Genomic DNA, 55,730 nt, shown 5'->3' with positions numbered 1-55,730 from the left:
CCGCCTGGCGACGGCTGAGGTTCCGGCTGCACCGCGCCCTGGACGCGCCGACGGACCACCTGCACCACGAGGACCCGCTGGTCGCCGGGCTCGCCGACAGCGTGGGCCGGCTGTTCGCGTTCCTGCCCGACACCTGGAACGCGCGGTTCACCCGCCACTTCCACGACGTGATCGAGGCCTACGACCGGGAGTTCCGCAACCGGGTCGCCGGGCGGGTGCCCACCGTGGCGGAGTACCTGGCGCTGCGCCGCCTCACGTTCGCCCACTGGATCTGGACGGATCTGCTGGAGCTCGGCGCGGGCAGGGAACTCCCCGACCGCGTGCGGAAGAACCCGGCCTACCGCCGGGCCGCGCTGCTCAGCCAGGAATTCGCCGCCTGGTACAACGACCTCTGCTCGCTCCCCAAGGAAATAGCGGGCGACGAGGTCCACAATCTCGGTATATCCCTCGTCACCCATGAGGGAATGACCCTGGAAGAAGCCGTCGACGACCTACGCCGACGCGTCGAGGAATGCATCACGGAATTCCTCGTCGTGGAGCAGGACGCCTTACGGCTCGCCGAGCGGCTCGACGACGGGACGGTGCGCGGAAAGGACATGGGCGAGGCCGTGCGGATCTGCCTCGGCAATATGCGGAACTGGTTCAGTTCCGTCTACTGGTTCCACCACGAGTCCGGCCGCTACCGGGTCGACAGTTGGGACGACCGGTCCACGCCCCCGTACGTCAACAATGAAGCGGCAGGTGAGAAATGACCGTCGACGCGGTGCAGCCCACGACGTCCGGACCCTCCGGACTGCGCGAGCCCCCGCCGGCCGGTGGCGGCGTCCCGCTGCTCGGCCACGGCTGGAAACTGGCCCGTGACCCCCTGGCCTTCTTCGAGCAGCTCCGTGACCACGGTGACGTCGTGCGGCTCAGGCTCGGCCCCAAGACGGTGTACGCCGTCACCACCCCGGAACTCACCGGCGCCGTGGCCCTCAGCCCCGACTACATCATCGCCGGCCCCCTGTGGGAATCCCTGGAGAGCCTGCTCGGCAAGGAGGGCGTGGCCACGGCCAACGGCCCCCTGCACCGGCGCCAGCGGCGCACCATCCAGCCCGCCTTCCGGCTCGACGCCGTCCCCGGGTACGGCCCGATCATGGAGGAGGAGGCGCACGCGCTCGTGGAGCGCTGGCGCACCGCCGGCACCCTCGACGTCACCACTGAGTCCTTCCGCGTCGCCGTCCGCATCGCGGCCCGCTGCCTGATGCGCGGCAGCTACATGGACGACCGGGCCGACCGCATCTGTGCCGACCTCGCCACCCTGTTCAGCGGTATGTACCAGCGCATGGTCGTGCCCCTCGGACCGCTTTACCGGGTACCGGTTCCGGCCAACCGCGAATTCAACCGGGCCTTGGCCGATTTGCACCTCCTGGTGGACGAGATCGTCGCCGACCGGAGGGCATCCGGTCAAAAGCCGGACGATTTGCTGACGGCTTTGCTGGAGGCGACGGACGAGAATGGCGAGCCCATCGGGGAGCAGGAGATCCACGACCAGGTCATCGCGATAGTCACCCCCGGCTCCGAAACGGTCGGCTCGACGCTCATGTCGCTGCTCCAGGTGCTCACCCAGCACCCGGAACTCGCGGACCGCGTCCGGGACGAGGTGAAAACCGTCGTGGGCGACCGGCCGGTCGCATTCGACGACGTGCGGAAGCTGACGTACACCGCGAATGTGGTCGTCGAGACAATGCGTCTGTATCCCGCCGTATGGATATTGACCCGGCGCGCGGTGACCGACACGGCGCTCGGCGGATACCGCATTCCCGCGGGCGCCGACATCGTCTACAGCCCCTACGCGATCCAGCGCGATCCGCGCTCCTTCGCGCGGCACGAGGAGTTCGACCCCGACCGCTGGCTGCCCGGCGGGTCCGAGGAGGTGCCCAGGTTCGCGATGAGCCCGTTCAGCGTCGGCAACCGCAAGTGCCCGAGCGACCACTTCTCGATGGCCGAGCTGACGCTGGTCACCGCGGCGCTGGCGGCCGCCTTCACCTTCGAGGAGGCACCCGGCTCGGACTCCCGGCCGCGCATCGGCATCACGCTGCGTCCCCGCCGGCTGCTGCTGAACCCGCGGCCGCGGTGAGCGGCGGCCGCCGTCAGGCGGCCTGGGGGCCGCGGAAGGCGCGCCGGTAGGCGTTCGGCGTCGTGCCCAGGGCCCGGTAGAACTGGTGCCGCAGGGCCGCCGCCGTGCCGAAACCGGTGCGCCAGGCGATCGCGTCCACCGTCTCGTCCGTCGCCTCCAGCAGGTCCTGCGCCAGCAGCACGCGCTGGCGCAGGATCCACCGGTACGGGGTCGTGCCGGTCTCCTGCTGGAAGCGGCGGGCGAAGGTGCGCGGCGACATGTGGGCGCGCTCGGCGAGCTGTTCGACGGTGACCTCCTCGTGGAGGTTCTGCTCCATCCACGCCAGGACCTCGCCGACCGTGTCGCAGGTGCTGCGGGGCAGCGGCCGCTCGACGTACTGGGCCTGGCCGCCGTCGCGGTGCGGCGGGACCACCATGCGCCGGGCGATCCGGTTGGCGATCTCGGGGCCCTGCTCCTTGCGCAGGACGTGCAGGCAGGCGTCGATGCCGGCGGCGGTGCCGGCCGAGGTGATCACCGGGTCCGCGTCGACGTAGAGGACGTCCGGCTCGACGATCGCCCGCGGGAACTGCCGGGCCAGCAGGTCCGCGTGGCGCCAGTGCACGGCGCAGCGGCGCCCGTCCAGCAGGCCGGCCGCGCCCAGCACGAACACCCCGGAACACACGCTGAGCACCCGGGTGCCCCGCTCCGCGGCCCGGCGCAGGGCGTCGAGCAGCTCGGGCGGGTACTCCCGGGTGAGGTTGCGGTCCGAGGCCGGCACCGCGATCAGGTCCGCCTCCTCCAGCCGGTCCAGGCCGTGGGGCGTCGACACGGTGAGGCCGGGGACATGGGTGGTCAGGTGCGGCCCCTCCGCGGAGACCACGGCGAAGTCGTAGACGGGCAACCCGTCGTCGCTGCGGTCGAGGCCGAAGATCTCGGAGACCACGCCGAGTTCGAAGGGGTGCACGCCGTCCAGCAGGACGCAGGCCACGTTGTTCAGCATGCTGCCAGTGTGCCTGGGATCTGGCAGTAATTCGAGGGTCTACGGCAGTGCTGCCACTGCCGGTAAGGCGTTTCCGGAGCGACAGTGGTGTCATGACTACGGAACAGACACAAGCCCTGATCGGAATGACCCTCGTCGTCGCGATCCTCGTCCTCCTGGCCCTCCCGTCCGCGCTCGGCGTCATCCGCGACCGGCGGATCGACCGGCAGATCCGGGAGGCCCAGGAGCCCCGGGTGAGCCCCGCGGTGCGACGGGGTCAGAAATCCTCGTCGAGGTCCACCGTGCCCTCCACCGCGACCTGGTACGCGGAGGGACGCCGCTCGAAGAAGTTGGTCAGCTCCTGAACCCCCTGCAGCTCCATGAAGGAGAAGGGGTTCTCCGAGCCGTACACCGGAGCGAAGCCCAGACGCGTCAGCCGCTGGTCGGCGACGCACTCCAGGTACTGCCGCATGGAGTCGGTGTTCATGCCCGGGAGGCCGTCACCGCACAGGTCGCGCGCGAACTGCAGCTCGGCCTCGACGGCCTCCCGCAGCATGTCGGTGACCTCCTGGCGCAGCGCCTCGTCGAAGAGGCCGGGCTCCTCCTTGCGGACGGTGTCGACCACGTCGAACGCGAACGACATGTGCATGGTCTCGTCGCGGAACACCCAGTTGGTGCCGGTGGCGAGCCCGTGCAGCAGGCCCCGGCTGCGGAACCAGTAGACGTACGCGAAGGCGCCGTAGAAGAACAGGCCCTCGATGCACGCGGCGAAGCAGATGAGGTTCAGCAGGAAGCGCCGGCGGTCCGCCCTGCTCTCCAGGCGGTCCATGTTCTCCACCGAGTCCATCCAGCGGAAGCAGAACGCGGCCTTCTCCCGGATGGACGGGATGTTGTCCACCGCCGCGAACGCCGCCGCCCGGTCCTCCGGGTCGGGCAGGTAGGTGTCCAGCAGGGTCAGGTAGAACTGGACGTGCACGGCCTCCTCGAAGAGCTGGCGGGACAGGTACAGCCGCGCCTCGGGGGAGTTGATGTGCTTGTACAGCGTCAGCACCAGGTTGTTGGCGACGATCGAGTCGCCGGTCGCGAAGAAGGCCACCAGGCGCCCGATGAGGTGCTGCTCGGCCGGGGTGAGCTTCGCGAGGTCGGCCACGTCGGAGTGGAGGTCGACCTCCTCCACGGTCCAGGTGTTCTTGATGGCGTCCCGGTAGCGCTCGTAGAAGTCGGGGTAGCGCATCGGGCGCAGGGTCAGCTCGAAGCCGGGGTCGAGCAGGTTCTGGGTACGGCTGGACATCACTGGCAGGCCTCGCAGGACTCGGGGTTCTCAAGGGAGCAGGCGACCGCTTCGGGGTCGGGGGCGGCCTGCGCGGGGACGGCGGCACGGGCCGCGCGGGCGATCCTCGTCGCCGGGCGCGAGCGCAGGTAGTACGTCGTCTTCAGGCCCGACTTCCAGGCGTACGCGTACATCGAGGAGAGCTTGCCGATCGTCGGCGTCTCCAGGAACAGGTTCAGCGACTGGGCCTGGTCCAGGAACGGCGTGCGGGCCGCGGCCATGTCGATCAGGCCCCGCTGCGGGATCTCCCACGCCGTGCGGTACAGCCGCCGCAGCTCCTCCGGCACCCAGGCGAAGTCCTGCACCGAGCCGTTGGACTCGCGCAGCGCCTCCCGGGTGCGGGCGTCCCACACGCCGAGCTCCTTGAGGTCGCGCACCAGGTAGGAGTTGACCTGGAGGAACTCGCCGGACAGCGTCTCGCGCTTGAACAGGTTCGACACCTGCGGCTCGATGCACTCGTACACACCGGCGATCGAGGCGATGGTGGCGGTGGGGGCGATCGCGAGCAGGAGGCTGTTGCGCAGGCCCACCGCGGCGATCCGCTCGCGCAGCGCGGCCCAGCGCTCCGGCCAGGTGAGCTCCACGGCGTAGTGGTCGGGGTGCAGCACGCCCCGGGCGGTGCGGGTCTTCTCCCAGGCGGGCACCGGCCCGTTGCGCTCGGCGAGGCCGGCGGACGCCTCGTAGGCGGCGAGCATGATCCGCTCGGCGATCCGCGTGGACAGGGCCTTCGCCTCGGGCGAGTCGAACGGCAGCCGCAGCTTGAAGAAGACGTCCTGCAGCCCCATCGCGCCCAGGCCCACGGGCCGCCACCGGGCGTTGGAGCGGCCCGCCTGCTCGGTCGGGTAGAAGTTGATGTCGACCACGCGGTCCAGGAAGGTCACGGCGGTGCGGACCGTCCGGTCCAGCCGCTCCCAGTCGATGCCGTCGTCGCCGTCGGCGTCGACGAACGCGCCCAGGTTGACCGAGCCGAGGTTGCACACGGCCGTCTCCCCGTCGTCGGTGACCTCGAGGATCTCCGTGCACAGGTTGGAGGAGTGGACCACGTGGCCGGGCAGCGCCGTCTGGTTGGCGGTGCGGTTGGCGGCGTCCTTGAAGGTCATCCAGCCGTTGCCGGTCTGCGCGAGCGTGCGCATCATCCTGCCGTACAGCTCACGGGCCGGCAGGGTCCTGCGGGCGAGCCCCGCCGCCTCCGCCGCGCGGTACGCCGCGTCGAACTCCTCGCCCCACAGGTCGACCAGCTCCGGCACGTCCGCCGGGGAGAACAGCGACCAGTCCCCGTCGGCGTTCACCCGGCGCATGAACTCGTCCGGCACCCAGTGCGCCAGGTTCAGGTTGTGCGTACGGCGGGCGTCCTCACCGGTGTTGTCGCGCAGCTCCAGGAACTCCTCGATGTCGGAGTGCCAGGTCTCCAGGTACACCGCGGCCGCGCCCTTGCGCCGCCCGCCCTGGTTCACCGCGGCGACGCTCGCGTCCAGCGTCTTCAGGAACGGCACGATGCCGTTGGAGTGACCGTTGGTGCCGCGGATCAGCGAACCCCGGGAGCGGATGCGGGAGTAGGACAGGCCGATGCCGCCGGCGTGCTTGGACAGCCGGGCGACCTGCTGGTAGCGCTCGTAGATCGAGTCCAGCTCGTCCTGGGGGGAGTCGAGGAGGTAGCAGGACGACATCTGCGGGTGGCGGGTGCCGGAGTTGAACAGCGTGGGGGAGGAGGGCAGGTAGTCGAGGCGGCTCATCAGGCGGTAGAGCGCGGCCACTTCGTCGACCGAGCGGGCGGTGTCGTCCTCGGCGAGCCCGGCGGCCACCCGCAGCAGGAAGTGCTGGGGGGTCTCGATCACCCGCCGGGTCAGGGGGTGGCGCAGCAGGTAGCGGCTGTGCAGGGTGCGCAGTCCGAAGTAGCCGAAGCGGTCGTCGGCGGCCGGGTCCACCAGCGCGTCGAGCCGTTCGGCGTGCTCCCGTACGAACGCGGCCGTGCGGTCGGCGATCAGGCCCTCGCGGTGCCCGGTGGCGACCGAGCCGGTGAACGACGTGACGCCCTGGGAGGCGGCCTCGGCGCGGACGGTGAGGGTCAGCAGCCGGGCGGCCAGCCGGGAGTAGTCGGGGTCCTCGGAGATGAGCCCGGCGGCGGCCTCCGTGGCCAGCTCGCGCAGCTCCGCCTCGTCCGCGCGGGCGGACCGGCCGCGCAGCGCGGCGGCGGCGACCCGGCCGGGGTCGGCGTCGGGGAGGTCGGCGGTCAGCTCGGTCAGGGTGCGCAGCAGTGCGGCACCGGGACCGTCCTGCTCCGGCAGTGCGGCTGAGGCCGGATCGGCTGGCGCGATGGTCACGTGGGGCTCTCCCTCGCTCGGCGGGGGCCTCACGGAGGGCAGGGGGCAGCGCACGCGCGCACACGGCGTCGCGTCCACCGGCCCATTCCACGAGGCCCGGACGTCGGCGCCCGGGCCGGGTCGGCCTGGGCGCACTGTCGGCAGGTCCTCGGACTGACGCCCGTGCGGGTGCGCACGGGTACACCGTTGCGGGACAGTTCCGGATTCGCACCGGATTCCCCTGCGGCGACAGCGAGCATGAGCATACATCTTGTGCCCGCTCGGCACGCCACCCCCAGATGTTGTGTCGCGGGCGGCCCGGGGTGCCTCAGTTCTCGTGGCGGAGCGTCAGCTCGTAGGTGAGCAGCGTGAGGTCGTCCAGGTGCGGCACGGGGTTCCAGTCGCGGTCGGGGGTGCGGACGAAGCCGAGCCGTTCGTAGAGGCGGTGGGCGCTGTGCATGGAGCGCTGGCTGGACAGCACCAGCCGGACGCAGCCGGGGGTGGCGCGGGCGCGGTCCACGCAGGCCCGCACGAGCGCCTCGCCGACACCCCGGCCGCGGGCCTCGCGCACCACCGCGAGCGCCCGTATCTCGGCCTCGCCGGGGCGCGCGATGTCGGCGACCGGCCCGGGGCCCGCCACGAAGGTGACCCCGCCGAGGAGCCGGTCACCCTCGACCGCCACCAGCACCTCGGCGGCGGCGGCGCGGCGGGCGACGTCCTTGAGCACCGGCAGGTACTCGTCGTCCTCGCCGTAGTCGAGGAGGCCGTCGTCGAGGTAGGCGCGGGCGGTCGACTCGCCGAGAGCGGCGTACTCCTCGGGCCGGGCCGCCCGGATCACGGTGTCCATGCGGCGAGTGTGCCCGACGAGTACGGCGGCGGGCCGCCGGTTTTCGCCCGCGGACACGACGACGGGCCGCCGGATCGCTCCGGCGGCCCGTCGTGCGGGGCACCCGGCCCGGGTGCCCCGTCGGCTCAGTGCGCCGTCCCCGCGGTGGCCGGGGGGAGTTCGGTCTGCACGCCCGGGTCGCCCGCGTCCGCCGTGTAGTCGGCGGGGCTGGTCTCGTCGACGCCCTCGGGGGCCTTGACGGCCTTGAGGACGACCGTAAGGACCACCGCGACCACCAGGTTCAGCACGAACGCCGTGAGACCGATGTAGCCGATCTCCCCGATGCCCGGGATCTCCTTGGCGGAGCCGCCGAAGTGCTTCTGGGTCGGGGAGGCCACGCCGTAGGCCGCGACCGTGCCGTAGACCATGCCGACCGCCCAGCCCGCGAGCAGCGCCCAGCGGTGGAACCAGCGCGTGAACAGGCCGCCGACCAGCGCCGGGAAGGTCTGCAGGATCCAGATGCCGCCCAGCAGCTGGAAGTTGATCGCGACGGTCTTGTCCATGGTGAGGACGAAGACCAGCGCGCCCACCTTCACCAGCAGGGACACGATCTTGGAGACCCGGGTCTCCTCCTTCGGCGTCGCGTCCGGCTTGATGAAGTCCTTGTAGATGTTGCGGGTGAAGAGGTTGGCGGCCGCGATGGACATGATGGCCGCGGGCACCAGGGCGCCGATGCCGATCGCCGCGAAGGCCACGCCCGCGAACCAGTCCGGGAACATGTTCTCGAAGAGCTGCGGGATCGCGAGCTGGCCGTTGGTGACCTTCACCCCGGCCGCGATCGCCATGAAGCCCAGCAGCGCCAGCAGGCCGAGCATCAGGGAGTACAGCGGCAGGATCGTGGTGTTGCGGCGGATCACCTCGCGGCTCTTGGAGGACAGCGTCGCGGTGATCGAGTGCGGGTACATGAACAGCGCCAGCGCGGAGCCCAGCGCCAGGGTGGCGTAGGTCCACTGGCCGGCCTCCGCCGGGACGAGCGCCCCGCGCGGCTTGCCGGTGGCCGGGTTGGTCTGGCTGAACGCGTCGCCCGCCTTGGCGAAGACGTCGTCGAAGCCGCCCAGCTTGATCGGGATGTAGATGATCGCCACCGCGATGACGAGGTAGATCAGCGCGTCCTTCACGAACGCGATCAGCGCGGGCGCCCGCAGGCCGGACGAGTAGGTGTACGCCGCCAGCACGCCGAAGGCGATCAGCAGCGGCAGGTCCTTGACGAACCAGTTGGTGTTCTCGCCGCCGCCCACGCCCATCACGTCCAGCACCGCCTGGATGCCGACGAGCTGGAGGGCGATGTAGGGCATGGTGGCGAGGATGCCGGTCACGGCCACCGCCAGGGACAGGCCCTTGGACCCGAACCGGCCCCGCACGAAGTCCGAGGTCGTCACGTAGCCGTGCCGGTGCGAGACCGACCACAGGCGCGGCAGGAACGTGAAGATGAGCGGGTACACCAGGATCGTGTAGGGCACCGCGAAGAACCCGGACGCGCCCGCCGCGTAGACGGCCGCCGGGACGGCGACGAAGGTGTACGCCGTGTACAGGTCGCCGCCCAGCAGGAACCAGGTGATCCAGGTGCCGAACGACCGTCCGCCCAGGCCCCATTCGTCGAGGCTGTGCTCGTTCTCGGCCCGGCGCCAGCGCGCGGCCAGGAAGCCCAGGACCGTGACGGCCAGGAAGAAGAAGATGAAGACGCCGAGGGCGACGCCGTTCACGCCGTCGTTCATCGCGCCGCACCGCCCTTCGCGGCCGAGCGGGCGCGCTGGTCACGCCGCCAGAGCTGGTAGGCGATCATCGTCAGCGCGGTGGAGATCAGCACCCACAGCATCTGGTACCAGTAGAAGAACGGGATCCCGATGAACGTGGGGTCCACTTTCGCGTACGAGCCCACCCACAGCATCGCCACGAAGGGCGCGAGCAGGCAGAGGGCGATGACGACGCGCAACGGCGTCACCACCGGCCCCGCTGGGGCTTGGGGTGTGTCTGACATGTGGTGGCTCCGTCCCCTCACGATCACCTGTGATCACGTGTAACGCGCAGGCAATGTAGGTGACGGATAAAGGCAAGCGGAAGACCTCGTCCGCATATCGATCACCGGACGAGGCATCAATGCCCCAGGAGGGGCCGGATCAGTCCTGCGGACGCTTCAGCCGCGCGACGAACTTGTACCGGTCGCCCCGGTACACCGAGCGCACCCACTCGACCGGATCGCCCTGCCGGTCCAGGGAGTGCCGGGACAGCATCAGCATCGGCAGACCGACGTCGGTGCCGAGCAGACCGGCCTCGCGCGGGGTGGCCAGCGAGGTCTCGATGGTCTCCTCGGCCTCGGCGAGGTGGACGTCGTAGACCTCGGCGAGCGCGGTGTAGAGGGAGGTGTACTTGGCGAGGCTGCGGCGCAGCGCGGGGAAGCGCTTGGCGGACAGGTGGGTGGTCTCGATGGCCATCGGCTCGCCGTTGGCCATGCGCAGGCGCTCGATGCGCAGCACCCGGCCGCCGGCCGTGATGTCCAGCAGGCCGGCCAGCCGGTCGTCGGCGGTGATGTACCCGATGTCCAGGAGCTGGGAGGTGGGCTCCAGGCCCTGGGCGCGCATGTCCTCGGTGTACGAGGTGAGTTGCAGCGCCTGGGAGACCTTGGGCTTGGCGACGAAGGTGCCCTTGCCCTGGATGCGCTCCAGACGGCCCTCGACCACGAGTTCCTGCAGGGCCTGGCGGACGGTGGTGCGCGAGGTGTCGAACTCGGCCGCGAGGGTCCGCTCGGGCGGGACCGGCGTGCCGGGCGCCTGGGTCTGCGTCATGTCGAGCAGGTGCTTCTTCAGGCGGTAGTACTTGGGCACGCGCGCGGTACGGACGGTCGCCCCACCCTCGTTCTCCGCACTGCTGACGTCGGTGCTCATGCTCCGCCTTCCCGGCTCCGGGGCCCTCGCGCGGGCTCCCGCGCGTGCCGTGATCACCTCTGTATACCGTCGGCTTCCGGTTTTGGTCTAGTCCATCGCCTCCAAGTGGTCTACCCGAAGTGTCTCGCATCCACCCCCTGTTATTGAGGGGTTCTTACTTAAAGGTTCCTGCATATGTAGGTCCCATAACGGCTGGTAGGAGGCTACTCGCACACCCTTGACAGCCCTATTGGTCTGAGCCAAGCTCCCCGGTACTGGTCTACACCATTGGTCCAGTCCCGGCCCCATGGGCGGTACGCGTTGACGCTCAACCGCGGGGAGGCAGGGGGGTTGTGTGGCATCCCTGAGGAGGGTTGGCGTGAAGCGCAAGCTGATAGCCGCGATCGGTATCGCGGGCATGATGGTCTCCATCGCGGCGTGCGGGGACAGCGACGACAAGGGCAACGGCTCGAACGGCTCCGAGGCCAAGGAGCTGACCGTCTGGCTCACCGTCGACGCGCAGAACAACTGGCCGGACCTGGTCAAGGCGGCCGACGACGCGGTGGTCAAGAAGCACCCCGGCGTCAAGATCAAGCACGAGTACTACGGCTGGCCGGACAAGAACACCAAGCTCGACGCCGTCCTCGCGACCGACAAGGCGCCGGACGTGGTCGAGATGGGCAACACCGAGATGCTCGGCTACATGGTCAAGGGCGCCTTCGCGCCGCTGGACGCCGCCAAGTTCGACAACTCCTCCGCCTGGCTGGACGGCCTGAAGGCGTCCGTGACCTACGAGGACAAGACCTACGGCGTGCCGTACTACGCGGGCGGCCGCGTCGGCAACTACCGCAAGGACGTCTTCGCCGCGGCCGGCGTCAAGAGCGCCCCCAAGACCTACGCGGAGCTCACCGCCGCCCTGGACAAGGTGCAGAAGAAGGAGGGCAACTCCTTCTCCGCCTGGTACCAGCCCACCCGTGACTGGTACGCGGCCATGTCCTTCGTCTACGACGCCGGCGGCTCCATCGCCAAGGAGGAGGGCGGCCAGTGGAAGGCCAACCTCTCCTCGCCCGAGTCGGTCAAGGGCCTCACCGCGTACAAGGACGTCGTCGACAAGTACATGCACGGCGACAAGACCAAGGACGAGTCCGACCGTTACATCGTCTACGGCCAGGGCAAGTCCGGCATGATCTTCGGCGCGGCCTGGGAGGGCGCGACCGCCGCCGACCCGAAGAACGACAAGACCGGCAAGCTCAAGGACAACCTCGAGAACTTCGTGATGCCCGGCCCGTCCGGCAAGAACATCCCGGTCTTCCTGGGCGGTTCGGACCTGGCCGTGCCGGTCAAGTCCGGCGCCAAGGACCTGGCCGCCGAGTGGATCAACGCGTTCACCGGCCCGGCCGGCCAGAAGGGCCTGATGGCCAAGGGCAACCTGCCCAACAACAAGACCGACCTCGCGACCCTGAAGAACGACCCCGCGACGGCGGTCCCGGCCACCGCGGCCGAGTCCAACTGGTTCGTCCCGATGGCCCCCGGCTGGGGCCAGGTCGAGAAGGCCCAGGTCCTGCAGACGATGCTGCAGTCCATCGGCACCGGCAAGAAGTCGGTCGAGGCCGCCGCGAAGGAAGCGGACGCCGCGATCGACAAGGTCATCAACACCAAGTGACCCGACCGCAGGGCCCCGCGACCCCGGGGGGAAGTCCGGGGGCGGGGCCCTGCGTCCCGTGCGCTCTCGCCGTACGGGACCGAAGCCTTCGTACGACCTGAGGTACCGCTGAGGAGCGCGCGATGAGTGCCGCAGACACGACCACCCCTGCCAAGGTGCCGCCGCCGCGGCAGGCGCCGCCCCCGGCCGCCCCGGACACGCCCCGCAGACCCCGCGCGAAGGGCGCCGCCGGCACGCCCTGGCTGCTGCTCGCGCCCTGTCTGCTGGTCCTCGCCGTGGTGATGGGCTACCCGCTGGTCCGCCTGGTCACCCTGTCCTTCCAGAAGTTCGGCCAGTCGCAGCTGTGGGGCTTCCAGCCCGCCGAGTCGACCGGGTTCGCCAACTTCACCAAGGTCCTCTCGGACGGCGAGTTCTGGCAGGTCGTGCTGCGCACGATCGTCTTCGCGGCCGGCTCGGTGATCTTCACGATGGTGCTCGGCATGCTGATCGCGCTGCTGCTGCAGCAGGTCTCCGGCTGGGTGCGCACCCTCATCAACATCGCGCTGGTGGCGAGCTGGGGCATGCCGGTCATCGTCGCCACCACCGTCTTCAAGTGGCTGTTCGACTCCGACTACGGCATCCTCAACGCGCTGCTGAGCAAGCTGCCCGGGGTCGACCTGATCGGCCACAACTGGTTCGCCAGCGGGCCGCAGGGCCTCGCCGTGATCATGCTGCTGGTGGTCTGGGGCGCCGTGCCCTTCGTGGTCATCACGCTCAGCGCCGGTCTCACCCAGGTGCCCAAGGAGCTGGAGGAGGCCGCCCGGCTCGACGGCGCCGGCGCCTGGGGCGTCTTCCGGTACGTCACCCTGCCCATCCTCAAGCCGATCATCGTGATGCTCACGACCCTGTCGGTCATCTGGGACATGGGCGTCTTCCCCCAGGTCTTCGTCATGCGCAACGGCCACCCCGAGGCCGAGTTCCAGCTGCTGACGACCTACTCCTACGACCGCGCCTTCGTCGTCAACGACTACGGGCAGGGCTCGGCGATCGCCCTGATCACCGTGGTGCTCCTGCTGGGCGTGGTCGCCGTGTACATGCGTCAGATGCTGAAGATCGGAGAGGTCGAGTGAGCACCATGAGCAGCACGCGCACGCCTGCTGCGCGCAAGGGCACCAAGGCGGGCTGGAACCTCCTCGGCCTGCTGGTGTTCGCCACCGCCGGCTTCCCCGTCTACTGGATGCTCAACACCGCGTTCAAGCCGGCCAAGGACGCCATCGACCCCGACCCCAGCCTGTTCCCGACGGGGCTGACCTTCGCCAACTTCCGCCGCGCGCTGGACATCGCCGACTTCTGGGGCCCGGTCGGCCGCAGCCTGGTCGTGTCCCTGTCGGTCGTGCTGATCGGCATCGTGGTCGGCATGCTGGCCGCGCTCGCGATCTCCCGCTTCGCCTTCCGCGGCCGCAAGGTCGTGATCGTCGGCATCCTCGCGGTCCAGATGATCCCGCTGGTCGCCATGATCATCCCGGTGTTCCTGCTGCTGAACGACCTGAAGCAGTACGACAAGCTCACCGGCCTGGTCATCACCTACCTGACCTTCATCCTGCCCTTCACGGTCTGGACGCTGCGCGGCTTCATCGTCAACATCCCCAAGGAGCTGGAGGAGGCGGCCATGGTCGACGGCTGCTCGCGCACCGGCGCCTTCATGCGGGTGGTCTTCCCGCTGCTCGCCCCGGGCATGGTCGCCACCTCCGTCTACGCCTTCATCCAGGCGTGGAACGAGTACCTCTACGCCCTGATGCTGCTCAGCCAGCAGCACCAGACCGCCACCGTGTGGCTCAGCAACTTCAGCACCAAGCACGGCACCGAGTACGCCCCGATGATGGCCGGCGCCACCATGATGGCCGTCCCGATCGTCGTCCTCTTCCTCCTCGTCCAGCGCAAGATGGCCGCGGGTCTGACCGCGGGCGCCGTGAAGGGATAACGCCACCCGATGACGACACTCGCCACCGGCACCACCGGGTCCGACGCCAAGGACGCACTCACCCGGGACGCCCTGACCGTCCTGCAGCCCGGCTTCCCCGGGACCACCGCCCCCGACTGGCTGCTGCGCCACCTCGGCCAGGGCCTGGCCTCGGTCGGTCTCTTCGGCCGCAACATCGCCTCGCCCGAGCAACTGGCCGCGCTCACCGCCCAGCTCCGCACCGAACGCGACGACGTCCTGGTCGCGATCGACGAGGAGGGCGGCGACGTCACCCGCCTGGAGGTGCACACCGGTTCCTCCTTCCCCGGCAACCACGCCCTGGGCGCGGTGGACGACACCGAGCTGACCGGGCAGGTCGCGCACGAGCTGGGCCGCCGCCTCAAGGAGTGCGGGGTCAACTTCAACTGGGCCCCCTCCGCCGACGTCAACGCCAACCCGCGCAACCCCGTGATCGGCGTCCGCTCCTTCGGCACCGAGCCCGACCTGGTCGCCCGGCACACGGCCGCCTACGTCACCGGGCTCCAGGCGGCCGGCGTCGCCGCCTGCACCAAGCACTTCCCGGGCCACGGCGACACCGCGGTCGACTCCCACCTCGCCCTGCCCCGCATCGACGTCGGCACCGAGGTGCTGTCCGAACGCGACCTCACGCCGTTCCGCGCGGCGATCGCGGCCGGCAGCCACGCGGTGATGAGCGCCCACATCCTGGTCCCCGCGCTGGACCCGGACCGCCCGGCAACGTTGTCCCGCCGCATCCTCACCGACCTGCTGCGCGGCGAGCTGGGCTACCAGGGCCTGATCGTGACCGACGGCATGGAGATGCAGGCGATCGCCGCCACCTACGGCATCGAGCGGGGCAGTGTCCTCGCCGTCGCGGCCGGCGCGGACGCCATCTGCGTGGGCGGCGGCCTCAACGACGAGGGCACCGTGCGGCTGCTGCGCGACGCCCTGGTGGCCGCCGTGCGCGCCGGCGACCTGCCCGAGGAACGGCTCGCGGACGCCGCGGAGCGTGTGCGGGCCCTGGCCCGGTGGGCGGCCGCGCAGCCCCCCTCGGCGGGCGGTGCCCCGGGCCACGCGGACATCGGCCTCACCGCCGCCCGCCGCGCCCTGCGGGTCACCGGCGCCGACACCTTCACCCCGCTCACCGAGGCGCCGTACGTCGCCCTGTTCACCCCGGTCGCGAACATCGCCGTGGGCGACGAGACCCCCTGGGGCGTCGCGGCCGACCTGGCCCGGGCGCTGCCCGGCACCGGGAGCGGCCACTTCTCCGGCACGGACGCGGGGGCCGAGGTCCTGGCGGCGGCGGGGGAGCGCCGGATCGTGGCCGTGGTCCGCGACGAGCACCGCCACCCCTGGATGGCGGCCTCCCTGGACACGCTGCTCGCCGCCCGCCCCGACACGGTCGTGGTGGAGATGGGCGTCCCGCAGGCCCCCGCCCGCGGCGCCCTGCACGTGGCGACGCACGGCGCGGCCCGGGTCTGCGCCCAGGCGGCGACGGAGGTCCTGACCGCCCGCTGAGCGGTACCACGCACGAGGCGCCGGTGGCCCATGGCCACCGGCGCCTCTCGTCCGTGCGGGGGGTGCGCCCCGTCCCTCAGATGCCCTGCCAGTCGGGCTTGTTCGCATACGTGTGCCGGAAGTAGTCCGCCAGCTTCAGCTTGGATGCGGCGGCCTCGTCGACCACGACCGTGGCGTGCGGGTGCAGCTGCAGCGCGGACGCCGGGCACACCGAGGCGACCGGTCCCTCCACGCTCGCGGCGACCGCGTCGGCCTTGCCCTCGCCCGTCGCCAGCAGCACCAGGTGGCGCGCCTCCAGGATGGTGCCGATGCCCTGGGTGATCACGTGGTGGGGCACCTGCTCGATGTCGCCGTCGAAGAAGCGCGCGTTGTCCACCCGCGTCTGCTCGGTCAGCGTCTTGATGCGCGTGCGCGAGGCCAGCGACGAGCAGGGCTCGTTGAACCCGATGTGGCCGTCCGTGCCGATCCCGAGGAGCTGCAGGTCCACGCCGCCGGCCGCGGCCAGTGCCGCGTCGTACGCCTCGCAGGCCGCCTGCACGTCGTCCGCCGTGCCGTCCGGTCCCAGGAACTGGTCCATCGCGACGCCCAGCGGCTCCAGCACCTCGCGGCGCAGCACCGAGCGGTAGGACTCCGGGTGGTCGGCGGGCAGCCCGACGTACTCGTCGAGCTGGGCGATCCGCGCCCGGGAGACGTCCACGGCGCCGGAGCGCACCTTCGTGGCCAGGGCCTCGTAGACGGGCAGCGGGGTGGAGCCGGTGGCCACGCCGAGGACGGCGTCCGGCTTGCGCCGCACGAGCCGTGCCATGGCCTCGGCGACGATCTCGCCACCCGCCGCGGCGTCCGGAACGATGACAACTTCCACGCTGGGCCTGCCGTTCTGGGAGAGTCATGTGGTGTAGACCAATCTAACAGAATCGGGCGTCCCCTCCCAGATTTCGGGCCCCGGCGCCGGGGGTGCGGCCGGGCGCCCGAGGGGAAGTCCCCGAATTCGCGCCGCCGAGCGGGCCCGGACGGGAACCCGCAGGCGTTAGGCTGCGTTGACACAACGAACACCTCTCTCTCTCCATGGACACGCACAAGTGGTCTAGTCCACAATCGGGGGAGGGGAACCGCACGGTGAACCGCACAGCCTCCGTCTTCCCCGCACAGGAAGGCGGACCGAGGGACCGGGACTCTCTGCCCTGACTGCCCCGGCTCCTCACCGTCGGCCGACCGGGACCGCACACCCCACGGCCGATAAAGCTCCGGGCTGCGGTGCCGGGAGGGTTGAGGGTCCCTCCCAGGCGCCGCGGCCCGCGGGTGTTCTTTCGGCCGTCCGAGAACCGCCGGGTACGCTCGCCACGTGCCCTCCATGAACGAACTCGTACGCCAGCACACCGCGCTCGACGCCTCCGACCTCGAGTGGCTGCACCTGCTGGTGTCGGAGTGGCAGCTGCTCTCCGACCTGTCCTTCGCCGACCTGGTCCTGTGGGTGCCCACCCGGGACGGCACGCGGTACGTCTCCGTCGCCCAGATGCGGCCCAACACCGGCCCCACTTCCTACCAGGACGACATGGTCGGCCACCTGGTCCCGCGCGGCCGCCGGCCCCTGCTGGACGCCGCGCTCGACGAGGGCCGCATCGTGCGCGAGGGTGACCCGGAGTGGCGCGAGGAGGTTCCCGTCCGGGTGGAGTCCATCCCGGTCCGGCGCGACGGCCGGGTGCTCGGCGTCATCGCCCGCAACACCAACCTGCTCACCGTGCGCACCCCGAGCCGGCTGGAGCTGACCTACCTGCAGAGCGCGTCCGACCTGGCGCAGATGATCGCGGCCGGGTCGTTCCCCTTCCCCGACCAGCAGGTCGACATGGACGCCTCACCGCGCGTCGGCGACGGCCTGATCCGCCTCGACGCGGACGGCGTCGTCCAGTACGCCTCCCCGAACGCGCTGTCCGCCTACCACCGCCTCGGCCTCGCCTCCGACCTGGTCGGCCAGCACCTGGGCCTGACCACCGCCGAACTCGCCCCCACCCGCGGGCCGGTGGACGAGGCGCTGGCCAAGGTCGCGAGCGGCTGGGCGCCCCGTGAGTTCGAGATCGAGGCGCACGACGGGGTCATCCAGTTCCGGGCGATCCCGCTCAAACCCAAGGGCACCCGGATCGGTTCCCTGGTCCTGCTCCGCGACGTCACCGAACTGCGCCGGCGCGAACGCGAGTTGATCACCAAGGACGCGACCATCCGGGAGATCCACCACCGGGTGAAGAACAACCTCCAGACGGTGGCCGCGCTGTTGCGCCTGCAGGCCCGCCGCATCGAGTCCGAGCGGGGCCGCGAGGCCCTGGAGGAGGCCGTGCGCCGGGTCGGCTCGATCGCCATCGTCCACGAGACGCTGTCCCAGAACCTGGATGAGCGCGTGGAGTTCGACGAGATCGCCGACCGGGTGCTCGCGATGGTCGCCGAGATCTCCCCGGGCAAGGTCACCGGCCGGCGCACCGGGCGCTTCGGCATCCTCGACGCGGAGGTGGCCACCCCGCTGTCCATGGTCCTCACCGAGATCCTGCAGAACGCGCTCGAACACGGCTTCCGCGAAGGGGAGACGGGCACCGTCGAGGTCTCGGCGGTGCGCGGCGGCACCAGCAAGGAGGCCCGGCTGCTGGTCACCGTCCAGGACGACGGCGTGGGCCTGCCCGAGGGCTTCGACCCGCACACCTCCGGCAACCTCGGCCTGCAGATCGTACGGACGCTGGTGGAGGGGGAGTTGGGCGGCACCTTCGACATGGTCCCGGCGCCGGAGCGGGGCACGCAGGTGATCCTCGACGTCCCGGTGCGGGCGCAGAAGTAGCGGCCGGACAGCAAAGAGCCCCGGACCGTGAGGTCCAGGGCTAGTGCTCCCTGCTGCTGGTACTCAGCGCTTCGGGGGTACTGCGCGCTGCGGCTCGGGGGCGGGAGATGCGTACGCGGTGTACGCGCCGCCAAGCTCAGGCTGTGTGCGGGGCGGGTGTCAGGCGGAGGCCTGACGGGCCCGGTTGCGGGCGGCGCGGCGCTTCATCGCGCGGCGCTCGTCCTCGCTGAGACCACCCCAGACGCCGGAGTCCTGACCGGACTCGAGCGCCCACTGCAGACACTGCTCGATGACGGGGCAGCGACGGCAGACGGCCTTGGCTTCCTCGATCTGCAGCAGCGCAGGACCGGTGTTGCCGATGGGGAAGAAGAGCTCGGGGTCTTCCTCGCGGCAAACGGCGTTGTGACGCCAGTCCATGGCTGCTACCTCTCCTTGGTATGACTGTGCAGGTTAGCTTGTGAATGTGAACGCTTTCACGAATCCCTCAACAAGTGAAGGGCCGACCGCCGAGTCTTCCCCGGCGTGGTCCTGTGTGTGAAGAGGGGTTCCGGTGATCAGTGGAGGCCGGTGTTGCGGGCCGTCCCGATCGCCACGTAGAGACTCGCAAACCTCAGCGGCGGATACAACCCCTTCCGGAAAGTTTTTTTTGATTCCTCGGTGTCGACTAGGTCACAGCCGTACTTCCATGGGGTGGATCCTGGCCTAAACGTTCGAGTGAAAGGACTTTCGCCCCTTCTGCTCACACAATCACACGCAGTGCACGGCGTACGCCTGTGAACGTCACGCTGGTCCGCAGTCCCAGGTGGTCTCCGTCCATCTGGAGAGGCAGGGGGACCTTCGAATGCAAGGTGAAGCGGGTCAGGTCGTGCAGCGACACCGCATGCCGTCCCTGGGGTCCCCGCTCCGGGGACGAAAGGAGCAACTGGGTCACATACCGGGCAACTGCGGGGGTGGACAGGCGGCTGAGACCGAGCACGTCGAGCCCCGTGTCGAACGAGGCCTTAGGCGACGCGTACACCGGACGATTGCCCAGATAGGTCCACGGAGCCGTGTTGCAGACTATGGACAGCACCAGATCGGTGACCGGCTCGGCGCCGTCCCGCTCCAGGACGATCGTCCCGTGCCGGCGGTGCGGATCGCCGAAGAACTGGCGCATCGCCTGGCGGACGTAGAGCGCGTGCGTGGACCGCTTCCCCTGCTCCCGGTGCTGCTCCACCCGCCCCACGACCCCGGCGTCGAAGCCCAGCCCCGCGTTGAACAGGAACCAGCGGGACGGCACCGCCTCGTCCTCGGTGCCCGGCGTGCCCGAGGTCAGACCGAGCCCGACCGTGCGCTCCCGGCCGTCGCGCAGCGCGTCCAGCAGGGCGCCGGTCGCCTCGACGGGGTCGTTGGGCAGGCCCAGGGCACGGGCGAAGACGTTGGTGGAACCGCCGGGCACCACGGCGAGACCGGGCAGGTGGTCGGGGTCGGGGCCGGCGTGCAGCAGACCGTTGACGACCTCGTTCACCGTGCCGTCGCCGCCGAGCGCCACCACCAGGTCGATGTCGTCGCTCTGCGCCGCCAGCCGGCCCAGGTCGCGCGCGTGCCCGCGGTACTCCGTGGTGACCGCCTCGAGCTTCATCTCGCTCGCCAGCGCGTGGATGAGGACGTCGCGCGTGCGGGCACTCGTAGTGGTTGCCGCCGGGTTGACCACGAGAAGTGCACGCATGCAGGGCAGCGTACCGACTGGGGGGTACCCGGCACAGGCCGGGTAGGGAACGGGTAAGAGATCGGGCCGTGACCCTCGACACGGGCGCTGCGCGCGCCACGGTACCGGGCAGCGGGGCGCACGGCACCGGGCACCGAGGGCGCACGCACCGGCCCCTGGGGGCCTCCCGGGCCGCGGGCTACCCTTCAGGGGTGACCAGTGAGCAGACGCCCGAGACCGTGCCCACCGTGGTGGAACGCCCGCGCCGGCTGACGTACGCCGCCGTGCTCGTCGCCCTGGAGGGGCTGGCGCTGGTCGTCGCCGGGGTGTGGATGCTGGTGCTGGGGATCGCCGGGGAAGCGGGCGACCGGCAGCAGGCCGTCACGGGGGGCGTCACCCTCGTCGTCCTGGCGCTGCTGCCGCTGCTCGCCGCCCGCGGACTGCTGGCCCTGCGGAGCTGGAGCCGGGGGCCGGCCGTCATCACCCAGATCATGGCGCTGCCCGTCGCCTACAACCTGCTCCAGGCCGACAGCGTGGCCGTCCCGGCCGGCATCGTCCTCGGGGTCGTGGCGATCGCGGCGCTGGTCCTCCTCATCCACCGCGAGACGACCCGCGCCCTGGGAATCCGGGGTCCGGGCCGCGGGCGGGACGAGGACGAGGGGCCGGCGGCCGATCAGCGGGCCGCGCGCCGCAAGTAGGGCACGGGCCGCGCGCTCCTAGCCGGCCGTGTGCGAGGGCCGGCCCGCCGGGCCGGCCCGGAATCCTCCCGCCCGCCGGCGGGCCGGGGGTCTACTCCTCGACCAGCAGCTTCTCGCGGAGCTGGGCGAGGGTGCGGGCCAGCAGCCGGGAGACGTGCATCTGCGAGATGCCGACCTCCTGCGCGATCTGCGACTGGGTCATGTTGCCGAAGAAGCGCAGCAGCAGGATGCGCTTCTCGCGCGGGGGCAGGTCCTCCAGGAGCGGCTTGAGCGACTCCCGGTACTCCACGCCCTCCAGCGCCTCGTCCTCCGCGCCCAGGGTGTCGGCGACCGCGGGGGACTCGTCGTCGGTGTCGGGGACGTCCAGCGACAGCGTGGAGTAGGCGTTCGCCGACTCCAGGCCCTCCAGGACCTCCTCCTCCGAGATGGCCAGCTTCTCGGCGAGCTCGTGCACGGTCGGGGAGCGGCCGTGCAGCTGGGACAGCTCGGCGGTGGCCGTGGTCAGCGCAAGCCGCAGCTCCTGCAGGCGCCGCGGCACGCGGACCGCCCAGCCCTTGTCGCGGAAGTGGCGCTTGATCTCGCCCACGACCGTCGGCGTCGCGTACGTGGAGAACTCCACCCCGCGGTCCGGGTCGAAGCGGTCGACCGACTTGATCAGGCCGATGGTGGCCACCTGGGTGAGGTCGTCCAGCGGCTCGCCGCGGTTGCGGAAGCGGCGCGCCAGGTGCTCCACGAGCGGCAGGTGCATGCGGACCAGCTGGTTGCGCAGCTCCGCGTACTCCGCGCTGCCCTCCTTCAGCCCCCGCAGCTCGACGAACAGCGCCCGCGCCCCGCTGCGATCGTGAGGCTCGTGCCGTGTGCCCGGCACCACCGGTTCGTCGTCTCGCTCGTGCTCGCTCATCGTCCCGCCCGTCGCCCTCTGTCGAGCCGTCGCCCCCGACCGGCCGGGGGAGTCCCCGTCTGTTCCGTCCCGGGGCGCGGCCCGCACGGCACCCCGCCGTTCGTGCCGCCCGTCCGGGTCCGGGGTTCCGGCCTGCGCGGAGGTGTCCTCCGGATGCGGCCGGGCCTGCTCGGGGATGCCGTCGATGCCGTCCGCCATGCGTCGGGAACCGCCCGGAGAGACCGTCTCCTCCGCGGCCGGCAGCTCCCGCGTGCCGCGCTCCTCGTCCCGCACCGGACCGTCCCCGTCCCTCACGCCGGACCGGGTCCGGCGCCGCGCTGTTTGTACAGGCTGATCGACACGGTCCGGTCCTCGTCGACGGCGGACGAGACCTTGCCCGCGAGGGCCGACAGCACCGTCCAGGCGAAGGTGTCGCGCGACGGGGCGTGCCCGTCCGTGGTCGGGGCCGAGACCGTGACCTCGAGCGAATCGTCCACGAGCCGGAACACGCAGCTCAGCACCGAGCCGGGCACGGCCTGCTGGAGCAGGATCGCGCAGGCCTCGTCCACCGCGATGCGCAGGTCCTCGATCTCGTCCAGGGTGAAGTCCAAACGGGCCGCGAGGCCGGCCGTGGCCGTCCGCAGCACCGACAGGTAGGCACCCGCAGCCGGCAGCCGGACTTCCACGAAGTCCTGGTTCGCCGCGGGCTCGCCTGCGATCTGGGACACCCTCACCTCCAAGGTGGTACAAGCTGTTCGGGGCCGGGGGTCGCCCCCCGGGTAACGCGAAGTGTGGTACAGCCGTGACGCTATCGCGCTCCCGACCGTACTGTCCCCGGGACCCCGGCCCCTTGGTGTCACTCACAGTAAAGCTGTGGACACGCTCCGTGTCTAGGGGGTCCGCGGGCCCAAATGGGAAGAGCGCGCGCCGGGTTGACGTACCCAGGCGTCAGACGCTCGAACCGTACCCGGTGCGGCCGCTTCCGCTCACACGAGGACGTGGTCCACGAAGCACCAGCGCCAGTCCTCCCCGGGCTCGAAGGTCCGCATCACCGGGTGGCCCGTGTCGGCGTGGTGCCCGGTGGCGTGCCGGTTGGGCGAGGAGTCGCAGCAGCCGACGTGCCCGCACGTCAGACACAGCCGCAACTGCACCGGGTGGGTACCGTCCCGCAGGCACTCCGGGCACGTCTCGCTCAGCGGGGCGGGCTCCGGGTGCGGCAGCGCGTCGGTGTGCGTGCACTGTTTCATGATTGCCAGATTACGACGGTCGTGCGGACGGCCGCGCGGAAAACGAGGGTGGGCTGGACATGGACGTGATGCCACTGCTTCTGCTGGTGGCGGCGAGCGCGGCGATCGCCGCCGGGGCCCGGCGCACCCCGGTGCCGGCGCCCCTGCTGCTGGTCGCGGTCGGGCTGGCGGTCTCGTACGTGCCCGGGGTGCCCGACTACACGCTCGACCCGGAGGTCGTGCTGCCGCTGCTGCTGCCGCCCCTGCTGTACACGTCCGCCATCGACAGCTCCTACCTCGACCTGCGCGCCCAGACCCGGCCGGTGGCGCTGCTGTCCGTCGGGTACGTGCTGTTCGCGACCCTCGTCGTCGGCGCGGCGGCGTACCTGCTCGTGCCGGGGCTGCCGCTGACCGCGGCGCTGGTGCTGGGCGCCGTGGTGGCGCCGCCCGACGCGGTCGCGGCGACGGCCGTGGCCCGCCGCGTCGGGCTGCCCTCGCGGATCACCACCATCCTGCAGGGCGAGTCGCTGCTGAACGACGCCACCGCGATCACCGCGTACAAGGTGGCCGTCGCGGCCGCGGTGGGGGAGGGGGCGTCCTGGGCGGGCGGCATCGAGGAGTTCCTGATCGCCGCGGTCGGCGGCGTGGTGGTGGGCCTGGTCCTCATGGCGCCGATCCACTGGCTGCGCACGCACCTGCGCGAGGCGCTGATGCAGAACACACTGTCGCTGCTCATCCCGTTCGTCGCGTACGCGACCGCCGAGCAGTTCCACGCCTCCGGGGTGCTCGCCGTGGTCGTCGTCGCGCTCTACCTCGGGCACCGCGCGTGGGAGGTCGACTTCGCCACGCGCCTGCAGGAGGAGGCCGTGTGGAAGATGGTCGCCTTCGTCCTGGAGTCGGCGGTGTTCGCCCTGATCGGTCTGCAGCTGCCCGTCGTCCTGCGCGGCCTCGGCGACTACGAGGGCCTGGACGCCGCCTGGTACGCGGTCGTGCTGTTCCTCGTCGTCGTGGCGGTGCGCTTCGCCTGGGTGTACCCGGCCACCTTCCTGCCCCGGCTGCTGTCGGCACGCATCCGCGCGCGCGAGGAGAACCCGACCTGGCGGGCGCCCGTCGTCATCTCCTGGGCCGGCATGCGGGGCGTGGTGTCGCTGGCCATCGCCTTCTCCATCCCGCTGACCGTGGACCACGGCGAGGGCGCCTTCCCGCACCGCAACCTCATCCTGTTCCTGACGTTCACCACCGTGATCGGCACCCTGGTGGTGCAGGGCCTGACCCTGATCCCGCTGATCCACCTGCTGAAGTTCCCCGGCCGCGACCGGCAGGCCGAGACCCTCGCCGAGGCCAACGCGCAGGCCCAGGCGTCCCTGGCCGCCGAGCGGCACCTCGACGAACTCCTCTCCGACGAGCGCAACGCCCTGCCCCCGCCGCTCGCCGACCGGCTGCGCACGGTCCTGGAACGCCGCCGCAACGCCGTCTGGGAGCGCCTCGGCCAGACCAACCCGGTCACCGGTGAGACGGTCGACGACACCTACCGCCGCCTGTCCCGGGAGATGATCAGCGCCGAGCGCGCGGTCTTCGTCCGCCTGCGCGACGGCCGCTACATCGACGACGAGATGCTGCGCACGCTGCTGCGCCGGCTGGACCTGGAGGAGGCGGCGGCGTACCGCGAGACGACCTAGGGCTCGCGGCGCCCTAGGGGGTGCGGTCGGCGAAGGCGCCCGGGCTCAGCCGGTGAACGGTGCCCCGGTGACCACGGCGGCCACGGTCGTGCCGGGCGTGAAGGCGCCCTCCTCGGCGAGGGCCAGCAGGGCGTACAGCAGCTTCGCCACGTACACGGGCTCGACCGGCAGGCCGTGGCGGCGGGTGAAGTCCACGGCGAACGACGCGAGCGCGGGCGTGGTGCGGGCGTAGCCGCCGCAGTGGAAGCGGTCGTCCAGGCTCCACACGCCGCGCGGGCCGCCGAACGCGTCGGTCTGCAGCGCCCGTATCTCCCCTTCGAGGAATCCGCCCTTGAGGACCGGGATGCCGAGCGCCCGCTGGCCGGGGCCGAGGCCGGCCGCGAGCCCGGCCAGCGTGCCGCCCGTGCCGCAGGCGACGGCGACCACGTCGGCACGGCCGCGCAGTTCCTCGCCGAGCGCGGTGCAGCCGCGCACCGCCGCCGCGTTGCTGCCGCCCTCGGGGATCACGTGGGCGTCCCCGGCGTCCGCCGCGCGCAGGATCGCGGCCAGCGTGTCCGGCTCGTGCTTGTGGCGATACGTCGACCTGTCGACGAAGTGCAGCCGCATGCCGTCGGCCGCGCACCGGGCCAGGGAGGGGTTGAGGGGCCGGCCGGCCAGCTCCTCGCCGCGCACCACCCCGACCGTGGGCAGCCCGAGGAGGCGGCCCGCGGCGGCGGTGGCCCGCAGGTGGTTGGAGTAGGCGCCGCCGAAGGTGAGCAGCGTGCGGCCGGCCGCGGTCCGCAGGCTGGGGACGAGCTTGCGCCACTTGTTGCCGACGAGGTCGGGGTGGATCAGGTCGTCCCGCTTCAGCAGCAGCCGCACCCCGTGCCGGGCGAACCGCTCGTCGGCCACCTCCCGCAGGGGGGACGGCAGTCGCGGGGCGAGGACGTCGGCGCTGGTCACGCACCCATTGTGGCGGGTCGGCGCGGGGCGGGCGCGTGCACCGGCGGCCTGCCGTGCGGCCGCGTCACTTCAGCCGGGCCCTGATCCGTTCGCGCAGCCACGTCATGGAGAAACCCCTCGGGTCCACCTTGCCCGGCTGCCACTCCAGGTGGCCGATGACCGACCGCTCCGTCCAGCCGTGGTGACGGCACACCGCCGCCGCGGCCCGCTCGATCGCCTCGAGCTGGGCCGGCGGCCAGGGGTCCTCGCCGTCGCCGAGGTTCTCGCACTCGAAGCCGTAGAAGTAGCGGTTGCCGTCGGTGTTCGCCTCGTTGTCCTGCGGCAGCCGCTTCTCGGCGATCACCGCGCGCAGCACGTCGTCGTCGCCGAGCCCGGCGTGGTTGGCGCGGCCGTAGCCGACGAGGTGGACGGTGCCGTCCTTGGTGATCACGCCGTGGCAGAGCGGCCCCGGCAGGTCGTCGTGCCCGGTGCGGCACAGCTCCACCGTCCGCGCGGCCCCGCGGGTCACCGTGTGGTGGATCATCACGCCGTGGACGGGCCCCCAGGGGCCCTTGTGGTTGCGGTTGTGGTGCCGCCAGTCGCCGACCTCGACGACGGTGACGCCCTCGGCCCTGAGCCGGTGCAGGAAGCCGTCCGCGGACAGGGGAGTGGCCATGCCGTCTCCTTCGTGCCGTTGCCACGACGGCCGCGGGACGCGACCGCCTGGAAGCGCTTCTACCGGAGACGGCCGGGAGGGGCACCTCGCTCGGTCAGGTCCGGTCCGATACCGACAACTCCGGTGTCTGCGCAGGTGGGACGGGTCCTCCCGGCGCGGGGACCGGAGCCGGAGGCGCGGCGATCCCCCTGTCTGCCCAGTCGTCGGATGATCCAACCCCGCTCTTTCGTGTAATAGCACCGACACGGTGCGTGATGGAAGGCTGGGGGCGAGACGGATGCCGGGCGCAGCACGGCCCCGGTGCGACAGGTGCGTCACGGGAGGGCAGTTCTCTATGTCGGTAGGCGAAGAGGTCCGCACGGAGCAGGGCAAGCCGCAGCAGAGCCTCGGCACCGCGGCCGCGCGGAACCTGGCCACCACCACCAAGTCCGTTCCGCAGATGCAGGAGATCAGCTCCCGCTGGCTGCTGCGGATGCTGCCCTGGGTGGATGTCCACGGCGGCACCTACCGGGTCAACCGGCGCCTGACGTTCGCGGTCGGCGACGGCCGCATCACCTTCGTGAAGACCGGGGACCGCGTCGAGGTGATCCCCGCGGAGCTGGGCGAACTCCCCGCGCTGCGTTCCTACGACGACATCGACGTCCTCGGCGAGCTGGCCCAGCGGTGCCGGCAGCGGGAGATCGGCGCCGGCGAGGTCATCGCCTCCTTCGGCAGCCCGACCGACGAGGTGTACCTGCTGGCCCACGGCCGGGTCGAGAAGGTCGGCACCGGCCCCTACGGCGACGACCAGGTGCTCGGCGTCCTCGCCGACGGCGCCCACTTCGGCGACCAGGCGCTGCTCGACGCCGACGCCATCTGGGAGTACACCGCCCGCGCGGCCACCGCCTGCACCGTGCTCACCCTGTCCCGGAGCGACTTCGAGCAGGTCCAGGAGCGCGCGGACTCGCTGCGCGAGCACGTCCAGCGGCAGCGTTCGATCCCGCAGCAGCGCACCAACCGCCACGGCGAGAAGGAGGTCGTCCTCGCCTCCGGCCACTCCGGCGAGCCCGACATCCCGCACACCTTCGTGGACTACGAGGCCCGGCCGCGCGAGTACGAACTGAGCATCGCGCAGACGGTGCTGCGCATCCACACGCGCGTGGCCGACCTCTACAACCAGCCGATGAACCAGACCGAGCAGCAGCTACGGCTCACGGTCGAGGCGCTCAAGGAGCGCCAGGAGCACGAGCTGGTCAACAACCGCGAGTTCGGCCTGCTGCACAACTGCGAGTACGACCAGCGGATCCAGCCGCACGACGGCGTGCCCAGCCCCGACGACATGGACGAGCTGCTCAGCCGCCGGCGCGGCACCAAGCTCTTCCTCGCCCACCCGCGCGCGATCGCCGCGTTCGGCCGCGAACTGAACAAGCGCGGACTGGTGCCCGAGACCATCGACGTCGGCGGCAACCGCATCCCGACCTGGCGCGGCGTGCCCATCTACCCGTGCAACAAGATCCCGGTCACCGAGGCCCGGACCAGCTCCATCATCGCGATGCGCCTCGGTGAGCAGGACCAGGGCGTCATCGGCCTGCGCCAGTCCGGCATCCCGGACGAGATCGAGCCGAGCCTGTCGGTCCGGTTCATGGGCATCAACGAACAGGCCGTCATCAACTACCTGGTCACGGCGTACTACTCGGCCGCCGTCCTGGTCCCCGACGCCCTCGGCGTCCTGGAGAACGTCGAGGTGGGCCGCTGGCGGTGACCTCCGCGGCCCGCGCGCCCCGCTCCCGCCCCGCCCGGCGGGGGCACCCCGGGCGCCCGGGCCGCTCCCCGGCGCGACCCGCGCCACCGTCCGCGGACCCTGCGAGGGAGACCAGGTGACCGACTTCGCCACGGAGAGCAGACCGACGAGCACCTGGGACGGACAGGAGGCCACCGCGATCCTGGCCGACGCCCGGGCCGCGGTCGACCCCGGGCTGCGCGCGGCGGTCGACGCGCTGCCCACCGGGATGCGCCGGGTCGCGCGCTATCACTTCGGCTGGGAGCACGCGGACGGCACCGTGGCGGCGGGCCACGCCGGCAAGGCCGTCCGGCCCGCGCTCGTCCTCACCGCGGCCGCCGCGCTCGGCGGTCCCGCCGCCCGCACGGCGGCCCTCCGGGCGGCCACGGCGGTCGAACTGGTCCACAACTTCACCCTGTTGCACGACGACGTGATGGACCGGGACACCACGCGCAGACACCGGCCCACCGCCTGGACCGTGTTCGGCGTCCCCGACGCGATCCTCGCCGGTGACGCCCTGCACGCCCGGGCCCTCGGCCTGCTCGCCGCCGACCCGCACCCGGCGTCCGCGGCGGCCGTGGCACGACTCGCGTCCTGCGTGGTCGAGCTGTGCGAGGGCCAGCAGGTCGACACCGCCCTGGAGCGGCGCCACCCCGGCGAGGTCACCCTCGACGAGGTGCTCACCCTGGCGGAGGCGAAGACCGGAGCACTGCTGGGCTGCGCCTGCGCCCTGGGCGCGCTGTACGCGGGGGCGGCGCCCGGGGACGTGGACGCGCTGGACGCGTTCGGCCGTGAGGCGGGGCTCGCCTTCCAGCTCATCGACGACGTGATCGGCATATGGGGCGACCCCCGGCACACGGGCAAGCCGGCCGGCGCCGACCTCGCCGTCCGCAAGAAGTCCCTGCCGGTGGTGGCCGCGCTGACCTCCGGCACTCCGGCGGCGGCCGAACTCGCCGAGCTGTACGCCCGGCCCTACGCCGCCGCGGACCTGGAACGCACGGTGCTGGCCGTCGAGCGGGCGGGCGGCCGCGACTGGGCGCAGGCCCAGGCCGCCGACCGCATGGCCCGCGCGGTGTCCGAGCTGACCCGGGCGATCCCGGACCCGGAGACGGCGGGCGGCCTGCTGGCCCTCGCGGAGTTCGTGACCCGGCGCAGCGCCTGAGGTCGGGTCACCCGACCCCGGGCCCCGGGCCGGTGCGGCCCTGACACCGCCCGGCGTCCGAGGACCCGGACGAACGGGTCCCGCGCATCCCCACGGTGCGCGGGGCCCACCCACGCCATCGCCCTCGCCCGTCCGCCCGGCGACCGGCGCGTGCCCCACCCCCTGGCACCGGACGCCGGTGGACGCGCCCCGAGCAGTTCCTGGTTCGTCCAGCTCCGCGCGCTAGCGAGGTGCCGCGAGTACGTCCCGGAGCACGTCCTCGAGCGTGACGCGGGCCAGCTCGTGCCTCAGCGTCTCCTCGATGCCCTCATAGATGCTCTGCATCGTCGGCTGGATGCCGTAGCCCACCACGCATCCCTGGTCCGGAGTGGTGCGGTGCATCGCGAACAGCGGGCCGGGTTCCACTGCCTCGTACACATCGAGCAGGGTCATCGTTCCCAGCTCACGCGCCAGCGACCAGCCCGCGCCCGCGCCCCGCCGGGACTCCACGAGCCCGGCCCGCCGCAGCTCGCCGAGCAGCCGCCTGATCACCACGGGGTTGGTGTTCGCGCTGGTCGCGATCTGCTCGGAGGTGGCGACCTCATGACCCTGGCGCTGATAGAGACCGATCCAGGCCAGTGCGTGGGCAGCGATGGTCAACCTGCTGTTGGCGCTCATGACCCTCCTCTCGGCCGCAACACTTCATGTTACGACGGCACAGTCGTAACAATGAAAGTTGCAACTAACTGTCGTAACAACTAGCGTTGCGACTGTCGGGGGAAGCGTCAATCAACGAGGTGGGAAGAATGAGCAAGCCACTCACGGGCAAGGTCGCCCTGGTCACCGGGGGGTCGCGCGGACTGGGAGCGGCGACCGTACGGCTGCTGGCCGAGCAGGGTGCCGACGTCGCCTTCACCTACGTCAACTCCGAGAAGCGGGCGCGGGCCGTCGTCGACGAGGTGCACGGCAAGGGAGCCAAGGCCGTCGCTCTCCAGTCCGACCAGGCGGACACGAGCCGGGCGCCGGCGCTGATCGACGACGTGGTCGCACACTTCGGCGGCCTGGACATCCTCGTCAACAACGCGGCGATCTCTGTGGCCGGCACGGTGGACGACCCGGACGCCGACACCGCCGCACTGGACCGGATGCACGCCACCAACTACCTCGGCGTGATCGCCGTCATCCGGGCCGCCTCCCGGGTGCTGCGCACGGGCGGTCGCATCATCACGGTGAGTTCCGGACTGGGCTCCCGGGTCGGCGCCCCCGGCCTTGCCGACTACGCGGCGACCAAGTCCGGGATCGAGAGGTACACCATGGGCGTCGCACGCGACCTCGGGCCCCGGAACATCACGGCCAACGTCGTGGAGGCCGGACTGATGGAGGGCGGCATGGAGCCGCCGGACCCCGAGACCCTCAAGACCCTGGTCGGCTCGCTGTCCCTGCAGCGCATGGGACACCCCGACGAGATCGCCGCGGCGATCGCCTTCCTCGCGAGCCCCGCCGCGTCGTACGTCACGGGCGCGGTACTGGACGCCCATGGCGGCTACAACGCCTGAATCCGCCCCCCCTGCCACGCGCCCCGGAGGACAGTGCGCCTCCGGGGCCGGTCCAGGGCCCGGCGGCGCAGTCTCCGTGCGGGTCAGCCCTCCGGCACGACCGCCGCCACGATCCGCTCCACCAGCCCCTCCGGCACCTCCACCCCGGGCAGCACCCCGTCGAGCACCCCCGGCAGGGTCAGGTGCTCCAGGATCAGCCCGAGCATGGCGAGGTAGAGGACGACGACCGTGCCGTCACCGCCGGGCAGCCCGGCGTCCCGGTGGAAGGCGATGCCGAACTCCAGCTCGCCGCGCACCGACTCGGTGAACGAGGTCCGCAGTCCGGGACGCCGGGTGGCCTCCAGGCGCATCTCCAGCAGGGCGAGGTAGCCGGTGCGGTCCCGCACCACCCGGGACATCAGGTCCCGCATGAGCGCGGTGACCAGGGAGCGGTCCCGGGGCCTGGTCATCAGCTCCCCGAGCACCTCGGGGTCCGGCGCGAGCCGTGCGTGCAGCCGGGCGTCGATCTGCCGCAGCAGGTCGTCGCGCGAGGCGAAGTAGTTGGAGGCGGTGCCCACCGGCACCTCGGCCGCCGTGTCCACCGCGCGGAACGTCAGCCCGCGCGCCCCCTCCTGTGCGAGCACCGTGATCCCGGCGTCCACCAGGGCCGCCCTGCGCTCCGGATTGCCCGCCATGCGGCACCTCTCATCTCGTTCCGCCGGGAGGCATCGTCTCCCAGCCCCTTGCAACCACTACACCTGAAGTACTATAACCGAACCACTGCAACCGCAGTGGTTGTGGGTGCGGCCTACGAAACGAGATCCGCTTGCGCAAGCTCACCTACTTCGTCGCCTGTTCGCTCGACGGGTTCATCGGGGACCCCGACGGTGACGCCACGGCGATGATGTCCCTCCTCGACGAGGAGTTCCTGCAGTACCTGCGCACCGAGGCGGCAGACACCCTGCCCACCGCCGCCCGGCGGGCCTTCGGCATCGACGGCCGGCCCAACGAGCGGTTCGACACGGTCATCCAGGGGCGCGGCAGCTACGAGGTCGCGCTGAAGGAGGGGATCACCAGCCCCTACGCCCACCTCCGCCAGTACGTGGCCTCCCGCACGCTGGGCGCCTCGCCCGACCCGGACGTGGAAATCGTCGCGGACGACGTGGTCGGCAGGGTGCGCGCGCTCAAGGCGGAGGAGGGCACCCTGGGCGTCTACCTCTGCGGCGGCTCCCGGCTCGCGGGTGAACTGCTCGGCGAGGTCGACGAGGTGGTCATCAAGACGTACCCCCTGGTGTACGGCCGCGGCATGCCGATGTTCGGCACGGCCGGCGTCGACGTCACCGCGTTCTCCCTGGACGAGGTGCGCGCCTTCACCAACGGCACGCTGGTGCGGACGTACCGCAGGAAGCGCTGAGGCGCGGGCCGCCCTACGCTGGGTCCATGGACAGGGAACAGCGCGTCTGTCCGGCCTGCGGACAGTCCGTCGAGACGGTCGTGCGGCGGTACAAGACCCTCGGTGCCTGGGTGCCGCGCTGGGTCCCGGGGCCCTGCCGCAACCCCGGGTGCGAGGCGTACGACGCCGAGAGCGCCGGGACGGCCGAGGCCGGCAGGAACACCGAGGACGCCGGGGGTGCCACGGACGCCGGGCCGGCGCGCCTGGCCGTGGGTGCCGAGGAGCCCGACCCGCCCGCGGAGCCCGAGGCGTACGGGGAGGCGGCCGGACGGTCCTGACCGGCCCCGTCCCCGTGCCGCCCGGTCCGCGCCCCGCGCGGTAGCGTGCGCCCATGACCGCCGAAAAGCCCCCCGTCCTGCACATCACCGAGCGCCGGCTCTGGGAGGCCGCCCGCGACCGGGGTGACTACCGGTGGTCCACCCGGGGCCGCACCCTCGAGGAGGAGGGCTTCATCCACTGCTCCACCCGTGCCCAGCTCCCGCGCGTCGCGGCCTTCCTGTACGGCGGCCCGGACGCGCCCGACGACCTGGTGGTGCTGGTCGTCGACCCGGCCCGGCTGGACGTCCCGCTGGTGTACGAGGCCGTGAAGCCCGGCGGCGAGGAGTTCCCGCACGTGTACGGGGCCATCCCGGTCGGCGCCGTGGTCGAGGTGGAGGACTGGCGCTGACCGCGGGCGGCCCCCTGCCGAGACACCCCCTAGGAGGCGTCGGGCAGGCCGCCGGTCCGCGGGTCGCGGCCGGTCAGGCAGTACGTGCCGCCCGTCGGGTCCCGCATCACCGTCCAGTGCGGCCGCTCGGCGACGAGGACCGCGCCGAGCCGCTCGTGCCGGGCCCGTACGCCCGCGACGTCCGCGCCGCAGGCCAGGTCGAGGTGGGCGGAGGCCGGGCGCTCGGCGTCCAGCCGCTGGAGCAGCAGCCGCACGGGCAGTCCGGCGGGCGGCGCGACCACGTGGAACTCGGGCCGGGACCCCGCCCGGGACGTCCAGCCGGGCAACAGCTCGCTCCAGAAGGCGACTTCGGCGTCGTAGGCGGACGGCGGGACGTCCAGGCAGACCTGGTCCAGGCGGCTGCCGGCCACCACCGGCGGCCGTACCGTCTCCCCGAGCCACGGCACCGCGCAGAACAACTGCCCGCCGGGTGAGGCGAGGACGGCCCAGTCGTCGTGCGGGGCGACCGTCCGCGCCCCCAGCGCCCGGGCCCGCTCGACGAGCCCCGGCACGTCCTCGACGCAGAGGTCGAGGTGGGCGCCCCCGTCCCCGTCGTCGACGCCCTGCAGCTTCACGCAGGGGTCGGTGCCGTCGGGGAGGAAGGTGGCGAACTCCCCGCGCTCGCCGCGCGGTTCGGACAGCCGGGTGCCGGTCACGGCCGTCCAGAAAGCACCGGCGGACGCGCAGCGCGCACGGGGCCGGTCGACGAACGCGTACACCCAGCGCACGTCTGCGCTCTCAGCCGAGGTCACGCCCCCAGGATGACACGAGGGTTCGCCTGCCCTTCGCCGGGCATTGGCCTCGCTCTGCTTGCCTGGGGGGATGGATCACATCACCTTCCTGGTGGCGGTGGTCATCGTCACGGCGTTGGCCTTCGACTTCACCAACGGGTTCCACGACACGGCGAACGCGATGGCCACCTCCATCGCCACCGGTGCGCTCGGTCCCAGAACGGCCGTGCTGATCAGCGGGGTCCTCAACGTCGTCGGTGCCTTCCTGTCCACCGAGGTGGCCCGGACGATCTCCGGAGGCATCGTGGACGACACCCTAGTCACGCCGGGGATGATCTTCGCGGGGCTGGTCGGCGCGATCCTGTGGAACCTGCTGACCTGGCTGCTCGGGCTGCCGTCGAGCTCGTCCCACGCGCTGTTCGGCGGGCTCGTCGGCGCGGTCTGGGTCGGTGCCGGCTCGCACGGGGTGCACGTCGACAAGGTGGTCGAGAAGGTGATCGTCCCGGCGCTGGCCTCGCCCCTGGTGGCGGGCGTCGCGGCCCTGGCCGCCACCTACTGCGCCTACCGGATCACCGCACGGGCCCGCCGCAAGCCCGTGACCGGCGGTTTCCGGTACGGGCAGATCGCCTCCGCGTCGCTCGTCTCGCTGGCGCACGGCACCAACGACGCGCAGAAGACGATGGGCGTCATCACCCTGACCCTGATCTCCGCGGGCGCGCTCGGCCACGACGCCGGTCCGCCGCTGTGGGTCATCGGCGCGGCGGGACTCTCCATCGGCCTGGGCACCTACCTGGGCGGCTGGCGCATCATCCGCACGATGGGCAAGGGGCTGACGGAGATCCAGTCGCCGCAGGGCTTCGCCGCCGAGACGGCGTCCACCACGGTCATCCTCACCTCCGCCCACCTGGGCTTCGCCCTGTCCACCACCCAGGTGGTCTCCGGCAGCATCCTGGGCGCCGGGCTCGGCCGCCGGCTCGCCGAGGTCCGCTGGGGCGTGGCCGGCCGGATGCTGGTCGCCTGGCTGGTCACCCTGCCCTCGGCGGCACTGGTCGGCGGTGTGGCCGCGAGCGTCGTCACCCACGGCGGGAACGCGGGCGCGGCCGTCGTCGCCCTGGTCGGCGCCGCCCTGGCCGGCGGCATGGTGCTGCTCTCGCGCCGCAACCCGGTGCACGCGGCCAACGTCAACGACAGCCACGAGGTCCGGGTCGGCAGCGCGCCCCCGGCCCACGTCGGCACGGCCGCCTGAGCGCGGGGAGCGGGAGAGATGGAACTCGACTGGAGCGCCCTCGGCCAGGTGGCCGCGGTCAGCCTCGGCGTCACCGTCGCGGTGGTCGTCGTCTTCGCCCTCGGCGTCCTCGGCCTGTCCCGGGCGGAGGACGCGCGGCAGGAGGACGGCGGCCCGACCGCCCTCGGACGGGCCCAGGCGGGCCTGTGCTTCCTCGCGTGCGCCGCGGTGGTGGGCTACGGCCTCTACCTCATCGTCCCGCAGTTCCACTGAGCCGCCCGGGCCCGGCGGACCGGGGTTGGACACGCCGGGCCCGGGTGGAGCAGGATCGGGGGCATGATCAGGCCCGCCGGTGTGCACGACGTCCCCGAGATCCGCGCGATGATCCGCGAACTCGCCGCGTACGAGCGGGCCGAGGAACAGGCCCGCGCCACCGACGAGCAGCTCCGCCGGGCGCTGTTCGACGACCCCCCGGCCGCGCACGCGCTGATCGCCGAGGACGACGCCACGGGCGACACGGTGGGCTACGCGCTGTGGTTCCCCCGGTTCTCCACCTGGACCGGCACCCGGGGCATGCACCTGGAGGACCTGTACGTCCGGCCGCACGCCCGGGGCGGGGGCCACGGCAAGGCGCTGCTCGCCTCCCTGGCCGCCCTGTGCCGCCGCGACGGCTACGAGCGCTTCGAGTGGTGGGTGCTGGACTGGAACGAGCCGGCGATCGGCTTCTACAAGTCCCTCGGCGCCGAACTCCTCGACGAGTGGACGGTCTGCCGCCTCTCCGGCGGCCCGCTGGCGGACCTCGCCGCGCAGGCCCCGAACGACGCCCGCTGACGGCCCCGCGCACGTCCGCACGCACGGCGAAGGGGCCCGGCCGACTGCGACCGGGCCCCTCGCGGAGCCGCGTGAACCGCGGTGGTGCACCGACCGCGGGCTGGCGGAAGACCTGAGCGTCGGGCCTGGTCAGGCCTTCTTGGTCTCCTAGTAATGGGCCGGGTCGGTGACCTGCGGGGATGTTTCCTGTGGGGCGCTGACCTGGCCTTTTGGCGATTGGTGGCGATGGGGTGCGACGGTCTTGAGCGGGTGTCTTGCGGGCTGTGTGCGGACTGGCTTGGGACTTCCCATCACGGGTAGCGCGGCCTGGGTACCGGGAGGATCGCGCTCGACTCGCACATAGCGGTGTTCACGTGCTGCCTGATCCATCGTTTGTGACCCAGGGGCGCTGGTTCCACTACGAGTTGGTTATCGGCGACGGCAACTCTGACTGTGCCGACGCAAGACCTGTTTCCTGTGTGGCCAGCAGCAGGGCGATTGAGGAGATAGTCTCTCTCGCCGTCAGGCACGGGGCCGACGTGACAGTTCTCCGAAAGCTGCGTGCAGGCCACGCGTGTATCTGGGAACGAGCGGGTTATCTCCTCCACAACCTCCGGCAGCGGATTCCTGAACACCCCTCGACCCATGGAGAATAAGACGACGTCTGGAGAGACTGCGTCGCATAGAACTTTTGCAAAAGATTCCTCTGTGCCGCCTCCGCTATGCCCACCGTGATGCGGATAGACAAGAACGTGAGCTGATACTTCCTTATCGCGGCTGAGTATTTGATCCAGACCAGCCGAGTCGAGGTCGCCAGGAAGAAGCAGTGCAGGAAGTCCTTCGAGGAGGACGCGAAGCACGACCGACATTCCGTTGGTCGTAATCTCTGGGCGAACTCGTCCTCTCTTTCCCGTGCCATGACCGATGTCGGTCAAAGTGGGATGGATAACATCGATTAAGACGTTCTCAAGAGAGAGGTCCCAGCCGTCGAGATCGCAAATGGCGAGTCGAGCCTTTAGGCGCCCAGCCTGGTGCAGTGCCGTTAGGAGCGCCAGTAGTTCATGCCATTGCCGACTGTCTTTCTGACTATCGGAGTTTAGCCATACCGTTCCAACTTCGAAGTCGTCATTGGGGAGCAGCCTCAAAGCACCGGCGATGTGGTCACTGTCCGCATGAGAGAGCACCAAGTGCTCGATGCGGCGCACACCTGATGTCACAAGTTCTTGATACAGCAGTTTGTCGGACTTGGCGTCCACTATGACGCACCTATTGCCATCACGAAGGACTGCGCAGTTTCCATGACCTACGTCCAAGATAACTGCCTCAGTCGAGGCCTTCGTGGGCTGTGGCACGGGCTGGATCCCCGCTTGTGCCGTGGTCATTCGGACTTCCAATCAGAGGGGATCTCTGGCGCTGGCCGAAGTTTGTGAAAGAATAATTCGGACTCTTCCTCGGCGTAGAAATTTACGTCACCGAGAAATACCTGACCGATGAGACCGGGCGAGAGTTTTCGGTGCGTGACCGGGAGGCGGGTAGCAGGAATCGTAACTCTAGCGTCCGGCTTCCATGCGGTCACGGTAACTTCCACCGTTGGGTATCCTGAATCACGGTGAATATCGACGACCCGAATCGGAGTGAGGAAGCCTCGCCGCTCAAGCGGACGCACACCATCTGATTCCGCCTTGGCGGCTTTGAGGGCTCCCGGGATCACTTTGACGGACCCAGGTCCCTTCTCTACCACGCGGGGGATGAAATAGCGCCACTCGCGGATTGTTGTCGCTTCGTCATCCTCAACGTAAGCGCTGTACAGGATTGCTGGTAGCTTTCTCTCGTTAGCTCTGTAGACCAGCTCCGCACCGTCGAATCCGACATGCGATTGATGACGTAGGCGATGATCCGAAATCAAAGCATTGCAGCCGCGCGCCCGGATCTCCCTGAGTACGCTATCGAGTGTCTGCGTTTCTCGCAGAAGCATCGATTCAAAACTCAGGGGTAAATCTTCGAGGAGATCGCAGGTCCTGGTCAGCGCATCCTTGCGATCATCTACAAGGGCAACCCTTATTTCATCGAGCCCTTGAAGGTCAGATGTGGCCGTGTCGAGCATCGGGCTGTGCTACCTACCTGTCCCTACCGTCGGCCTGCTTGGGGAGCCGGATATGAAATGCGGCACCTCCCAGTTCCCCGTGGATTTCAGCCGACAGTTCTCCGTCTTCCAGCACGCTCTTCTTCCCGTGAAGGTCGGCGACGATATCCCTGACAATTGTCAACCCCAGACCTGTCCCGTCGGACGTCTCGCCCCCTTCGCCTGGGAGCCACATGTTCTCCACAGAGACATCAGTCAATCCTGGCCCTGAGTCGGCCACGTCAATGAACACATGACGAGAGTCTGTTCGGGTGCGAATGAGGACCACTTGTTCACCCGAAGGCTCTGTCGAATGCGAGAAAGCATTCGCTGAATTAATGACCAGATTGGTGTAGATCGACTCAATGTCCGCGACAGGTGTGAGTACACGAGCCGGTTCATCGCTCAGATCCAGATCCAACAGGATATTTCTATCGGTTAGATAGCCCCCGAACATCTCCGCAAACTCTCGGCATGCGTCATTCACGTCTATCACTGCTGCTCGGCGTTTGCTGCGCCGCAGCATACGCAGGGGAACCTTGGCGAATGAATGAATGGATGTGGCGCATCCCTTGGCGCGGTTCAGGATCTTTTCGAGGCGCCCAGCGTATGAGGACTCTTCAGTCAGCTCCCGGATTCGGCTCTCCAGCATCTCCAGGTCCTCGCCGAGCCCGGCGGAAGTTGTTAGCGACTCATGGGCGAACACTGCGGTGCTAATGCCGACTGTCGCCAGAGACCTATACAGGAGGCGGTCGCGCTCAAGAGCTTGAATATATCGCTCTTGGGTGTCAACCAACTCTGAGACTTCTGCCGCTTGAACTGGATTGAATTTTCTGATCTCGTTCAGAACTGTATTGATCGAACGCTTAGCCTTCTCCTTCTCCTTTTTGGCTGCTGCCGCTCCGCCGATCCTTCCGGCTTCACGAATTCGAAGACGCTCGCGCGCCGCCCAGTCGGTTGCTCGTCGGGCAAACTCGCGCAAATCGATGAAAGCCAGATTCTCCTGAAATCCCATCCGGTCGGTTTTGGGAGTTAAGGCGTCACCCGGATCTTCCACGGAAACACGACCCACACTAGTGTTACTGGAAGGCCGAAGTTCTGGACTGCGCGATCGCAGGAGGTTCAGCTCGAGCCAGTCAAATCCGGGGTCGCCGTATGGGTGAACACGCAAACCTCGATGAAATAGGTGCACACCGCCAATCACTTTAAGCCATGGCCTAAGATCGGAATGTTTGTGTGGTGAAGCCCGACGGGTAAAGGACTTGGCGTCCAGGATGAACATCCAAAGTTCGAATGTTGCTGGCGGCGCTTGATAAGCGAGTGGTGCCTGCAATTGGCCCCTCACGCGACCTTGCGCTACATCAAAGTGATCTCCACGCGCAACTTCTTCATTCTTCCAGTTGTAGAGTGCCGCGCTTGCGTGCCCCTCATCGTCTAGATGAGCTACTAGTCTGTACTCGTAATCATCGAAGAATCCGTGATTTACGGCAGCGGCGACTTTCTCGAACTGTGGTGCATTGAGGGTGGCCTTAAAGCCGGTGTCCTGATCTTCGAAGAATCCTGTTAGGAGACGCATGGCCCGTGCGAGCCGCTCCATTTCGGTGGCATCGAAGCCTTGACGCAGGCCGTAAATCGTGAGGTCGGTGCCCGGCTTCTTCGTTGTCTGCCGTTTCTCGACGTTTAATTCAACGTCCTCAACGGTATTCACCGACTCGTAATCGGCCCAATCGATTTGAAGCACATACTCGGTACCTAGCTCTTCACGTGGCCGGGTTATCAGATCCACCCTGCGTCCCAGGCGCAGGGCCGCGAGCCGCCCCAGCCCTTTTTCGCCGACTTTACGTCGCCCCTTGCGCGTCAGAGGCGAGCCAGGCTTCGTCGAGCGGCCGATCAGGAGGAAGCCGTCCCTGATGTCGTCTGCGGTCATGCCGTCACCGTTGTCCTCGACAACCAGTGTCCCGCCGGGTTGGGACGCGTTGGTGAGGGTGACGTTGCAGTAGTCAGCGTCAGCGTCGTAGGCGTTACGGACCAGTTCGATCACCCCCAGGTCAGGGTGCGGGATGAGCTCCTCGCCGAGTCGCACCAAGATCTCTGGGGCGAAGCGCAGATGAGTCGTCAAGGATCCCCCTTCGGACTGGACCTACCCCGGGGTTCCGAGGCCGGCCAGCCTGCTGCAGAATAGCGGCGCACTGATCGTCAATGTCAGCTACATATAAGGCAGTTGACACCGTTAGGGAAGGGGGCCGCGTGCGAACGGCTGAATATGGGGTGTACACCGACCGACTGAGGGTGCTCGCCTCGGACGTTGTGCGTGGGTCGTGGGGGCGCGTTGAGCAGGATGTTCACCACGCCTTGAACGGTCAGGCGGCGCAGCAGTTGCGTTCCCTGGTGCCGCTGCAAGTGCGGCGTGACGAGGGAGCCTTCTTCACGGGTGGGCCGGTACGAGCCAAGTTCGCCTCGTTGCTCGGTGGACCCGAGGCGTCAGCTACAGCGGATCGCTACTGGGACCCTTCATGTGGCGCGGGGGATCTCCTGATCGCTGCTTCTGAAGGCTTGCCCACTGCTCCTACCCTCGCCGGCACTGTGAGGTTGTGGGGTGGCAGGCTCCGTGGTTGCGATCTTCACCAGCCGTTCGTGGATGCCGCCCGGTTACGCCTATTCCTCGCCGCTGCCGCTCGCCATCAGGGGGAGGTCCAACCGCAGAGTATCGATCTTGAGTCGGGCCTGCGGGCCTTCCGGGGGATAGGGGTCGGAGACGGACTTGCCGAGCTCCGCAATACTGCCGGGTATCGCGGTCATCTCCTGCTCAATCCACCGTATGGGAACACCTTTGCCGACGATGACTGCGATTGGTCGAGTGGTGCGGTATCCCAGGCTGCAGTATTTGTTCTGGCGGGCGCGCAAGCGCTAAAAGTTGGTCAGCAGCTGCATGGGGTTCTGCCGGACGTGCTGCGTAGTGGTAGTCGATATGAACCGTGGCGCTCGCGGATAGAGTCAGTGCTGAAAGTCGATCGGGCGGAACTGTACGGCCAGTTTGATCCTCATACCGACATTGATGTGTTCTTTTTGGGTGGAACGCGAAAGAGGAAGAGTCGGCCAGTAGCCACTGTCGCACCGTGGTGGCCGGCACCCATAGGGGCCTCAACCATTGAAGAGGCATTCGAAGTGCGTGTCGGGCCGGTGGTGGACAACCGGGATCCGCATACAGGGCCGAGTGCACCCTTCCTTACTGCCCGGGACCTCCCAACCGCTGGATCGAGGGGGATCCCAGGTCGTACACGGCAGTTTGCTGGGCGTCTCGTTGCGCCGCCATTCGTTGCCATCCGGCGAACGTCGCGCCCTGGTGCTCGGGCAGGAGGTGAAGCACGGGCGGCTGGTGTATTGGTTACGGGTGTCGAGCCTATTGCGGTGGACAATCATCTTATTACCGCGTCGCCGCTTAGTGGTGACGAATCCGACTGTAAACGCCTCCTGGAAGTCTTGGAGTCTTCTACGGTCTCGGATTGGCTGGATCAGAGAATTCGGTGTCGTCATCTCACGGTTGGCGTAATTCGATCCCTTCCGTGGCCCCATTGAATAGTCTGACCATCGATCTGCCGAGGACTGTTTTGAAGTTGGGGTATTCGGTGACCCGTTTGGTCCTGGCTCTTCAGTTCTCGCCGGTGCCCTTGACGTGGAAGCGGATGCTGCCGCCAGGTGACGAGGTCGGTGAGGTGCGCGTATTTCACCTGCACCTCGATGGTCTTGGTGCCGCGGCGACGAGGTCGAGGCACTGGCGGCAGGGGTGGAGCCCGCGGACGCGGACGGTGGCGTCGGTCATAGGGAGGGGATTCCCCTAGGAGCTAATGCGGACATCACGCGGACGATCTTGGTTGCCGAGTATGAGTAGTGAAGTGACTGTCTTGGCGACCGGCCTGACCGCAGTTGGCGTCCCTATTGCCAGCCGTCGAGGGAGGCGTCCGGGCCTGCCGAAAGGTATCGGTGGAGGGCGCTTGAGGTGGTGTCCACGAAGTTATCGGGGATTGTGTCGGCGTCGACCCAGCAGACCTGGGCGTGCTTACGTGGCTCGCGGTTCTCTGGTTCGCCGTTCCATTCGTAAGCCGTGAAGACGACGGTGAGGAAGCCGTTGGAAGCCTCCACACCCCAGGCGCTGTGGATGATGTGCGCGACCTTCAGAGACTCCGGCTTCACGGTCAGACCGGTTTCTTCGTACAACTCCCGCACTGCCGTCTCGGTGATGGGCTCGCCGGGTTCGCTCTTGCCGACGGGGAGGTCCCACATCCTGGGCGAACTTGGCGTTCTGGCTGCGCTGGAGGAGGACGACGCGGTTGGTGGCCTTGTCGTGGACGATGACGGCGGCGACCAGCAGGGTCATGGATTCGAGGGCGGGCGGCAGAGCTTTGGGCTGGTCGTCGGTTGTCCGCTGAGCCACGGCTTGTGTCCCTTCGTCGGCCGGATGGTGGCAGCTTAGGCCAGCGCTTCACGTGCGCGGTGGGCGAGTTCGGCGGCTCCGGGCACTTTGCGGCGCTGGTGGATGGAGAGGGTGGAGCGGAGCGAGGTGATCGCTTTGCGGGTGCGGTCGGACGTCATGCCCTCCATCAGGGTCAGGTCCTGTGACCAGGCGGCGACGGCTTCGTCAGCGCGGGCCTGGGCGGCGAGGCTGTCGCCGAGGTCGGCGTAGGTGAGGGCGTGGACGCGCTTGTACTTCTCGGGGTCCCAGCGCACCAGGGCATCGCGGTGCTGTTGCTCGGTACCGACGTGGTCGGCGAGGTCGGTCAGAGTGCGGGCGGTGTGGCTGGCGACGGTGCCTGCGGCCGGGCCGCTGACGCGGGAGTAGCTGGGCTGGGGTCCATCGTCGCGCAGGAAAGCGTCTTCGGCGGCGAGCAGAGCGCGGGCCGCTGCGGGCTTCGCGCCGACCGCGGCGTAGGCGCGAGCGTGGGTGATGTGCAGCAGCGCCTCGGTCTGGCCGTCGACGTTGCCCAGGCGGACGGGCACATCTCCAACGTCGGCCCGTGCTGGTTCTTCCCCGCCGCCATATTCAGAAGCGCCCCAACGGCAAATGGCGGGCGCCCGCTACCGAGACCTCGACGGCAAGGAGCACGCCCGCCACTTCGACCGCAAGATCGACGCTCAGCGCTGGCTGGACGAGGTCACGGCCAGCATCGTGACCGGCCAATACGTGGACCCGCGTGCCGGACGGATCATCTTCGAGAAGTACGCGAAGAAGTGGGAGGAGTCACTCATCGCCAGCGAGGCGGTGGAGCGCATCACCGACAACGCGCTCCGACTTCATCTTGTCCCGGCACTGGGCTCCCGCGCCATGGCGGCGATACGCCGCAACGACCTACAGGTGCTCTTCAAGAGCCTGTCCGAGCTGCTCGGCCCCGGCAGCGTGCGCAACGTCTACGACGTCCTCGTACGCCTCATGACCGCGGCCGTCGAGGACAAGGTCATCGCCTCCAGCCCGTGCCGCCGGATCACCCTCCCGCCCATGCCGGACGAGGAGGTCACCCCGCCCACGGTCGCGCAGGTCGAGGCCATGGCCCGCGTGATGCCGCCGTACATCCGCGCGGCGATCGTCACGCTCGCCGGATCAGGCTTGCGAATAGGCGAGTTGCTCGGCCTCAAGGTCTCGGACGTCGACTTCAGGGCCGGCACCTTCCGCGTCGAGCGGCAGAGCCTCCAGTCCGGGAAGATCGGCCCGCCGAAGACCGCCAAGTCCCGGCGTACCGTTCCGGTCGGTGAGGTGGTCACAGACGCCCTCCTCGCGCACCTCGCCGCAGGCCCCTTTAAGGAGTGGCTGTTCACGATGGAGGAGGGCGAACCGCTCAACTACCGCCGCTGGAAGACGGAGTGGAACTGCGCCCGCAGGACGCTCGAATCAGTGGAGAACGAGGCGGCCGACCGCGAGGGCCGAAAGCCCGTCGAACTGCCGCACATGGTGACCCACGACCTGCGCCACTTCTACGCCTCCGCCCTCATCGCCGGCGGAGCGAGCGTCAAGCAGGTCCAGCTGGTCCTCGGCCACGCATCCGCCGTCATGACGCTGCGGATCTACGCGCACCTCTGGCCGGGCGAAGAGGTCCGCACCCGGACCGTCATGGACGCCGTTCTCGGCGGCCTGCGGACCGGGTGCGGACTGGGAGACGCTGCAACCAAAGAAATCGCAGGTCAGAGGGTGTGATCGAAGAACAGGCCCTCTTGGTCTTCTCTCAATGGGATGCATGGTGACCTGCGGTAACCGCCCCGGCGGAACAGGTGTACGCCGGGACACCAGGAGTCGGTTCAATCACCCGCAAAGGCACATGAACTGACAATTCACCATCGCCTCAGGATGCGAGATCCGCGTACAGAACGATCTGGACACCGAGCACGGCGGTCGCCGCTGCCTCCAGCACCGCGACGACGACCAGCATGGCGTTTAGATGGCCGGAGAGTAAGAACGTGAGGATCGCGGCGGATGGCGTGAGCACGAACGCGATCAGGTCGGCGGCGAGTTGCATCCTCTTCCGCCACACCCGGCGGGCGTCTCCGCGATGGGCTGTTTCCCAGCCGAAGACCTCGTCCCCAGCACCTGCGGCTGCCGCTAGGCGGGGAGCCAGCGTGCCCCGAATGTATTGTCCCATCGCCGAGATCTTCTGGTCGTTGATGAGGTAGGTCCAGCCCAGGAGGATTGCCACCGGAGGCAGCAGGAGCAGGAAGCCCGCTTCGAAGCCTGACCGCAAGGCGGCTCCCAGGACCGCAGCCGCCGAGGCCAGCATCGCGTAGACCAGGTTGTCCCGGAAGGCGATCCGGCTTCGCTGTTCGTCCTTGAGGCGCTCGTATTCCGTCAGCAGTAGAGCCCCTAAGGTCACATTCGCACCAGATGCCATGGGTCCTCTCCAGGTATGCCGTGTGCCGTCGAGTGACTGCTCTTCCCCTCCGCAGAAGCTGTGACACCTCACCCCTGTGCAGGCGGCGCGCCATCAAGTAGCTTCTGCGCACCGGCCCTTGGGGGAAGGCCGTCGGGGGGGTGACGCGTGTGACAGTACGCAGCGAACTGTCGTGGACAGATGTCCTGGTCATCGGAGCCGGACCTGCGGGTCTAGCGGTGGCCGCGGGGCTGGGGAACAGCGGGCTGCACTGCCTGGTCGTGGAACAGGGGCCGCCGTCGGGCGGACGGGACGCCACGAATCCTGCGCATCTGGCGACAGGAGTGGGCGGGGCTGGGCTCTTCTCGGACGGAAAGTTCTCGTTCTACCCTTCCGCCACCGGCTTGTGGTCCCTGCGCCCAGGACATGACCTGCGCCTGGCCTATGACGCCATGGCCAAGGCGCTGGCGCCATGCGGCCTAGCGGTACCGGTGTACCCGAAGCGAACTCCCGACACCTCTGGGCCACCGACATTCCGCCTGAAGCACTACCCCTCCTTCTATGTATCCATGGAGGAGCGGACTCGGTTGACCGAGCGGCTCGCCGATTTAGTGGGCCGGGATAACCTGCTGACCGGCACCAAGGCCTTCCAGGTGGGCGAGGGGTTCGGGGGGTCGATTGCGGTCGGCCTGCGGCCCGCCACCGCGACGGGAGCACATGGCGACGGCGTGACCGTGCACTGCAGGGCACTCGTCCTCGCCGGGGGCCGGTTCGGGCCGCTCTCCTGCGATGTCCGGTTGAAAGGTGTTCAATGCACTTTTCGACGGCTGGAAATTGGTGTTCGAATAGAGCAGCCGGTCGACGACTTCTTTCTCCGGGACCAGCGTGCTCTGGATCCGAAGTTCCTGTGGGAGGATAAGTCCGGCCGCTATGGTTGGCGCACTTTCTGCTGCTGCCGTGACGGACGAGTGGTGGCTACCGACTTCGACGGGTGGGTGACACTTTCCGGGCGGGCTGACTGCCCGCCCACCGGCAGGTCCAATGTGGGGTTCAACCTGCGGGTGTCGAACGAGAGCGAGGCGGCACTTATTTGGCGGGGAGCAGCGCTGTTGAGCGAGGGGGCACAGCCCGCACAGGGGGTGCCATTGGCGGATTTCCTAACGGCGCGCGGGCCGTCCACCGACGGGACGCTGCGGCACCGGCTCGGAGACCGCGGAGCGGCACTTCTGGCCGAGGGCCTTGGTCGGCTCACCGACCGGCTCGGTGCCCAGCGGCTGGAGAATGCGCTGGTGTCGGGCCCCACTTTGGAGGGCGTCGGCCACTACCCGTGGACGAGACAGGAGCTGATGGTCTACGGGCGCCCGGTATGGGCCGTCGGGGACACCGCCGGACGCTTCCGCGGCATCACGGCTGCCCTCGTCAGCGGGTTCTTCGCCGCCCGCCGGATAAGTGAGTACTTCAGGAGACGATCATGACACTTACGCAGTCCCTGCCCGTTGTCTACACGGCGCAGTCGAAACACAATTTCTTCTGCCGGGACGTCATCTGTGAGTACGTCCTGCGCAACCAGGCTGTGCCGCTCAACCCTTTCCGGATCTTCGATTACTTCCTCGGTGACCGCGTCGACCGTGATGTGATCCGCCGGGCGAACAACAACTGCGTACGGATCGCTGACGAGATCTGGGTCTTCGGAGAGATCTCCGACGGTGTGTTCCATGAGATCCGGTATGCCCTCGACCTGGGCAAGCCGGTGCGCTATTTCACCCTCTCTACCCGGGTCGAGGGAATCACCGAAGTGGCTCCACACGAGATCTCCTTGGAGGAGGAGGTGGAACGAAGCGTCGGCCTGTCCGAGAAAGGGCTCAGGGAGGTCATCGTGTCCGCGGCACAGTAATGCGCCCAGGGGGTTGCATGTACGACGACCAGCGCCCGGTCTACCTGCACTTCCTGGACCGCGAATTGGGAAAGTCCGTCGACTTCCAGGTCACCGCGCGCCTGGTGGAGCAGCTGCTGAAGTTGCTATCGCTGACCTGCTCGGCCACCTTCTACTGCGGTATCTCCGTCATCTGGGAGAACCCGGCGCTGGACGCGGACTGCCGCAGGTTCATGGCGCTGCTGGGCGAGACCGACGTCCTGGATGCGGTGAGTTATAACGGCACCGTTGAGGAGTTCTACGAGTCTCGGCAACGGCTCTACGCCCATGACGCGGAGCGGTACCCGCTCTACTTCGTCGGTGGTCCGGACGGCCTGCGTGCCATCAGGGCCACCCTCCACAAGCCCCAGGACACGACCAGCGCACTCCTTGGCGACCTGGAGGCGTGGGCGGCAGGGCTACGTCCGCGTGCCGACAGCGGCAGCACTACCGCTACCGCCTTACAGGTGACCGAGGCGGCGCTGAGGGCCAGAGCCGGCGAAGCGATCACGTACAGCTTCTTTCACCCGTTCCTGTTGCGGGCCGGGGGTACGCCACCCGACGTGGGCGCGATCCGCCGACAGATATCGCTGGCGTACTCCCGGCACTACCTCGGATTCGCGGACGGTGACATCGTCACCGGCGTCAAAGGGCTGTCGTTTTTCGACGGGGAGCTCTCAACGAGCTTTCCGCTCTACGACGTGCCGCTGCTCTTCCTGCTGCTGGACGTGGCGGGCCTGTCGCCTCTCGTGGAGCAGCCGTGGCTCGCGCGCCGGACGTTCTGGGACCCATTCCTTGGCGGTCTCCGGGACGGCGACGAATACCGCATCGGCGCGACGGTTCGGACGATCCTGGAGACGGCGCACCTCCGACTACCGCCGGCCGTGCGGGGCGGCTCGCAGTATGCCGCGCGCACAAGGATCGCGAGCCTCATCAGACAGGCCCGTCACGACGTTGGCACGCTGTCCCCGCGGCCGCTGACTGTGTGGCAGGAGAACGGCGGCAGCATCGCGGTGCCCGCCGCGGAGGCGCTGCTGGCAAGCGCGCGTGCCTCGCTCGAAGGGATAGCGGCTCTCCTGCGGGGCGGGCCGAGCGGAATCGGGCATCCGGAGTACGGAAAGGGAAGAGGTGATCCGGTGGACAACGTCGCTGCCCCGAAGGGCGGGCATGTCACCCCGGCGGGACACAGGCAACTGGGCGCTCGGCCGCGGCTGCTGCTGCTCACGGCCACCCAGGTGGAGACCAAGTGCGTACTTGACACCTTCGCCCAGGTGCTCGGACCGCGAGAGAAGCCGCTGTTCGGCGAGCACACGACCTACTTCAGGCTGGGTGAGGCGCACGGCTGTGACATCTACCTGGCCCAGTCGGAGGCCGGGGCCAGCGGCCCGGGCGGCAGCATACTGACTGCGTACGACGCGTTCCGCTTCCTCGATCCTGCCCTCGTGGTCATGGTGGGCATAGCCTTCGGTGCCAAGCCGGGCGAGCAGCAGGTCGGAGACATCCTGGTCTCGCGGCAGGTGGTGGCGTACGAGAGCCAGCGCGTTGGAGGGCAGGGCACTCGGCACCGGCTGGTGCCGCGCGGCGACAGGGTGAGTGCCTCGCCGCGACTGCTGGACAGGTGCCGCACCGTGGACATCGACTGGCACCTGTCCACGGTCCACTTCGGCCTGCTGCTGTCCGGGGAGAAGCTGATCGACAGCGCCGACTACCTCGACCAGGTGGCCGCCCAGTTCGGCCACGAGGCGGTGGGTGGTGAGATGGAGGGCGCAGGTCTGTACGCGGCTGCGTATCGGCAGCGCAAGGAGTGGATCGTCGTGAAGGCGATCAGTGACTGGGCCGACGGGAAGAAGCACGAGCGCAAGGTGGAACGGCAGCAGCTGGCGGCCACCCGGGCGGCGCAGTTCGTGGCTGCCCTCGTCACAGGTGGCGGCCTCGCGCCCGGCCTGGCTCAGGCAGGCGCCACCGTGGAGCGGGACGACATCGGGCCGCCCCGCGCCGAATGCGCCGCTGCCGACGGCGACACGGCAGGCTTCGGCAGCACCGACCGGGAAAGCGCCAGTTCGTAGGCCTCCCACAGATCGCGTCCGGTGTAGCCGACCGAAGCCAGAGGCTGCACATGTGCGTCGCCGTTGACTGCGACGGATACCGGCGCCACCTCGAACAGGTAGCGGTCGGACAGCGAGTCGCCGTATGCCACGACTCGGTCCGGCGCGATGCCATGCCGCACGCACATCGCCTTGGTGAGCAGAGGTTTGTCGTCTGGCCGGAGAATCGCTCCGGTGTCGATGTCGACCTCCGGAGAGTGCGGGAAGACCGAGCCGTGCACCTCGTCGAAGCCCAGTTCCCGGAAGTGGTCGGCGAAGCATAGCGGGGACATGGTGATGACGGCCGACCGGTGTCCGCGCGCTCCGATGTCCGCCACGACCTCACGGATGCGCCGCATCTTCGGGCTCGCGTCGAACGCCACGCGGACCCGGCCCGGGTCCATGGGGCCCCACAGCCGGAACATCGATCGCGCAAACTGCTGAGTGTCGATGCGGCCGGCGGCGAAGTCCCGTTCCAGGACATCGATGTCCGGTGCGTGGCCGAGGATTTTGGCCATCTCCCTAGTCGCGGACGTCCCCGGCAGGAGGGTGCCGTCCATGTCGAATACATGCAGCATGGCCGGGATGTTACCGCCCCGCTCGGCCGCGTTCCCCGCCGTTCCGGATACGTACTCGATCGTGTGCCCGTACCCGTAGGGGGCTGACGCCGCCGGTCGCACGGGGGCCGCGTGCCCGCCGGGGTGAGGCGTCCGAGCGGGTCGGGTGCAGGAGCTGTACGTCGAGATCAAGCGGTTGAGGGCGCAGGCGTCGAGGAATTGGTTGCGGACGCATGCCGTGGTGCTCTGGCCTGCTTGCCGTGCTTGAAACGTGGTTGACCGGGCTGATGCCAGTCACGCAGCAGGGGGACAGATGGTAGGCGTTCAGCTCCTTGCCCCCGCACCTGGTCTAAGGCGTCTCGGCGTCTTGGAGGCGGGCGGTGACCAGGACTTGGCTGCGCAGAGCCGCTTTGTGGCCCTCCTGCTCGAAGAGCCTTCATGGGCGACGAATGGCCAACATCTGGAAGCGCCCCAACGCCAATCGCGGGCCCGCTACCGCGATCTAGACGACGAGGGCACACCGGCATCGTCACGGGCCAGTACGTCGATCCCGCGCCCGGCGCACGTCGTTCGACACGTACGCGAACCAGTAGGGGCAGAGTCACTCATTGCGGGCGAGCACATCACCGACAACCCGCTGCGGCCCACCACGTCGTCCCGGCGCTCGGCAGACCGCCAAGTCTCGGCGCACTGTCGCGGTCGGGGAAGTCGTCACGGACGCTCTCCTCGCGCACCTCGCCGAGCGCCCCTCCTAGGAGTGGCTGTTCACGATGGGGGAGGGGGAACCGCTCAACTACCGCCGCTGGAAGACGGAGTGGAACTGCGCGCGCAGGGCGCTCCAAGCGGTGGAAAACGAGGCGGCGGAACGCGAGGGTCGCAAGCCCGTCGAACTGCCCCGCATGGTGACCCCCGACCTACGCCACTTCTACGCCTCCGCCCTCATCGCCGGCGGAGCGAGCGTCAAGCAGGTCCAGCTGGTCCTCGGTCACGCGTCCGCAGTCATCACGCTGCGGATCTACGCCCACCTGTGGCCGGGCGAAGAGGACCGCACCCGGACCGTCATGGACGCCGTTCTCGGCGGCCTGCGGACCGGGTGCGGACAGGTAGGCGATGCGGCCCGCGAAACCGCAGGTCAAACCGCCTAGCCATAGATCAAGCCTTCTTGGTCTCCCAGAAGATCTTGTCGATCTCGGCGATGAGCTCCAGCGCCTTCTCACCGGTCTTCGGGTCCGTCGAGGCCTTCGCGGCCGACAGGGCCTTCAGGGTGTCGTTGACCAGCTGGTGCAGCTGCGGGTACTTCTCGAAGTGCGGGGCCTTGAAGTAGTCGCTCCACAGGACCGACACGTGGTGCTTGGCGAGCTCCGCGCGCTGCTCCTTGATGAACGTGGCGCGAGCCTGGAAGTGCGGGTCGTCGTTGGCGGCCATCTTCTCCTGCACGGCCTTCACGGACTCCGCCTCGATGCGGGCCTGGGCCGGGTCGTAGACACCGCAGGGCAGGTCGCAGTGCGCGCTGACCGTGACCTTGGGGGCAAACAGGCGGGAAAGCATGGAGCATTCCTTCCTCGTGATCGTCTTCTCAGGTGGGACATTACTCCCTGAGGGACCGGTTTTCGCGAGTGCCCCCTTGGGATTAGGACAAAAGTCCGGGGTCAGACTGGGACTGGTGGAGGAACGGACAGGGGAGGTGCCGGCGATGCCGGAGCCGTCGCAGGAGACCGGGCGCGGACGGGCGGCCGCCCCGTTCGGGCTGGCCGAGGTGTCCGGCCCGTCCATGGTGCCCACGCTGTACCACGGCGACCAGCTCCTGGTGCAGTACGGCGCCCGGGTGCGGCCCGGTGACGTCGTGGTGCTGCGCCACCCGTTCCAGCAGGACCTGCTGGTGGTCAAGCGGGCCGTGGAACGCCGCGACGGCGGCTGGTGGGTGCTCGGCGACAACGCCTACGCCGGCGGCGACAGCACGGACTACGGCGCCGTCCCCGACGACCTCGTCCTCGGCAGGGTCCGCTTCCGTTACCGACCGCCGAAGGACGGCCGCCGCTCGCCGCTGGCGGTGCTGCGCTGGGCGCTGTCGGCGGCCAGGCCGGTGCTGTCCGACCGGTCGGCCTCCAGGCGCTTGCGGGCCCGGTAGGCGGCCACGTTCGCCCGGGTGGCGCAGCGGTCGGAGCAGTAGCGCCGGGAGCGGTTGGTCGAGGTGTCCAGGTAGGCGTTGCGGCAGGGGGCCGCCTCGCACAGACCCAGGCGGTCGACGCCGTATTCCGTCAGGTGGAAGGCGAGGCCCATCGCGGCGATGGCGGCGTAGCCGGCGGTCGCGTTCGACGGGTGGTCCGCCAGGTGCATGTGCCACAGCGGGCGGTCGTCCTCGTCGCGGTGGTCGTGCCCGGAGATCTGGGGGCTCACCGGGAACTCCAGCAGCAGCGAGTTCAGCAGGTCCACGGCCAGCGTCTCGTCGCCGCCGTCCGCCGCCTCGAAGACCGCGCGCAGCCGGGCCCGCACCGAGCGGAAGCGGGTTACGTCGGCGTCGGTGGCGCGCCGGGCCGCCGACTGGTTGCCCCCGAACAGGTCACGGACGGCCTCGACCGTGGTCAGCGTGTCCTTGCCCCGGGCCGGCTCCTCGGTGTTGACGAGTCGGACGGCGTAGTCCGAGTAATAGGCCAGTTCCACTTGTCGTCCTTACGGAGGGGCCCCGTGGCCGAGGTACGGGCGGGTAACGGCTGATGGTCACTCCAGGGTATTACGGGTGGCCCTGGTCCCCGCCGCGGCCGCGACGGCACGCCGAAGGGGCGGTACGGGACCCTTCCCGTACCGCCCCTCGACCGTTGCGGGGGACCGCGCCTACAGCACCTTCGACAGGAACGCCTGGGTGCGCTCGTGCTGCGGGTTCGTCAGGACCTCGCGCGGGTTGCCGGACTCGACCACCACGCCGCCGTCCATGAAGACCAGGCTGTCGCCGACCTCACGGGCGAAGCCCATCTCGTGGGTGACGACGACCATCGTCATGCCCGACTCGGCGAGGTCGCGCATGACGTCCAGGACGTCGCCGACCAGCTCCGGGTCGAGGGCCGAGGTCGGCTCGTCGAACAGCATCAGCTTGGGGTCCATGGCCAGCGCCCGGGCGATCGCCACCCGCTGCTGCTGACCGCCCGACAACTGCGCGGGGTAGTTGCCGGCCTTGTCGGCCAGACCGACGCGGTCCAGCAGCTCCAGGGCGCGCTGCCGGGCCTGGGACCGGCTGGCGCCCTTGACCTGGACGGGGGCCTCCATGACGTTCTCGACGGCCGTCATGTGCGGGAACAGGTTGAACCGCTGGAACACCATGCCGATGTCCCGGCGCTGCAGCGCGACCTCGCTGTCCTTCAGCTCGTACAGCTTGTCGCCCTTCTGGCGGTAGCCGACGAGCTGGCCGTCGACGTACAGCCGTCCGGCGTTGATCTTCTCCAGGTGGTTGATGCACCGCAGGAACGTCGACTTGCCGGAGCCGGAGGGGCCGATGAGGCAGAACACCTCGCCGGAGCGGACCTCCAGGTCGATGCCCTTGAGCACCTCCACCGCGCCGAAGGACTTGTGGACGCCCTCGGCCTTCACCATGGCGTTCATGCGACGCTCCTCTTGCCGCTCACGCTGAGCAGGTTGGCCTTGACCTTCTGCCACGGGGTGGGCGGCAGGCTGCGGGTCGAGCCGCGGGCGTAACGGCGCTCCAGGTAGTACTGGAAGACGCTGAAGACGCTGGTCATGACCAGGTACCAGATGGATGCCACGAACAGCATCTCCATCACGGCGTACGACGTGGAGCCGATCGTGGAGGTGGCGCGCAGCAGCTCGTTGTACGTCACCGCGTAGACCAGCGACGAGGTCTTGAGCATGTTGATGAACTCGTTGCCGGTCGGCGGCACGATCACCCGCATGGCCTGCGGGATGACGATGCGGCGCAGCGTCCGGCTGTGGCTCATGCCGAGCGCGTGCGCGGCCTCCGTCTGGCCCTCGTCCACGGCCAGCAGGCCGGCCCGGCAGATCTCGGCCATGTACGCGGCCTCGTTCAGGCCCAGACCCAGCAGGGCGCACATGAACGGCGTCATGACGTCCGTCATCTCGTCCTTGTAGATCGGACCGAGGTTCAGCATCGGGAAGATCAGCGCCAGGTTGAACCACAGCAGGAGCTGGACGTAGACCGGCGTGCCGCGGAAGAACCAGATGTAGACCCAGGCCACCCAGCTCGTCACCGGGTTCTTCGACAGCCGCATCACGGCCAGCACGATGCCCAGGACGACGCCCATGACCATCGCGAGGACGCTGATCAGCAGCGTGCGGCCGGCGCCCGCGAGGACGGTGGAGTCGAACAGCTTGTCGCCGACGGCGTGCCACTGGATCTTCTCGGCCGTGGCGAAGGCGTTGACCAGCAGGGCCACCAGGGCCAGCACCACGACGGCGCTGACGTAGCGGCCCCAGTGGCGCACCGGGATGGCCTTGATCGTCTCCGGCGGGACCCGGTCGGCGCCGGGGTCCTTGGCGACGGTGGCCGACGGCGTCGCGTCGGCCGGCGTCTTGTCGAACTTGTCAGTCACCGTGACTGCCCTTCAGTGCTTACGGGGACGGTCACTTGCCGCCGTTGACGGCGGCCTTGTCGACGGAGCCGCTCTGGGCGCCCCACTTGTCGAGGATCTTCTTGTACGTGCCGTCCTCGATGATGGCGTTCACCGCGGCCTCGAGGGCGCTGGTGAGCTCCTTGTTGTCCTTGTTCACGGCGATGCCGAAGGGACCGGCGTCGACCTGCTCGCCGACCACCTGGAAGGCGTTGCCGCCGTCGGCCTTGCGGGCCAGGTCGACCGCGACCGGGTAGTCGTTGACGCCGGCGACCGCGCCGCCCGACTTCACGCGGGTCTGGGCCTCGGTGTCGTTGTCGAAGGACTCGATCGTGATCTTCTTCTTGCCGGCGTCCGTACAGGTCTTCGACTGCTTCTGCAGCGCCTGCTCGTAGGTGGTGCCGCGCTGGACCGCCGCGGTCTGGCCGCACAGGTCCTCGATCGAGTTGATCTTCTTCGGGTTGCCCTTCTGGACGTACACGGCGGTGCCGGCCTTGAAGTAGTCGACGAAGTCGACGCCCGGGCCGAGTTTCTTGCCCTTCTCGTCCAGGCCGTTCTGCCGCGCCGGGGTGTCGGTGATCGAGGAGATCGCCACGTCGTAGCGGCCGGAGTTGAGCGACGTGATCAGGCCGTCGAAGGAGCCCGAGGTGAACTGGAAGCTCACGCCCAGCTTCTCGCCCAGCGCCGCGGCGATGTCCGGGTCGACACCGACGATCTTGCCGCCCTCCTGGTACTCCATGGGGGCGTACTCGGCGTTGGTGCCGACCTTGATGACGCCCGCGTCCTGGATCTTCTTGGGCAGCTTGGAGAACAGGGGCGCGGACTTGCCCGACTCGGAGGAGCCCGCGTCGCCGCCGCCGCTGTCGGTCTGGTCACCGCACGCGGTGAGCAGCAGGGCGCCCGCGACCGCGAGAGAGCCGACCGCTGCCAGGCGGGTACGCGTGGCGGTCTTGGAGCGGGTGGAGCGTGCGGTCATGGTGGGTTCCTCCGGCGGATGGATGAGGTGCCGATGGTCACGGCGGTTGCCGATGGGTCGACGAGAACACACACCTTCGGGTGTCGCGACCTCGTGTGATTACGGCATCTTGCCATTCGGACTACGCCATTCAGGGGGCCAGCCATGTCAAAATCGGATAACGGGCGACACCCGAACTGCACCAGTCCGCTCCATCATGACCGGATCTTCTTCGGGAATCCCTCCTTCCGGCCGGAAGATCTCCGGCGTGACGTCCGATCCGGGCACGCCTGCCGCTTTTCGGCCGATGCCCCGAGCGCAGGTCAAGGATTTGTCCAGTTCCTGGCCGTATTTTTCCCATGAGTCATGTCACTGGAAGAGGACAGTCCTGTCTCCTCCGGGTGTGCCTGGGGGCGCGCCGGGCGGAACCCCCGCGGGGGCTCTGTCGGACGTCCACAGTTCATGGGATGTGACCTTGCACCGAATGGACTCGTCCTCGGCGCCGTCCGTCCGGTAAGAAGGTGATTCACACCCCTCATCCGGGGCTCAGGGCGCGTGTGCGGCGCGCCGTCGTGCACCCGCCCGTATGCATCGACAGGGCGGTGCGCGGTCCCGCCCGCTCCTCAACCAGGAGCGGCCACCCTCAACCATGCAGAGCTAAGGGGTACAACACAGTGGCAGCGGAGATCGTCAATCCTCGCAGCGAGAGCACGTCGGACACGGGACCGGAGGGCGGTGCGGAGCCCCTCGATCCCTTCGATCCGGCGTTCGCGCTGCACCGCGGCGGCAAGATGGCCGTGCAGGCCACCGTCCCGGTCCGTGACAAGGACGACCTGTCCCTGGCGTACACGCCCGGCGTCGCGCGGGTGTGCACCGCGATCGCGGAGCAGCCGGAACTGGTCCACGACTACACCTGGAAGTCCTCCGTCGTCGCGGTCGTCACGGACGGCACCGCCGTCCTCGGCCTCGGCGACATCGGCCCGGAGGCGTCCCTCCCGGTCATGGAGGGCAAGGCCATCCTCTTCAAGCAGTTCGGCGGCGTGGACGCCGTCCCGATCGCGCTGGACTGCACGGACGTCGACGAGATCGTCGAGACCGTGGTCCGCCTCGCGCCGTCCTTCGGCGGCGTCAACCT

General features: G+C 69.4%; 52 protein-coding genes, 4 pseudogenes and 1 riboswitch (2 of these 57 cut by a window edge). Of the genes and pseudogenes, 25 read left to right on the top strand and 31 right to left on the bottom strand.

Annotated elements, in window-relative coordinates; all coding sequences use genetic code 11:
• Both cyc1 and E4U92_RS20510 read left to right on the top strand, forming a co-directional pair.
• A protein-coding gene (cyc1, locus tag E4U92_RS20515) for an epi-isozizaene synthase (RefSeq protein WP_137301893.1) crosses the window boundary here: on the top strand, positions 1-752 show its 3' portion. The gene continues 346 nt to the left of window position 1, outside the view; only the last 752 of its 1,098 coding nucleotides appear in the window; the start codon falls outside the window, past its left edge; the stop codon is at positions 750-752.
• Positions 749-2,119, top strand: a complete 1,371-nt coding sequence (locus tag E4U92_RS20510) for a bifunctional albaflavenone monooxygenase/terpene synthase (protein WP_137301892.1) — start codon at positions 749-751, stop codon at positions 2,117-2,119. Before cyc1 ends, E4U92_RS20510 begins: the two co-directional genes overlap by 4 nt.
• Positions 2,120-2,132: 13 nt before the next feature.
• On the opposite strand, the gene E4U92_RS20505 is transcribed toward E4U92_RS20510, so the two are convergent.
• The 7 genes from E4U92_RS20505 to E4U92_RS20470 form a co-directional block, all read right to left on the bottom strand.
• A complete protein-coding gene (locus E4U92_RS20505) occupies positions 2,133-3,098 on the bottom strand; it encodes a GlxA family transcriptional regulator (RefSeq protein ID WP_137301891.1) in 966 nt (321 codons plus the stop codon).
• A gap of 256 nt (positions 3,099-3,354) precedes the next feature.
• Positions 3,355-4,368: a ribonucleotide-diphosphate reductase subunit beta gene (locus tag E4U92_RS20495; protein WP_137301889.1), complete on the bottom strand. Its 1,014-nt coding sequence runs from the start codon at positions 4,366-4,368 to the stop codon at positions 3,355-3,357.
• A complete protein-coding gene (locus E4U92_RS20490) occupies positions 4,368-6,728 on the bottom strand; it encodes a ribonucleoside-diphosphate reductase subunit alpha (RefSeq protein WP_137301888.1) in 2,361 nt (786 codons plus the stop codon). The genes E4U92_RS20495 and E4U92_RS20490 overlap by 1 nt, the downstream gene beginning before the upstream one ends.
• A 122-nt stretch (positions 6,729-6,850) precedes the next feature.
• Positions 6,851-6,973: riboswitch (cobalamin riboswitch) on the bottom strand.
• A 62-nt stretch (positions 6,974-7,035) separates the two neighbouring features.
• On the bottom strand, positions 7,036-7,554 hold the full coding sequence (locus tag E4U92_RS20485) for a GNAT family N-acetyltransferase (RefSeq protein ID WP_137301887.1): 519 nt from the start codon (positions 7,552-7,554) through the stop codon (positions 7,036-7,038).
• Positions 7,555-7,679: 125 nt separating this feature from the next.
• On the bottom strand, positions 7,680-9,308 hold the full coding sequence (mctP, locus tag E4U92_RS20480; RefSeq protein ID WP_137301886.1) for a monocarboxylate uptake permease MctP: 1,629 nt from the start codon (positions 9,306-9,308) through the stop codon (positions 7,680-7,682).
• Positions 9,305-9,571: a DUF3311 domain-containing protein gene (locus tag E4U92_RS20475; protein ID WP_137301885.1), complete on the bottom strand. Its 267-nt coding sequence runs from the start codon at positions 9,569-9,571 to the stop codon at positions 9,305-9,307. Before E4U92_RS20475 ends, mctP begins: the two co-directional genes overlap by 4 nt.
• Positions 9,572-9,710: 139 nt before the next feature.
• A complete protein-coding gene (locus tag E4U92_RS20470) occupies positions 9,711-10,475 on the bottom strand; it encodes a GntR family transcriptional regulator (protein WP_137301884.1) in 765 nt (254 codons plus the stop codon).
• Between the two features lie 358 nt (positions 10,476-10,833).
• Here E4U92_RS20470 and E4U92_RS20465 point away from each other — a divergent pair, with 358 nt between their 5' ends.
• The 4 genes from E4U92_RS20465 to E4U92_RS20450 all read left to right on the top strand — a co-directional run bounded on the left by E4U92_RS20465 (position 10,834) and on the right by E4U92_RS20450 (position 15,592).
• Positions 10,834-12,117, top strand: coding sequence for an extracellular solute-binding protein (locus E4U92_RS20465; protein WP_137301883.1), 1,284 nt, complete (start codon positions 10,834-10,836; stop codon positions 12,115-12,117).
• A gap of 122 nt (positions 12,118-12,239) precedes the next feature.
• Positions 12,240-13,226 carry a carbohydrate ABC transporter permease gene (locus tag E4U92_RS20460; protein WP_137301882.1) on the top strand — a complete coding sequence of 329 codons (987 nt, stop codon included), beginning with the start codon at positions 12,240-12,242 and terminating at the stop codon, positions 13,224-13,226.
• A 5-nt stretch (positions 13,227-13,231) separates the two neighbouring features.
• Complete coding sequence (locus E4U92_RS20455) at positions 13,232-14,077, top strand: carbohydrate ABC transporter permease (RefSeq protein ID WP_137301881.1); 846 nt, start codon at positions 13,232-13,234, stop codon at positions 14,075-14,077.
• Between the two features lie 9 nt (positions 14,078-14,086).
• The gene (locus E4U92_RS20450) at positions 14,087-15,592 is read left to right on the top strand and encodes a glycoside hydrolase family 3 protein (RefSeq protein ID WP_137301880.1); all 1,506 of its coding nucleotides are present in this window, start codon (positions 14,087-14,089) and stop codon (positions 15,590-15,592) included.
• 76 nt (positions 15,593-15,668) lie between these two features.
• Here E4U92_RS20450 and nagB read toward each other — a convergent pair whose 3' ends face one another.
• Entirely contained in the window at positions 15,669-16,454 is a 786-nt protein-coding gene (nagB, locus tag E4U92_RS20445) for a glucosamine-6-phosphate deaminase (RefSeq protein WP_137301879.1), read from the bottom strand.
• A gap of 480 nt (positions 16,455-16,934) precedes the next feature.
• Between nagB and E4U92_RS20440 the strand changes: the two genes are divergently transcribed.
• On the top strand, positions 16,935-18,410 hold the full coding sequence (locus E4U92_RS20440; protein ID WP_174863952.1) for a sensor histidine kinase: 1,476 nt from the start codon (positions 16,935-16,937) through the stop codon (positions 18,408-18,410).
• Between the two features lie 159 nt (positions 18,411-18,569).
• Here the strand turns inward: E4U92_RS20440 and E4U92_RS20435 are convergent, their stop codons facing one another.
• Both E4U92_RS20435 and E4U92_RS20430 read right to left on the bottom strand, forming a co-directional pair.
• Positions 18,570-18,827: a WhiB family transcriptional regulator gene (locus E4U92_RS20435; protein WP_003992873.1), complete on the bottom strand. Its 258-nt coding sequence runs from the start codon at positions 18,825-18,827 to the stop codon at positions 18,570-18,572.
• A 322-nt stretch (positions 18,828-19,149) separates the two neighbouring features.
• Positions 19,150-20,118: a diacylglycerol/lipid kinase family protein gene (locus E4U92_RS20430; RefSeq protein WP_137301878.1), complete on the bottom strand. Its 969-nt coding sequence runs from the start codon at positions 20,116-20,118 to the stop codon at positions 19,150-19,152.
• A gap of 191 nt (positions 20,119-20,309) precedes the next feature.
• Between E4U92_RS20430 and E4U92_RS20425 the strand changes: the two genes are divergently transcribed.
• The gene (locus E4U92_RS20425; RefSeq protein ID WP_137301877.1) at positions 20,310-20,795 is read left to right on the top strand and encodes a hypothetical protein; all 486 of its coding nucleotides are present in this window, start codon (positions 20,310-20,312) and stop codon (positions 20,793-20,795) included.
• Between the two features lie 91 nt (positions 20,796-20,886).
• Here the strand turns inward: E4U92_RS20425 and E4U92_RS20420 are convergent, their stop codons facing one another.
• The 3 genes from E4U92_RS20420 to E4U92_RS20410 all read right to left on the bottom strand — a co-directional run bounded on the left by E4U92_RS20420 (position 20,887) and on the right by E4U92_RS20410 (position 22,922).
• On the bottom strand, positions 20,887-21,990 hold the full coding sequence (locus tag E4U92_RS20420) for an RNA polymerase sigma factor SigF (protein ID WP_137301876.1): 1,104 nt from the start codon (positions 21,988-21,990) through the stop codon (positions 20,887-20,889).
• Positions 21,987-22,403: an ATP-binding protein gene (locus E4U92_RS20415; RefSeq protein WP_137301875.1), complete on the bottom strand. Its 417-nt coding sequence runs from the start codon at positions 22,401-22,403 to the stop codon at positions 21,987-21,989. The genes E4U92_RS20420 and E4U92_RS20415 overlap by 4 nt, the downstream gene beginning before the upstream one ends.
• 258 nt (positions 22,404-22,661) lie before the next feature.
• On the bottom strand, positions 22,662-22,922 hold the full coding sequence (locus E4U92_RS20410; RefSeq protein WP_137301874.1) for a UBP-type zinc finger domain-containing protein: 261 nt from the start codon (positions 22,920-22,922) through the stop codon (positions 22,662-22,664).
• A 59-nt stretch (positions 22,923-22,981) separates the two neighbouring features.
• On the opposite strand from E4U92_RS20410, the gene E4U92_RS20405 reads away from it, so the two are divergent.
• Entirely contained in the window at positions 22,982-24,580 is a 1,599-nt protein-coding gene (locus E4U92_RS20405; RefSeq protein ID WP_137301873.1) for a Na+/H+ antiporter, read from the top strand.
• Between the two features lie 45 nt (positions 24,581-24,625).
• Here E4U92_RS20405 and E4U92_RS20400 read toward each other — a convergent pair whose 3' ends face one another.
• Together E4U92_RS20400 and E4U92_RS20395 are read right to left on the bottom strand one after the other, a co-directional pair.
• A complete protein-coding gene (locus E4U92_RS20400; RefSeq protein WP_137301872.1) occupies positions 24,626-25,522 on the bottom strand; it encodes a 1-aminocyclopropane-1-carboxylate deaminase/D-cysteine desulfhydrase in 897 nt (298 codons plus the stop codon).
• Positions 25,523-25,586: 64 nt separating this feature from the next.
• Positions 25,587-26,177, bottom strand: coding sequence for an N-acetylmuramoyl-L-alanine amidase (locus tag E4U92_RS20395; RefSeq protein WP_137301871.1), 591 nt, complete (start codon positions 26,175-26,177; stop codon positions 25,587-25,589).
• Between the two features lie 334 nt (positions 26,178-26,511).
• Between E4U92_RS20395 and E4U92_RS20390 the strand changes: the two genes are divergently transcribed.
• Positions 26,512-27,918, top strand: a complete 1,407-nt coding sequence (locus E4U92_RS20390; protein WP_137301870.1) for a family 2B encapsulin nanocompartment shell protein — start codon at positions 26,512-26,514, stop codon at positions 27,916-27,918.
• A 115-nt stretch (positions 27,919-28,033) separates the two neighbouring features.
• On the top strand, positions 28,034-29,098 hold the full coding sequence (locus E4U92_RS20385) for a family 2 encapsulin nanocompartment cargo protein polyprenyl transferase (RefSeq protein WP_137301869.1): 1,065 nt from the start codon (positions 28,034-28,036) through the stop codon (positions 29,096-29,098).
• A gap of 222 nt (positions 29,099-29,320) precedes the next feature.
• Here the strand turns inward: E4U92_RS20385 and E4U92_RS20380 are convergent, their stop codons facing one another.
• Positions 29,321-29,755, bottom strand: a complete 435-nt coding sequence (locus E4U92_RS20380; RefSeq protein WP_137301868.1) for an Rrf2 family transcriptional regulator — start codon at positions 29,753-29,755, stop codon at positions 29,321-29,323.
• A gap of 128 nt (positions 29,756-29,883) precedes the next feature.
• On the opposite strand from E4U92_RS20380, the gene E4U92_RS20375 reads away from it, so the two are divergent.
• Complete coding sequence (locus E4U92_RS20375; RefSeq protein WP_137301867.1) at positions 29,884-30,633, top strand: SDR family NAD(P)-dependent oxidoreductase; 750 nt, start codon at positions 29,884-29,886, stop codon at positions 30,631-30,633.
• An 83-nt stretch (positions 30,634-30,716) separates the two neighbouring features.
• Here the strand turns inward: E4U92_RS20375 and E4U92_RS20370 are convergent, their stop codons facing one another.
• Positions 30,717-31,307, bottom strand: coding sequence for a TetR/AcrR family transcriptional regulator (locus E4U92_RS20370; RefSeq protein ID WP_137301866.1), 591 nt, complete (start codon positions 31,305-31,307; stop codon positions 30,717-30,719).
• A 131-nt stretch (positions 31,308-31,438) separates the two neighbouring features.
• Between E4U92_RS20370 and E4U92_RS20365 the strand changes: the two genes are divergently transcribed.
• From E4U92_RS20365 to E4U92_RS20355, 3 genes are read left to right on the top strand one after another with little or no spacing between them, the layout of a single operon-like run.
• Entirely contained in the window at positions 31,439-32,026 is a 588-nt protein-coding gene (locus E4U92_RS20365) for a dihydrofolate reductase family protein (protein ID WP_137301865.1), read from the top strand.
• Between the two features lie 26 nt (positions 32,027-32,052).
• Entirely contained in the window at positions 32,053-32,343 is a 291-nt protein-coding gene (locus tag E4U92_RS20360; protein WP_137301864.1) for an LITAF-like zinc ribbon domain-containing protein, read from the top strand.
• A 53-nt stretch (positions 32,344-32,396) separates the two neighbouring features.
• Positions 32,397-32,732, top strand: coding sequence for a DUF952 domain-containing protein (locus E4U92_RS20355; protein ID WP_137301863.1), 336 nt, complete (start codon positions 32,397-32,399; stop codon positions 32,730-32,732).
• A gap of 29 nt (positions 32,733-32,761) precedes the next feature.
• Here E4U92_RS20355 and E4U92_RS20350 read toward each other — a convergent pair whose 3' ends face one another.
• On the bottom strand, positions 32,762-33,523 hold the full coding sequence (locus E4U92_RS20350; RefSeq protein WP_174863950.1) for a VOC family protein: 762 nt from the start codon (positions 33,521-33,523) through the stop codon (positions 32,762-32,764).
• 70 nt (positions 33,524-33,593) lie between these two features.
• Between E4U92_RS20350 and E4U92_RS20345 the strand changes: the two genes are divergently transcribed.
• The 3 genes from E4U92_RS20345 to E4U92_RS20335 all read left to right on the top strand — a co-directional run bounded on the left by E4U92_RS20345 (position 33,594) and on the right by E4U92_RS20335 (position 35,558).
• Positions 33,594-34,748 (top strand): inorganic phosphate transporter, encoded by a 1,155-nt coding sequence (locus E4U92_RS20345; protein ID WP_137301862.1) that lies wholly within the window; start codon positions 33,594-33,596, stop codon positions 34,746-34,748.
• Between the two features lie 18 nt (positions 34,749-34,766).
• The gene (locus E4U92_RS20340; protein ID WP_137301861.1) at positions 34,767-35,000 is read left to right on the top strand and encodes a hypothetical protein; all 234 of its coding nucleotides are present in this window, start codon (positions 34,767-34,769) and stop codon (positions 34,998-35,000) included.
• A 63-nt stretch (positions 35,001-35,063) separates the two neighbouring features.
• Complete coding sequence (locus E4U92_RS20335; RefSeq protein WP_137301860.1) at positions 35,064-35,558, top strand: GNAT family N-acetyltransferase; 495 nt, start codon at positions 35,064-35,066, stop codon at positions 35,556-35,558.
• 290 nt (positions 35,559-35,848) lie between these two features.
• Here E4U92_RS20335 and E4U92_RS20330 read toward each other — a convergent pair whose 3' ends face one another.
• The 6 genes and pseudogenes from E4U92_RS20330 to E4U92_RS20305 all read right to left on the bottom strand — a co-directional run.
• Positions 35,849-36,919: a ComEC/Rec2 family competence protein gene (locus E4U92_RS20330; RefSeq protein ID WP_137301859.1), complete on the bottom strand. Its 1,071-nt coding sequence runs from the start codon at positions 36,917-36,919 to the stop codon at positions 35,849-35,851.
• Positions 36,916-37,641, bottom strand: a complete 726-nt coding sequence (locus tag E4U92_RS20325) for a DNA-binding transcriptional response regulator (protein WP_137301858.1) — start codon at positions 37,639-37,641, stop codon at positions 36,916-36,918. The genes E4U92_RS20330 and E4U92_RS20325 overlap by 4 nt, the downstream gene beginning before the upstream one ends.
• A gap of 13 nt (positions 37,642-37,654) precedes the next feature.
• Positions 37,655-39,778, bottom strand: coding sequence for a sensor histidine kinase (locus E4U92_RS20320; RefSeq protein ID WP_137301857.1), 2,124 nt, complete (start codon positions 39,776-39,778; stop codon positions 37,655-37,657).
• Between the two features lie 536 nt (positions 39,779-40,314).
• Entirely contained in the window at positions 40,315-40,563 is a 249-nt protein-coding gene (locus E4U92_RS20315; RefSeq protein ID WP_137301856.1) for a hypothetical protein, read from the bottom strand.
• Between the two features lie 1,029 nt (positions 40,564-41,592).
• A pseudogene (locus E4U92_RS20310) lies at positions 41,593-42,034 on the bottom strand (NUDIX domain-containing protein).
• A 92-nt stretch (positions 42,035-42,126) separates the two neighbouring features.
• Positions 42,127-42,642 (bottom strand): annotated as a pseudogene (locus E4U92_RS20305) (tetratricopeptide repeat protein); the annotation flags it as partial.
• 32 nt (positions 42,643-42,674) lie between these two features.
• Here E4U92_RS20305 and E4U92_RS20300 point away from each other — a divergent pair.
• Positions 42,675-43,843: pseudogene (locus E4U92_RS20300) on the top strand (tyrosine-type recombinase/integrase).
• Positions 43,844-43,988: 145 nt separating this feature from the next.
• On the opposite strand, the gene E4U92_RS20295 reads toward E4U92_RS20300, so the two are convergent.
• Positions 43,989-44,531, bottom strand: a complete 543-nt coding sequence (locus tag E4U92_RS20295; RefSeq protein WP_137301855.1) for a hypothetical protein — start codon at positions 44,529-44,531, stop codon at positions 43,989-43,991.
• 149 nt (positions 44,532-44,680) lie between these two features.
• On the opposite strand from E4U92_RS20295, the gene E4U92_RS20290 reads away from it, so the two are divergent.
• The 3 genes from E4U92_RS20290 to E4U92_RS20280 are packed head-to-tail and all read left to right on the top strand — an operon-like array spanning position 44,681 to position 48,488.
• Complete coding sequence (locus E4U92_RS20290) at positions 44,681-45,985, top strand: FAD-binding protein (RefSeq protein WP_168725162.1); 1,305 nt, start codon at positions 44,681-44,683, stop codon at positions 45,983-45,985.
• Positions 45,982-46,404: a DUF7768 domain-containing protein gene (locus E4U92_RS20285; RefSeq protein WP_137301853.1), complete on the top strand. Its 423-nt coding sequence runs from the start codon at positions 45,982-45,984 to the stop codon at positions 46,402-46,404. The genes E4U92_RS20290 and E4U92_RS20285 overlap by 4 nt, the downstream gene beginning before the upstream one ends.
• A 17-nt stretch (positions 46,405-46,421) precedes the next feature.
• Positions 46,422-48,488, top strand: a complete 2,067-nt coding sequence (locus tag E4U92_RS20280; protein WP_168725161.1) for a 5'-methylthioadenosine/S-adenosylhomocysteine nucleosidase family protein — start codon at positions 46,422-46,424, stop codon at positions 48,486-48,488.
• On the opposite strand, the gene E4U92_RS20275 is transcribed toward E4U92_RS20280, so the two are convergent.
• Positions 48,371-49,084, bottom strand: coding sequence for an HAD family hydrolase (locus E4U92_RS20275; protein WP_137301851.1), 714 nt, complete (start codon positions 49,082-49,084; stop codon positions 48,371-48,373). The genes E4U92_RS20280 and E4U92_RS20275 overlap by 118 nt on opposite strands.
• 650 nt (positions 49,085-49,734) lie before the next feature.
• Between E4U92_RS20275 and E4U92_RS20270 the strand changes: the two are divergent.
• Positions 49,735-50,208 (top strand): annotated as a pseudogene (locus E4U92_RS20270) (tyrosine-type recombinase/integrase); the annotation flags it as partial.
• 7 nt (positions 50,209-50,215) lie between these two features.
• Here E4U92_RS20270 and sodN read toward each other — a convergent pair.
• Positions 50,216-50,611, bottom strand: coding sequence for a superoxide dismutase, Ni (gene sodN / locus E4U92_RS20265; RefSeq protein WP_137301850.1), 396 nt, complete (start codon positions 50,609-50,611; stop codon positions 50,216-50,218).
• A 145-nt stretch (positions 50,612-50,756) separates the two neighbouring features.
• On the opposite strand from sodN, the gene sodX reads away from it, so the two are divergent.
• Entirely contained in the window at positions 50,757-51,191 is a 435-nt protein-coding gene (gene sodX / locus E4U92_RS20260; protein ID WP_137302011.1) for a nickel-type superoxide dismutase maturation protease, read from the top strand.
• Here sodX and E4U92_RS20255 read toward each other — a convergent pair.
• The 4 genes from E4U92_RS20255 to E4U92_RS20240 all read right to left on the bottom strand — a co-directional run bounded on the left by E4U92_RS20255 (position 51,074) and on the right by E4U92_RS20240 (position 54,616).
• The gene (locus tag E4U92_RS20255; RefSeq protein ID WP_137301849.1) at positions 51,074-51,724 is read right to left on the bottom strand and encodes a CGNR zinc finger domain-containing protein; all 651 of its coding nucleotides are present in this window, start codon (positions 51,722-51,724) and stop codon (positions 51,074-51,076) included. The two genes, sodX and E4U92_RS20255, sit on opposite strands and share 118 nt — an antisense overlap.
• A gap of 171 nt (positions 51,725-51,895) precedes the next feature.
• Positions 51,896-52,657, bottom strand: coding sequence for an amino acid ABC transporter ATP-binding protein (locus E4U92_RS20250; protein WP_137301848.1), 762 nt, complete (start codon positions 52,655-52,657; stop codon positions 51,896-51,898).
• Positions 52,654-53,622 (bottom strand): amino acid ABC transporter permease, encoded by a 969-nt coding sequence (locus tag E4U92_RS20245; RefSeq protein ID WP_137301847.1) that lies wholly within the window; start codon positions 53,620-53,622, stop codon positions 52,654-52,656. The genes E4U92_RS20250 and E4U92_RS20245 overlap by 4 nt, the downstream gene beginning before the upstream one ends.
• Positions 53,623-53,653: 31 nt before the next feature.
• Positions 53,654-54,616 (bottom strand): ABC transporter substrate-binding protein, encoded by a 963-nt coding sequence (locus E4U92_RS20240; RefSeq protein ID WP_137301846.1) that lies wholly within the window; start codon positions 54,614-54,616, stop codon positions 53,654-53,656.
• 653 nt (positions 54,617-55,269) lie between these two features.
• Here E4U92_RS20240 and E4U92_RS20230 point away from each other — a divergent pair.
• Positions 55,270-55,730 carry the 5' end (the start) of an NAD(P)-dependent malic enzyme gene (locus E4U92_RS20230; protein ID WP_137301845.1) on the top strand. Its footprint extends 769 nt past the window's final position, so the window shows 461 of its 1,230 coding nt (coding positions 1-461); it begins with the start codon at positions 55,270-55,272; its stop codon lies off the right edge, out of view.

It is taken from the genome of Streptomyces galbus, assembly GCF_005280195.1.
Lineage (GTDB): Bacteria > Actinomycetota > Actinomycetes > Streptomycetales > Streptomycetaceae > Streptomyces > Streptomyces galbus.
This window is presented reverse-complemented; position numbering and strand designations above follow the sequence as displayed.

Excerpts from the sequence above, each read along its gene's own strand:
- E4U92_RS20285 (WP_137301853.1), top strand. The coding sequence starts at position 45,982 with ATGACACTTACGCAGTCCCTGCCCGTTGTCTACACGGCGCAGTCGAAA.
- sodX (WP_137302011.1), top strand. The coding sequence starts at position 50,757 with ATGCCGGAGCCGTCGCAGGAGACCGGGCGCGGACGGGCGGCCGCCCCG.
- E4U92_RS20450 (WP_137301880.1), top strand. The coding sequence starts at position 14,087 with ATGACGACACTCGCCACCGGCACCACCGGGTCCGACGCCAAGGACGCA.
- E4U92_RS20280 (WP_168725161.1), top strand. The coding sequence starts at position 46,422 with ATGTACGACGACCAGCGCCCGGTCTACCTGCACTTCCTGGACCGCGAA.
- E4U92_RS20485 (WP_137301887.1), bottom strand. The coding sequence starts at position 7,554 with ATGGACACCGTGATCCGGGCGGCCCGGCCCGAGGAGTACGCCGCTCTC.
- E4U92_RS20295 (WP_137301855.1), bottom strand. The coding sequence starts at position 44,531 with ATGGCATCTGGTGCGAATGTGACCTTAGGGGCTCTACTGCTGACGGAA.
- E4U92_RS20345 (WP_137301862.1), top strand. The coding sequence starts at position 33,594 with ATGGATCACATCACCTTCCTGGTGGCGGTGGTCATCGTCACGGCGTTG.
- E4U92_RS20510 (WP_137301892.1), top strand. The coding sequence starts at position 749 with ATGACCGTCGACGCGGTGCAGCCCACGACGTCCGGACCCTCCGGACTG.
- E4U92_RS20405 (WP_137301873.1), top strand. The coding sequence starts at position 22,982 with ATGGACGTGATGCCACTGCTTCTGCTGGTGGCGGCGAGCGCGGCGATC.
- E4U92_RS20380 (WP_137301868.1), bottom strand. The coding sequence starts at position 29,755 with ATGAGCGCCAACAGCAGGTTGACCATCGCTGCCCACGCACTGGCCTGG.
- E4U92_RS20325 (WP_137301858.1), bottom strand. The coding sequence starts at position 37,641 with ATGCTCGACACGGCCACATCTGACCTTCAAGGGCTCGATGAAATAAGG.
- E4U92_RS20470 (WP_137301884.1), bottom strand. The coding sequence starts at position 10,475 with ATGAGCACCGACGTCAGCAGTGCGGAGAACGAGGGTGGGGCGACCGTC.
- E4U92_RS20370 (WP_137301866.1), bottom strand. The coding sequence starts at position 31,307 with ATGGCGGGCAATCCGGAGCGCAGGGCGGCCCTGGTGGACGCCGGGATC.
- mctP (WP_137301886.1), bottom strand. The coding sequence starts at position 9,308 with ATGAACGACGGCGTGAACGGCGTCGCCCTCGGCGTCTTCATCTTCTTC.
- E4U92_RS20505 (WP_137301891.1), bottom strand. The coding sequence starts at position 3,098 with ATGCTGAACAACGTGGCCTGCGTCCTGCTGGACGGCGTGCACCCCTTC.
- E4U92_RS20330 (WP_137301859.1), bottom strand. The coding sequence starts at position 36,919 with ATGACCACGGCACAAGCGGGGATCCAGCCCGTGCCACAGCCCACGAAG.
- E4U92_RS20250 (WP_137301848.1), bottom strand. The coding sequence starts at position 52,657 with ATGAACGCCATGGTGAAGGCCGAGGGCGTCCACAAGTCCTTCGGCGCG.
- E4U92_RS20390 (WP_137301870.1), top strand. The coding sequence starts at position 26,512 with ATGTCGGTAGGCGAAGAGGTCCGCACGGAGCAGGGCAAGCCGCAGCAG.
- E4U92_RS20375 (WP_137301867.1), top strand. The coding sequence starts at position 29,884 with ATGAGCAAGCCACTCACGGGCAAGGTCGCCCTGGTCACCGGGGGGTCG.
- sodN (WP_137301850.1), bottom strand. The coding sequence starts at position 50,611 with ATGCTTTCCCGCCTGTTTGCCCCCAAGGTCACGGTCAGCGCGCACTGC.
- E4U92_RS20495 (WP_137301889.1), bottom strand. The coding sequence starts at position 4,368 with ATGTCCAGCCGTACCCAGAACCTGCTCGACCCCGGCTTCGAGCTGACC.
- E4U92_RS20340 (WP_137301861.1), top strand. The coding sequence starts at position 34,767 with ATGGAACTCGACTGGAGCGCCCTCGGCCAGGTGGCCGCGGTCAGCCTC.
- E4U92_RS20335 (WP_137301860.1), top strand. The coding sequence starts at position 35,064 with ATGATCAGGCCCGCCGGTGTGCACGACGTCCCCGAGATCCGCGCGATG.
- E4U92_RS20435 (WP_003992873.1), bottom strand. The coding sequence starts at position 18,827 with ATGGACTGGCGTCACAACGCCGTTTGCCGCGAGGAAGACCCCGAGCTC.
- E4U92_RS20360 (WP_137301864.1), top strand. The coding sequence starts at position 32,053 with ATGGACAGGGAACAGCGCGTCTGTCCGGCCTGCGGACAGTCCGTCGAG.
- E4U92_RS20460 (WP_137301882.1), top strand. The coding sequence starts at position 12,240 with ATGAGTGCCGCAGACACGACCACCCCTGCCAAGGTGCCGCCGCCGCGG.
- E4U92_RS20455 (WP_137301881.1), top strand. The coding sequence starts at position 13,232 with ATGAGCAGCACGCGCACGCCTGCTGCGCGCAAGGGCACCAAGGCGGGC.
- E4U92_RS20275 (WP_137301851.1), bottom strand. The coding sequence starts at position 49,084 with ATGCTGCATGTATTCGACATGGACGGCACCCTCCTGCCGGGGACGTCC.
- E4U92_RS20430 (WP_137301878.1), bottom strand. The coding sequence starts at position 20,118 with ATGCGTGCACTTCTCGTGGTCAACCCGGCGGCAACCACTACGAGTGCC.
- E4U92_RS20240 (WP_137301846.1), bottom strand. The coding sequence starts at position 54,616 with ATGACCGCACGCTCCACCCGCTCCAAGACCGCCACGCGTACCCGCCTG.
- E4U92_RS20355 (WP_137301863.1), top strand. The coding sequence starts at position 32,397 with ATGACCGCCGAAAAGCCCCCCGTCCTGCACATCACCGAGCGCCGGCTC.
- E4U92_RS20395 (WP_137301871.1), bottom strand. The coding sequence starts at position 26,177 with ATGGCCACTCCCCTGTCCGCGGACGGCTTCCTGCACCGGCTCAGGGCC.
- E4U92_RS20410 (WP_137301874.1), bottom strand. The coding sequence starts at position 22,922 with ATGAAACAGTGCACGCACACCGACGCGCTGCCGCACCCGGAGCCCGCC.
- E4U92_RS20475 (WP_137301885.1), bottom strand. The coding sequence starts at position 9,571 with ATGTCAGACACACCCCAAGCCCCAGCGGGGCCGGTGGTGACGCCGTTG.